We start from the raw sequence: 55788 nt of genomic DNA, 5'->3' as shown, positions 1-55788 counted from the left end.
ACGATTTTGGTACGCTGCAGGGCAAGCCACGCGTTGCGCACTTCGGTCGCCGACTGCTGTACGGCGGGCTGGTTTTCCAGGCTGGTGCCCAGCACCATCGCCTGGTTGGCGTTGTACTGTTGAATGGCCACATCCAGCTGTGCCTGAGCGCTGGCAACGGCGTCGCGCGCGTGCTGCAGCTCTTCACGGCCAATCAGGTTGGCGGTGCCGAGCGGAACGCGGCGGTTCAGGTCGCTTTGCGCCTGCGCCAGCGCCGTTTTTTGCACGTCGATGTTGGCCTGCAGCTGTTTGCTGTTGATCATCAGCTGGCGGGTCTGACGGACGCTGGAGGCCAGCGCGGTCTGTGCTTTTTCAAACGCCTGCTGGGCGTCGGTTGGATCGAGGGTCACCAACACATCGCCTTTTTGCACAAAGTCGGTATTGTCAGCCCAGACTTTCGTCACGCTGCCCGACACCTGCGCCATAATTTGTACCTGGTTCCCTGCCACGTACGCGTCGTCAGTCTCTTCAGCATGACGCAGTACTAAAAACCAATAGATCCCATATGCCACGGCAATAATGATAAAGAGCAAGGTCAACAGAAGAAGGGCGCTCTTACGTTTGCCTTTCTTGTTGGCCGGTTGCTGCGGGGTAGTGCTCTCCGCATTTGCGCTCATTGTTGTTCTCCACGATCTTCTTATTTTCACATCGGCTGAGCCGACCTGTTGTCAGAAAGGCCAGCACTGTGACGTGCTGGCCTGTCGGTTTTCTTATGAATCTGGAATGGTGAGCGTGTCGTCGCGTTAGCGCAGCGCCTCAAGAACGGCGCCGTCTTCATCCATCTGGTCCAGACGGGTGAGCAGCTTGCGAGTGATGTGCTCAAGCTGGTCGCGCTCGGCGGTGCTGAGGACAGACCAGAGTTTGTGCAGGCAATTGTGCTGAGGTGGCAGCACCTCGCGCAGGAACTGGTGACCTTTATCGGTCAGTTGCAGATGCAGGCAGCGGCGATCGTTGTCGCTTTCACGGCGCTCAATCCAGCCGCGCTTTTCGAGTTCATCGGCAATACGGGTCGCATTGGTACGGGAGGAGCCCAGCGCGCAGCTCAGTTCGGAAGGCTGAATGCTGTGATTTTCCTGAGACTCCAGCGTAATCAACGCCATAAACAACGTCTCGTTAATCCCTTGAGCTTTCAGCATTTTATTACGGTTTTCCAGTAGCTTACCCTGCATGTGCATGCACAGGCGAGTCAGCAGGATTTCCTGATACGGGAAGTCCTCATGGCGACTGGCGCGGAATTTAAGCATTTGTTCAATGGGCGTAAACGAACTATCCATTTGGGCATAACCTCATTAATTACAGCCGATATAGTAACGATAGTGACAAATAATGTAAATGAATTATTTGTGCGGTTATATCCGCCAAACTTATGTCACCATCAGAAAGCGCCGGGTAAGTCCGTGACCCGGTGAGCACAGAAAGCGTTGGGTGTGAACCCGCTGAAGAGAGGATGTGAGGACGGGGGTCTGAACTATTCATGCCGATTGTAAATATGTCACCCACATTAAAATTTCTGGGATAAATGATTACGTTTACATTAACAGAGTGAAGGGCCTCTTAACACCCTAAGAGGCCAACTCAATGTAAATGTTAGTTAATTGCATCCTGACGGTGATAACCGCGCCACCATACTAGCAGGTTGAGGGTGGCGACGATGGCCCCGATCGCGCATACCCCCGACCAGCCCGCATGCTGCCACGCCGACGCTGAAATGAGTGAACCCGCCGCGCCGCCGATGAAGTAGCTGGTCATGTATCCGGCCGTCAGGCGGTTACGCGCCTCTGGCTTCACGCGATAGATGACGGTCTGGTTGGTGATGTGAACGCCCTGAACGGTGAGATCGAGCACCAGGATACCGACAATCAGCGCCAGCACCGAGATGTGTCCGTACCAGATCGCAGCCCAGGAGAGCAGAAGTAAAACCAGCCCTGCGGAGGTGGTCAGGTGGGATTTGCCCTTGTCGGCCAGCCCGCCTGCGGGACGCGCGCCCAGCGCGCCTGCGGCACCGGCCAGGCCGAACAGGCCAATCACCCCTTCGGAATAGTTGAACGGCGGTGCGGCCAGCAGAAACGCCATCGACGTCCAAAGAATGCTGAAGTTAGCGAAGGTGAAACAGCCCAGCAGGGCGCGGGTGCGCAGAAGCTTGTCCTGCGTAAACAGGCTGAAAACGGAGGCCAGCAGCTGAGGATAGTTCAGGTGATTTTCCTGCTTCACCTTTGGCAGCCCGCGCCACAGCGCCAGCGCCATAATGACCATCAGCACGCTCGCCACCCAGTATACGGTGCGCCAGCCGCCGAGGCTTGCCAGCAGCCCTGCAACGGTACGCGCCAGCAAAATCCCCAGCAGCAGGCCGCTCATGATGGTGCCCACCACCTTGCCGCGTTTTTCCGGGGAGGCGAGGGTCGCGGCGAGCGGGACCAGGATTTGCGCCACCACGGAGAACAGCCCTGTAAGCGCGGTACCGATAATCATCATCGTCAGCGACTGGCTGCTGGCGGTGATCAGCATCCCACCGGCGGCCAGCAGGGTCATGGAGACGATCAGCATTCGGCGTTCAAACATATCGCCGAGCGGCACCAGGAACAGCAGCCCGGCGGCATAGCCCAGCTGTGCAGCGGTGACGATAAAGCCTGCGGAGCTGGCGGAGAGATTGAACGCGCGGGCGATGGTGTCGAGAAGGGGTTGTGCGTAATAGTTGCTGGCGACCGCCAGACCCGTTGCCACGGACATTAAAAGGATGAGTGCGGGGCTAAGCCCTTGAGTTGTTTTTGTCATTAGTTTCAGGAATCGTTAGTTGAGTGATTATTTTTCCGGAAACCATAATAGCTAATGATTGTGAAAGTTGGGGGATTGTTGGGTGATGTATTGTGCGGTTTAGGTGGATTGTGCGGTTTGATCCCCTCACCCCGGCCCTCTCCCAAGGGGAGAGGGAGGTCATCGTCCCCTCTCCCTCTGGGAGAGGGTTAGGGTGAGGGGTAGGGTTTTGTTTTTACTTCTGCGCAGCAAGCGCCTCTTTCACCCAGCCGTCAAATTGCTGCTGGTGGGCTTTGATCCAGCCGTCAACGTGGCCTTTCACATCCGCTTCAGACGATTTGCCCGCATGCATCATCGCGTTCTGGGCATTGATGTCCGCCAGCGGCAGCTTCATCACCGAGAACAGCTTCGCCGCCGCCGGGTTTTTCTCCGCCCAGGCTTTATTAGCCACGATGTGCATGGTATTCACCGGGAAGCCGTAGTTCATGCCGTTCGGCAGCTTGGTGTCGATATCTTTCTGCTCGCCCGGCAGGGAGGAGAACGGCACCTGCAGCCACACCACGTCTTTGCCCGGCTTCAGCACGTCGCTTACCCAGTACGGCGTCCAGGTGTAGTAGATCACCGGTTTACCCTCTTTGAAGCGGGCAATGGTGTCGGCCATCATCGCTGAATAGTTGCCGTGGCTCACGTCGACCGTTTTCGCCAGATCGAAGGCTTTGTTCTGGTGGTTAATCACCGCTTCACAGCCCCAGCCGGGCGAGCAGCCCATCATGTCGGCCTTGCCGTCACCGTTGGTGTCGAACAGCCTGGCGATCTTCGGATCTTTCAGCTGTTCAATGTTGGTGATGTGGTACTTATCGGCGGTTTTCTTGTCGATCAGATACCCCTGCGCCGCACCCGTCACGAAGGTCCCTTCGCGATAGAACTTCTTGTCACCGCCGGCGGCGGCATACATGTCGTCGTGCAGCGGCTGCCAGTTCACCGCGGTAAAGGTGGCGTCACCGGAGGCAATCGAGGTGTAGCCCACGTTGTAATCTACTTCGCTCGGCGTGTTGACCGTATAGCCCAGCTTCTCCAGCGCGCGGCTGACGATCAGGGTCTGGAAGCTCTCTTCCGAAATGGTGCTCTGCACCGGCTGGACGGTAATGCCTTTGCCAGGCAGGTCAGCCGCAAACGCGCTGGTGGAGACAAGGGTGGCAAACGCTGTAGCAAAAAGTACGCTCTGTCGCATCGTTGTTCCTTATTTTGTAAATGGACGGGTCAGTAACCCGACAGGGCCGGTGGTATACCAGCGACGGTTGCCGCGACTGCGTGAATCACGACCGACGGCCTGGGTCAGGCGGTCAAGGATAATGGCGAGGATCACAATGCCGACGCCGCCGACGGTGGCCAGCCCCATGTCGAGACGGCCAATGCCGCGCAGCACCATCTGACCCAGTCCGCCAACGGCGATCATCGAGGCAATGACCACCATCGACAGGGCCAGCATCAGCGTCTGGTTAACGCCCGCCATGATGGTCGGCATCGCCAGCGGAAGCTGAACCTTAAACAGCATCTGGCGCGGGCTGGCGCCGAACGAGCGTGACGCTTCGATCAGGTCCGCAGGTACCTGGTTAATCCCCAGAATGGTCAGACGAATAATCGGCGGCAGGGCGAAGATAATGGTCACTACCACCCCCGGCACGTTGCCGATGCCGAACAGCATCACGATAGGCACCAGATAGACGAACGCCGGGGTGGTCTGCATCGCATCCAGCAGGGGACGAATTATCTTCGCCGCTCGCGGGCTGCGCGCCAGCCAGATCCCCATCGGCAGGCCGATGACAATGCAAAAGAGCAGAGCGGTCAGCACCAGCGCCAGGGTGATCATCGCCTGCGACCACGCGCCAATCGCGCCGATAGCGATCAGAGAGATCAGCGTGGCGACCCCCATGCCCGCGCTACCGAACTGCCAGGCGATCAGGGAGAACAGGATAATCGCCACCGGCGCCGGCATGCCCAGCATCAGCTGCTGGAAGCCGTTCAGGATGTAATCCACCGGGACGCGGATCCCCTGAAAGACCGGACGGAAGTGGGTGACCACCCAGTCGATCCCTTCCGTGACCCAGCTGTCCAGCGGGATCAGCGTTTTATGGAACGGATCCATGATGTTGAAATGTTCTGGCGCTGGCGCGGGTGCGCTGTTGAGCCAGTCTGCCGCGCCGCCGCCATCGGTCGGCGCTGGCGTGGAACCCCACGCGTCGGTGGATTGCGCAGCGCTGTCCGCTGCCTCAGCGGTGCCCCACGGGTTAGATTGATCGGTCATTGTTTGCCCCCTCGCGATCTAAAGCCTGCAGCAGCATCCGTTTTGAGATGATGCCGACGTACTGTTGTTCCTCACCCACGACCGGCACGGCGCACGGCGCCTGGCCCACGTGAGAGAGCAACTCGCTGAGCGGCGTTTCGGCGTCCACGGCAAGCGGAGCGTCAATTAACGCCGTATCGATTCCCTGGTTCTCAGTGAGAGCCGTTTTCAGGGAGTCGATGGAGACAATGCCAACAAATTTATTGCCGCGTTCAACCAGATAACCGTATTCACGGTCTTCATCCTGCAGCAGCTTCAGCGCCGAGCGCGGGCCGAAGCCTGGCGTTTTACGGATAATGCCGTTTGGCGTTCGGCGGGCAATATCTTTGGCGCTAAAGACCTGGCTAATATCCACGCCGCGGAAGAAGGTGCGGACATAATCGTTCGCCGGATTATTGAGAATTTCATCCGGCGTGCCGACCTGCACCACTTCACCGTTTTGCATAATGGCAATGCGGTCGCCAATACGCATGGCTTCATCCAGATCGTGGGAAATAAAGACAATCGTTCGCTGATGTTTAGCCTGTAATTTTACCAGCTCATCCTGCATCTCGGTGCGAATTAACGGATCGAGGGCGGAGAAGGCTTCATCCATTAATAATATGTCTGGATTAATGGCTAATGCTCGGGCTAATCCCACGCGCTGACGCATACCGCCGGAAAGTTCATCCGGGTACGCATGCGCATAATTTTCCAGCCCGACCTGACGCAGCGCATCAAGGGCTTTTTCCTGACGTTCCTGAGCCGGCGTGCCGGCTAATTCCATGCCGAAAGCGGTATTATCCAGCACAGTCATGTGCGGCATCAGCGCGAATGACTGGAACACCATTGCGATCTTCTTTCTGCGCACCTCGCGAAGCTCTGCGTCTGATATTCTGGCGATATCCACGCCGTCAATCAGCACCTGCCCGCGGGTGGGTTCAATCAGGCGATTGAGAAGGCGAACCATAGTGGATTTACCCGAACCGGATAATCCCATGATGACAAAAATCTCGCCTTCTTCAATGGCCAGACTGGCGTCTTTAACGCCAAGCGATAGCCCGGTTTTTTCCAGAATTTGCTCTTTCGTAAGGCCTTTCTCAATATATTTGAATGCGCGCTGCGGGTGCTCGCCAAATACTTTATAAAGATTTTTCACTTCTAATTTAATTGCCATGCAATAGAGAGTGTCCTGTTATTTGTTTATGCCGATATGATTACCATGGTAAATTGTTAACGGGCATAACCCTAACATACTGAGAATCTGAGACAACCCTGAGTCGGGCTAAGGGCGAAATTTTGAAGTAAGCGAAACGGCTGAATTTCCCATGAATAAAGGGCTGAGGGCGGTTTGAATTTTTCTCAATTTTTTGCTGCTGCGTCGGGAAATTTCGCCTGAACCGGAATAATTCAGGCGAATATGACGTGGAAATTACAGTGTAGTTGTTTTGTAAATATTAGAGTGGGAATTGTTGGGTTTATATTAAATTAACGAACGTTAGCGTTCATCAAAAATCCCAGTCTTCATCCTCGGTTTCCACCGCTTTGCCCATCACATACGATGAGCCAGATCCCGAGAAGAAATCGTGGTTTTCGTCGGCATTGGGCGATAGCGCGGCCAGAATCGCCGGGTTCACCTCCGCCATCTCCGGCGGGAACAGCGCGTCGTAGCCCAGGTTCATCAGCGCCTTGTTGGCGTTGTAGCAGAGGAAGGCCTTCACGTCGTCCTCCCAGCCTGTGCCGGCGTAGAGTTCCTCCGTATAGCTCAGCTCGTTGTCGTACAGATCCATCAGCAAATCGAGCGCAAAGCCTTTAAGCTCCTCGCGCTTCGCCTCGCTGACTTTCTCCAGTCCTTTCTGATACTTATAGCCAATGTAATACCCGTGCACCGCTTCATCGCGAATGATGAGCCGAATCAAATCGGCGGTGTTGGTGAGCTTGCCCCGGCTCGACCAGTACATGGGCAGCCAGAAGCCGGAATAGAAGAGGAAAGATTCCAGGAACACGCTGGCGATCTTTTTCTTCAGCGGCTCGTCGGCGCGGTAATATTCCAGAACCAGCTCCGCCTTTCTCTGTAGTGACTCGCTCTCTTCACTCCAGGCGTAGGCCGCGTCCACGTCTTTGGTCTGGCACAGGGTCGAGAAAATCGAGCTGTAGGAGCGGGCATGCACCGCCTCCATAAAGCTGATATTCGACATCACCGCCTCTTCGTGCGGCGTCAGCGCATCGCTCATCAGAGCCGGTGCACCGACGGTATTCTGAATGGTGTCCAGCAGCGTCAGGCCGGTAAAGACGCGGATCGTCAGCTGCTGTTCGGCGTGGCCGAGCGTTTGCCAGGCCGGAATATCGTTGGAGAGCGGAACCTTTTCCGGCAGCCAGAAGTTGCTGGTCAGGCGGTTCCATACCTCCAGGTCTTTATCGTCCTGGATTTTGTTCCAGTTAACGGCACTCACGCGTGACAGTTTCATCCTTTCTCCTTACAGCGCGCAGGACACGCAGCCTTCGATTTCGGTGCCTTCCAGCGCAAGCTGGCGCAGGCGAATGTAGTAGAGCGTTTTGATGCCTTTCTTCCAGGCGTAGATCTGCGCTCTGTTGATATCCCGCGTGGTGGCGGTGTCCGGGAAGAACAGCGTCAGCGACAGCCCCTGGTCCACATGTTTTGTCGCCTCCGCGTAGGTATCGATGATTTTCTCCGGGCCGATCTCATACGCGTCCTGATACAGCGCCAGGTTCTCATTGGTCATAAACGGGGCAGGGTAGTAAACGCGCCCGGTTTTGCCTTCCTTTCGAATTTCAATTTTCGATACGATCGGGTGAATGCTCGACGTGGCGTGGTTGATGTAGGAAATCGATCCGGTCGGCGGGACGGCCTGCAGGTTCTGGTTATAAATGCCGTAGCGCATCACCTCGTCTCGCAGCTGCTGCCACATCTCGCGCGTCGGCAGGGTAATCCCCGCGCGGGCAAAGAGTTCGCGTACTTTTTCGGTTTTCGGCTGCCAGTCGCCTTCGAGGTACTGGCTGAAATATTCCCCGCTGGCGTAGCGGGACTGCTCAAAGCCCGCGAACCGCTGGCTGCGCTCGCGCGCCAGCATCATCGAGGTGTGCAGCGCGTGCCAGGTAATGGTGTAGAAATAGAGGTTGGTGAAATCCAGCCCTTCCGGGCTGCCGTAGGCGATGCCTTCCCGCGCCAGATAGCCGTGCAGGTTCATCTGCCCCAGACCGATGGCGTGCGACGCGGCGTTGCCTGCTTCAATAGAAGGCACGCTGCGGATGTGGCTCATGTCCGATACCGCCGTCAGCCCGCGAATGGCGGTCTCCACCGTGCGGCCAAAGTCGGGGGAATCCATGGTGTGGGCAATATTCAGCGACCCGAGGTTGCAGGAGATATCCTTGCCGATGTCAGCGTAGTCCAGGTTCTCGTCGTAGGCTGACGCGCTGTTGACCTGCAAAATCTCCGAGCACAGGTTGCTCATGTTGATGCGCCCGGCAATCGGGTTCGCGCGGTTCACCGTATCCTCAAACATGATGTATGGATAGCCGGACTCAAACTGGATCTCAGCAAGCCGCTGGAAGAAATCGCGGGCGTTGATGGTTTTTTTGCGAATGCGGTCGTCGGCCACCAGTTCGTCATAAAGTTCGCTGATGGCCACGTCGCCAAACGCTTTGCCGTAAATACGCTCAATATCGTACGGCGAGAAGAGCGCCATCTCGGCATTCTCTTTGGCCAGTTTAAAGGTGACATCCGGGATCACCACGCCGAGCGACAGGGTTTTGATGCGAATTTTTTCGTCGGCATTTTCGCGTTTGGTATCAAGAAAACGCAGAATGTCCGGGTGGTGCGCGTGCAGGTAAACCGCGCCCGCGCCCTGACGCGCGCCAAGCTGGTTGGCATAGGAGAAGGCATCTTCCAGCATCTTCATCACCGGGATCACGCCTGAGGACTGGTTTTCGATGCGCTTGATCGGCGCGCCCGCTTCACGCAGGTTCGAGAGCAGAAACGCCACGCCGCCGCCGCGTTTGGAAAGCTGCAGCGCCGAGTTCACCGCGCGGCCAATCGACTCCATATTGTCTTCGATACGCAGCAGGAAGCAGGAGACCAGCTCGCCGCGCTGGGCTTTGCCGCAGTTGAGGAAGGTCGGCGTGGCGGGCTGGAAGCGTCCGGAGAGGATCTCGTCGGCGAGCTGCTCCGCCAGCGTTTCATCACCCTGCGCCAGGGTCAGCGCCACCATCACGGTGCGATCTTCAAAGCTCTCTAAATAGCGCTTGCCGTCAAAGGTCTTGAGGGTATAGCTGGTGTAGTACTTCCACGCGCCGAGGAAGGTCTGGAAACGAAAGCCGCTGGCGTGGGCGCGCTCAAACAGCTTCACCACAAAGGCGCGGTCGTAGCGGGTGAGCATGCGCGCGTCGTAGTAGCCCTCGTTAACCAGATAGTCGAGACGTTCATTCTGGCTCGCAAACGTCACGCTGTTGGGCCGCACGTGGGCGGCAAAAAAGGCGTCCACCGCTTCACGATCTTTATCGAACTGAATGCGCCCCTCCCGATCGTAGAGGTTAAGCATGGCGTTTAATGCGTGGTAATCCGGTGTCGCCTGAATCACCCGTTCTGCGGTTGTCGTTGCCAAAATTCGTTCACTCCTTTACGCACGTTTTCGACGTCCTGCTGTGTCCCCATCAGCTCAAAACGATAGAGATAAGGCACGCCGCATTTTTGAGAAATGACATCCCCGGCGCGGCCAAAGGCATCGCCGAAATTGCGATTCCCCGCCGCGATCACGCCGCGGATTAGCCCGCGGTTATGAGGATCGTTCAGAAAGCGGATCACCTGGCGAGGCACGGCTCCTGCCGTACCGCCGCCGCCGTAGCTGGGCACCACCAGTATGTAAGGTTCCTCTACCCGGATCCGCTCCCGCTCGTTCAGCGGAATGCGCACCGCAGGCAGCCCGACGCGCTCAATAAAGCGGAGCGTGTTTTCCGAGCTGCTGGAGAAGAAAACCAGCCCACTCATGCCCGGGCGGCCTGAGCGCTCAGGCGGTTAATCATGTCCGGGCGGAAGCCAGACCAGCTTGTTTCCCCGGCGACCACCACCGGAAGCTGACGAAAACCCTGCTTGCGCAGGGGGTCTGCGGCCTCGGGGACCTGGTCAACATTCACCATTTCAAACGCCACGCCGCGGCTTTCCATTGCCCGTTTGGTCGCGTGGCACTGAACACAATCGTTACGAGTGTAAATAATAATGCTCATGATTCGTATTTCCATTTAAAATGAGGGTACGGCGCGAATCATCGCGTCGGGTTGTGTGTGTCTTGCTAAAAGGAATACTAGATGTAGTTGTCTTAAGTTTCAACCATACAAGATATGGGAAATTTAGATTGATGTCGCCCCTGTGATGAGCACAGCGGGGCAGGGCAGGCTGTACGGGTTTTTCAGGCTAACGGGCATAAAAAAGCCCCGGCGCCTGAGGCTACCGGGGCAGAATACGCGGGATTATTTACGCAGGCTGAGCAGGGCACCGACGAAGATGCCGACCGCCGCGACGGTTCCCAGAGTACATAGCGGTTTTTCACGCACGAAGGTCGTAGCACAGCTTGCCATGTCGCAGGCAGCCTGCGTGGCGCGTGAACGTCCGTTCATACGGGCGCGGGTTTCACGGAGCAGAGACTGAGCCTTACGCTTTGCGGCATCCGCTTCGTCCTTCGCGTCACTTCCCCAGGACTTCAGCACCTCTTCCAGCGTGTCCGCTAATTGGCTGACATCATTACGAATATCCTGAGCGTCGTCGTTAATATCGTTTCGGTTCGGTCTGTTAAACATACGATCCTCCGTAATTTTGTGTTCCCGTTCAGTTTAGTTCAGAAATTTAATATCTGAAGCGCATCACGCGTTATCCGGCAGTTTATGGACTATTCTGAAAGCCCTGCTATTGCTGAATACTGTAAGGTTGCCGGGCAGGAAAAGATAACGAGGAAAAGATATGTATTTACGACCTGACGAGGTGGCACGCGTTCTTGAAAAAGAGGGATTCACCATGGATGAGGTGACGCCAAAAGCGTATGGATATCGCCGCGGCGAGAATTATGTTTATGTTAATCGCGAAGCAAGAATGGGACGTACCGCTCTCATTATTCACCCGACGCTGAAAGACAGAAGTCTGTCATTTGCTGAGCCTGCCTCGGATATTAAAACCTGCGATCATTATCAGCAATTTCCGCTCTATTTAGGCGGTGAACGGCATGAGCATTATGGTATTCCGCACGGTTTCAGTTCGCGTATGGCGCTGGAGCGATTTTTGAAGGGACTGTTTGGCGACGTACAGTAAATCCGCGACTGGCGTGCGCCAGTCGCTTCACATCACGCTTTTGCCTGGCTGTACTGGCTGACCTTAAACAGGCGGCGACAGTAGTCGAGGAAATAGCCGTAAACGGCTCCCATCAACATCGAAATAACGATATTCGAACTCACCGCCGCAGCGATCTGGTGCCAGTCTGCACCGACTGTCAGGAGAATGGCCACGTAAACCGGCGACTGGAACGTCACATACGCCAGAACGTCCGCCAGGTTTTTCACCCAGCCTGCAGGACTGATACGACGCGCGAAGCGCATTACCGCATCGCGGTATAAACCATAAGGCCATGCAATAATAATATTGACCGGGATCGCCACCAGACGAGAAGAAAGCGACTGCTCGAAGGACATTCCGGAGAGGAATATTTCGATCAGCATGTTCACGACGGAACAGTAAACAACCATCGCGAAAGTATCCGCCACCGCGTGGCGCAGGCGAGATTGCGGCGAGAACATGTCTGAACTCCTTGAGAAGAACACAAAAGAAACGATTTTCCTTCAGCGGTTAGTGCTTTAGGTTGGTTTGTTTGACGTGTATAGCGTATATCTCTGTGTTTGAACTAACAACTAGTTATTAATTTTTATTTAATCGCCTTTTGTCCACAAAATTCTCTAAAGTTGTTCGTTTTTTGTTCCGATCGTTATAATCTGTCTCGTTTGATATTTTTCATATTAAAATCAACAGCTTGTTTTTGTGGGTGGCGAGAAGCAGGAATCCCCACCTGATAGCGGTGGAGTATGCTGCGGTTTGGATTAAGGTTGGCTATTTATATTAATGTGGTGATTGGATTCACTGGTGTCCTGTCAGCGCCTTGCGCTATTATTAACAGCGAGTTCTAAATATATTAACGCTGATGCCCGTACGGACCCTTGGGTAGATATTTCAACTCAAATGAATTATTCTGTCGGCGATTTATCTATTTATCCCCCAAAGAAAAGGTTTTCAAATAATATGTCTTTGACGTTACAGAATCTTAATAATATCCGAACCCTGCGCGCCATGGCGCGTGAATTATCCCTGGACGTTCTTGAGGAAATGCTGGAAAAGGTCAGGGTCGTTACTGAAGAGAAACGCAGCGAGCTGACGGAATTAGAGCAGCAGCGTGCTGAGCAACAGGAAAAAATTAATGCTCTGCTGGAGCGGATGAAAGCCGATGGTATTTCCCCGACTGACCTGCTGGGTTCTGAACTGGCGCAGGCGGGTAAGCCAGCGAAAAAGCGTAAGCCGCGTGAAGCAAAATATCGCTTTATTGACCAGAACGGCGAAGAGAAAACGTGGACCGGCCAGGGCCGCACGCCGAAGCCTATCGCCAGCGCGCTGGCAGACGGTAAATCACTGGATGATTTTCTGATCTAACGGATGAGCCGGGCGGAACACGCCGCCCGGCTGACTGTTCAGCAGACGCCGAAATCGCCTTCTTCGGTATAAGGCGCCACGTCGGCGGCTTTCAGCGTATATTTCTCGCCTTGCTCATTGCTGGCCTGAACCGCCACAATGCTGTCACCGTTCACTTCGAGCACTTTCAGTTTCGGGCCGCCTTTACGCGGTTGCACATAATCACCGACAGAAAACATATTACCTCCTCATCGTTTTAGCGATCTTCACCTTAGCCCACGCATGACGCCGGGTACAGCGTATTTCACCGATTACTGCTTATGAGGTACGCCGGTTCCATGGCATCACCTTGAGCAGTCGCGCCATGCCGCAAAAGCCCGTCACACCGGCGAACAGCAGCCCGGCTCCGACAAAACCGCTGAGCAGGAAAAAGCCGCTGGAGACGCTATAGCCCAGCACCACGCCGCAGAGTATCAACAGCCCGGCGGCAATTTGCACCTGACGCATCAGCGGCAGCGGCTGGGATTTGTCTTCAACGGTTGGCAGCCCCGCCTGCTTCCAGCCCTGAATCCCCCCCTCGACCACAAATGCCTCTGCGGGCGCGGCGGCCTGAGCAAGGCGCTCGGCATTCCCCGACGTCCGGGCGCCGGACTGGCAGTGAAAAATCACCGTATCGCCCGCCTGCGCGTTAAGTGCGCCGGGTAAGGTATCCAGCGGCACGGACCGCGCGGCGGGAATATGCTCGCGGGCGTACTCGTCGGCATCACGAATATCAATCAGTTTTGCGCCTTCAGCGACCCGGGCATTGGCCTGACGCGGTGAAAGAAGAGGAAGTGACATGGCGGCTCCTTACGGACAATAAAGGGTTTTCAGGGTGCTGATAAGCTGATGTACCGCATCGTTTTTAATGGAATAGAGAATGCGCTGCGCGTCGCGGGTGCTGTCGATAAGCCCTTCCTCACGCATGCGCGCCAGATGCTGCGACGTGGCGGAAGGACTTAGCCCCGTGGCTCGCGCAAGCTCCCCCGCGCTGGTGCCGGGCGCTCCGCACAGGGTGCAGAGGATCAGCAGCCGACGCGGGTTGCTCATCGCTTTTAAAAGTGTGGCGGCCTGCCCGGCGCTGGCCTGAAGCTGTTCGAGTTCGGTCATGATAGTTTAGTGTTTGCTTAATTAAGTGAATGCTAAACTAATCCGGTGCATTAAACCAGCGTCAAAAGCGTAAAAGAGGGTAAACGCGAGGCCCGGAACTGGTACAGACGAATAAACTGGCTATGCTTACAGCGTTCTCTTTATTATTTTCAATGGATTAGATTGAACGGAGTGTTTATATGGGATTTTGGCGTATTGTTTTTACGATCCTCATACCGCCGCTGGGCGTGCTGTTGGGTAAAGGGTTAGGCTGGGCGTTTATTATCAACATTCTTCTGACGCTGCTGGGCTACTTCCCAGGCCTCATTCACGCGTTTTGGGTACAGAGCAAAAGCTAGGCGCGCCACAGTAAATCGCTATAGATATCGGTCAGCACCCCTGCCGGACCAAACTGCTGCTTGATCCACCGCGTGACCTGGCCGGTTGCGGCATGCTGCGTGGCGAGCAGCATGCGCGAATCCTGACGCGGGTTGTTTATCCGTCGGGTGACCAGCAGCCCCGTGTCTACCGCCTCGCGGACCATGTATTCCGGCAAAAAGCCAATCCCTTCGCCCAGGATCTGACACTGACATTTGGTGTTAAAGTCCGGGACCAGAATCGCCTCCTGCCCGTGCAGCAGCCAGCCAACCTTTTTGTTAATGGTGTGCGCGGTATCTTCCACCATGATGTTGGGATACAGGCGCAGCTGGCTTTCCGCTATTGGTTCCGGGGTGAATGCCAGCGGGTGTTCCGGCGCGATGGCAAACACCCAGCGAATGGCGCCGATCTCTGTGTAATCAATCCCGCCGCCGTCCAGCAGCGTGTCCGGCGCGCCAATCGCGATGTTGGCCTGGTTGTTGATGATGGAGTCCCAGACGCCGTTGTAGACCTCGGTGGTCACGGTGATCTGACAGGTGGGAAACTGCTTTTTCAGCACCTGCAGCAGCCGCGCCGTGTGGCGTGGGGTATACAAAAGCTGGTTGATACAGATGCGCACCCGCGCCTCAATGCCCTGAGAAATGGTATCAATCCCGCGCTTGATGGCGTGAAAGTCGTTCAGCAGGTCGGTGGCCTTACGGTAAAAGTAAAACCCGGACTCGGTCAGCTCGATGCTGCGCGTGCTGCGGACGAACAGCACCACGTCCAGCCCGGTCTCCATGCGCTTAATGGTGTAGCTGATGGCAGATGTCGTCACGCCCAGTTCGGCGGCGGCTTTGCTGAAGCTGCCGAAGCGTGCGGCGGTAGTAAAGGCCAGCAGGTTTTCCTCGGTAAAGATGGAATTCATATCTCACTCCCTTCAGCCATCAGTTTTGAACATATTTTAACAGCGTCGTTACAACGCATTTGAAGCCGATCACAGTTCTGACTCTTTGTCGAAAGCCGCACGCAGTAAGGCTTCGTCAGGCATAAGCATAATGCAGCCAGAAGCGCTAAAAAGCGGAGAAACATAAGAAAAAGGTTGCACAGACGCACGTTTTAACCAGTTTATTGAATTTATCTCAACAATGAATTGACTGTCGATGAATCATTTTTAAGCGGATTCTTTTATCACCAGGCTGTTGCTATTCTCAGGTCAACAGAAATAAAAACATCGGGAGTCTGAATATGTCTGCGAACGAACTCGTTACTGAATTTCTGCTGGCGGCAGAAGAGGGCAATAGCGATGCGCTAAAAGCCTGTCTGGAGAAAGGCGTGGATATTAACGCCACCAATCGACAGAAAAGAACCGCCGTTATTATTGCCAGCCTGAAAAAGCATTATGACTGCGTGGCGTTATTAATTGCCGCCGGGGCGGATATTGATAAACAGGATCAGACCTGCTTTAACCCTTTCCTGATTAGCTGCCTGACCAACGATATCACCCTGCTGCGCCTTGTCCTTCCGGCAAATCCGGATCTCGATCGCCTGACGCGCTTTGGCGGCGTGGGCATTACCCCTGCCAGTGAAAAGGGGCACGTGGAGATCGTGCGCGAGCTGCTGGAAAAAACGGATATCAACGTCAACCACACCAACTTTGTCGGCTGGACGCCGCTGCTGGAAGCGATCGTGCTCAACGACGGCGGCGCAAAGCAGCAGGAGATCGTTAAGCTGCTGCTGGATCACGGCGCGAACCCGCACATGACCGATAAATACGGTAAAACCCCGCTCGAGCTGGCGCGGGAAAAAGGCTTCGATGCAATAGCTGACCTGCTGCTGGCGGCGGGCGCATAACGCATTCGGTCAGCCGCGTCCGGCTGGCCGTTAATTTAAAAAGCATTTTTACCGACGTGCATTTTGCACGACGGCGGCCCCCTTTTATCCGCGTTCAGGAGAAAATAATGCCCACAAAAATCGTCATAAAAAAGAACACCTATTTTGACTCCGTCTCATTAATGTCCGTTTCCACCAAAGCCAATAAATTACCGGGCGTCGAGCAGGCGTTTGTCGCGATGGCGACGGAAATGAACAAAGGCGTATTAAAAAACCTCGGGCTATTAACGCCGGAATTAGCGGAAGCCAAAAACGGCGACCTGATGATCGTAATTAAAGGCGACGCGGCGAATGATGAAACGCTGGCGGCCATCGAAGCGCTGTTCATGCGTAAAGAGAGCGGCGGCACCCATGAAGCGCGCTACGCTACGATTGCCAGCGCCAAAACCCATCGCCCGGAGAGCAACCTCGCGGTGATTTCCGTCAACGGCACCTTCGCCGCCCGCGAAGCGCGCCAGGCGCTGGAAAACGATCTTAACGTGATGCTGTTTTCCGATAACGTGTCGCTCGACGACGAGCTGGCGCTGAAGCAGCTGGCGCATAAGAAAGGGCTGCTGATGATGGGGCCGGACTGCGGCACCGCCATCATCAACGGCGCGGGATTGTGCTTCGCCAACGCGGTGCGCCGCGGACCGATTGGCATCGTCGGCGCATCCGGCACCGGCAGCCAGGAGCTGAGCGTGCGCATTCACGAATTCGGCGGCGGCGTGTCGCAGCTGATCGGCACCGGCGGGCGCGATCTCAGCGAGAAAATCGGCGGCCTGATGATGCTCGACGCCATCGACATGCTGGAAGCCGACGAGGGCACCCAGGTTATCGCGCTGATCTCCAAGCCGCCAGCGCCAGCCGTGGCGGAGAAAGTGCTGGCCCGCGCGCGCGCCTGCCGTAAGCCGGTGGTTGTCTGCTTCCTTGGGCATAGCGAACCGCCCGCCGATGAAGACGGTCTGCAGTTTGCGCGCGGCACCAAAGAGGCGGCCCTGAAGGCGGTCCTGCTCACCGGCATCAATAAAGAGTCCCTCGATCTGCATCCGCTCAACTGGCCGTTGATTGAAGAGGTGCGCGCCCGCCTGACCCCGCAGCAGAAGTACATTCGCGGCCTGTTCTGCGGCGGCACCCTGTGCGACGAGGCGATGTTCGCGGCGCTTGCGAAATTCGACGACGTCTACAGCAACATCCAGCCGGATCCGGCTAAGCGCCTGAGCGACATAAGCGTCAGTAAAGCCCATACCTTCCTCGACTTTGGCGACGACGATTTCACCAACGGCAAGCCGCACCCGATGATCGACCCGACCAATCGCATCAGCCGCCTGCTGCAGGAAGCCCGCGACCCGGAAGTCGGGGTAATTGTGATGGACTTCGTGCTGGGCTTCGGCGCGCACGAGGATCCGGTCGGCGTAATGATCGACGCCATTAAAGAGGCGCAGGCCATCGCGAAGGCCGATAACCGTCCGCTGGAAATTCTCGGCTACGTGCTCGGCACTGACCAGGATCCGCAGTCGCTGGCGCAGCAGTGCCAGCTGCTGACCGACGCAGGCGTCATCTGGGCCAGCAGCAGCACCAACACCGGATTACTGGCACGCGAATTTGTCTGCAAAGGGGAGAAAGCATAATGACGACCTTATTCAACCAGCCGCTGAACGTGATTAACGTCGGCATTGCTATGTTCAGCGACGATCTCAAAAAACAGCACGTTCCCGTCACCCAGCTCGACTGGACGCCGCCGGGGCGGGGCAATATGCAGGTCGTTGAAGCGCTCGATCGGCTGGCGGAAAAACCGCTGGCGGAGAAAATCGCCGCCGCTAACCAAATCGCCCTTGAGCGCATTATTCAGTCTCATCCGGTGCTGGTGGGCTATGACCAGGCCATTAACGTTGTGCCGGGCATGACCCGCACCACCATTCTGCACGCCGGTCCGCCTGTCGCCTGGGAGAACATGTGCGGGGCGATGAAGGGGGCGGTCACCGGGGCGCTGGTGTTTGAAGGGCTGGCGAAAGATCTGGACGATGCGGCAAGGCTCGCCGCCTCGGGAGAAATTACCTTCTCGCCGTGCCACGAGCACGACTGCGTGGGCTCGATGGCGGGCATCACCTCCGCGTCGATGTTTATGCACATCGTGGAGAACAAAACCTACGGCAACCGCGCGTTCACCAACCTCAGCGAGCAGATGGCGAAGATCCTGCGCATGGGCGCCAACGACCAGAGCGTGATCGACCGCCTGAACTGGATGCGCGACGTGCTTGGCCCGATGCTGCGCGACGCGATGAAGATCGTCGGCGAAATCGACCTGCGCCTGATGCTGGCCCAGGCGTTGCATATGGGCGACGAGTGCCACAACCGCAACAACGCGGGCACCACGCTGTTGATCCAGGCGCTGACGCCGGGGCTGATCCAGGCGGGCTATCCGGTGGAGCAGCAGCGCGAGGTGTTCGAGTTCGTCGCCAGCAGCGACTACTTCTCCGGCCCGACGTGGATGGCGATGTGTAAGGCCGCGCTGGACGCCGCTCACGGCATTGAGTACAGCACCATCGTCACCACCATGGCGCGTAACGGATACGAGTTCGGCCTGCGCGTTTCCGGCCTGCCGGGGCAGTGGTTCACCGGCCCGGCGCAGCAGGTAATTGGCCCGATGTTCGCGGGCTATAAGCCGGAAGACTCCGGGCTGGACATCGGCGACAGCGCCATCACCGAAACCTACGGCATTGGCGGCTTTGCGATGGCGACGGCCCCGGCAATCGTTGCGCTGGTGGGCGGCACGGTGGAGGAAGCCATCGACTTTTCCCGCCAGATGCGCGAAATCACCCTCGGCGAAAACCCGAACGTCACCATTCCGCTGCTCTCGTTTATGGGCATTCCGACCGCTATCGACATCACCAAAGTCGCGGGCAGCGGCATTCTGCCGGTGATTAACACCGCCATTGCCCATAAAGACGCGGGCATCGGCATGATTGGGGCGGGCATCGTTCACCCGCCGTTTAGCTGTTTTGAAAAGGCGCTGTTGACCTTCCGCGATCGCTACTTTTTATAAGGCATGCATCCATGAAAAACATGAAGCTGGAGTGGAAAAGAGGTGACTGGGCGGCGTATTTCGGGTTGATGACCAATAACCTGACCAATTTGCTGACCATGATGGGGCTGCTCATTTTTGTCGTCGGCATCCCGAAGGAGATTGTTTATGGACGCATCGCGCCGGCCTTCGGGCTGGCGGTGCTGGTCGCGAGTATTTGCTACGCCTGGTTCGGCATGCAGATGGCGCGCGCCACCGGGCGTACGGACGTGACCGCGCTGCCGTCCGGCCCGAGCGCGCCGTCGATTTTTACCGTGACTTTCCTGGTGCTGATGCCGGTTTATCAGCAGACCGGCGATGCGGACTTCGCGATCCAGATTGGCCTGGTGTGGTGCTTCGTGGAGGCGATGATCCTCGCGGGCGGTTCGTTCCTGGGGGAAACCATCCGCAAGATGATCCCGCGCACCGTGCTGCTGTCGTGCCTCTCCGGTTTGGGCCTGCTGCTGCTGGCGATGAACCCGATGCTGCAGGCGTTCGAAGCGCCGACCGTGTCGTTTATCGTGCTGCTGCTGATCTTCATCAACTGGTTCGGTAAAAAGCCGATTTTCGCCCGTATCCCGACCGGTCTGCTGCTGTTGATTGCCGGTACGGCACTGGCGTGGATCTCCGGCCTGCAAAGCCCGGAAGCGATTAAAGCGTCCATGTCATCCTTCGGCTTTAACCCGCCGGAAGTGCACGTGGACAGCTTCATGCAGGGCCTGCCGCACGCGCTGCCGTATCTGGCCTCTGCCGTGCCGCTGGGGCTGGCGAACTACATCTTTGACCTGGAGAACATCGAAAGCGCCCACGCGGCGGGAGATGCGTACCCGACGCGTAAGGTGATGCTGGCGAACGGTCTGGCGTCGATGCTCGGCTGCCTGATGGGGAATCCGTTCCCGGTGACCGTCTACGTCGGCCATCCTGGCTGGAAAGCGATGGGCGCGAGCATCGGCTATACGCTGGCCTCCGGCGTGACTATGTTCATCGTGCCGCTGTTCGGGCTGGGGGCGTTTATGCTCGCCATCATTCCGATGACCGCCATCGTGCCGATTCTGGTGTTTATCGGTGTTGTTACCGCCAACCAGGTGGTAAGGGAAACGCCCAAAGTGGAGGTGCCGGTGATCTTCATCTGCCTGTTCCCGTGGATCGCCAACTGGGCGCTGACGATGATGAACAGCGTGATGGGGGCGGCGGGCACCAGCGCGGCGAAGATCGGCACCGACGTGCTGCACAGCAAAGGAATTTACTACGAAGGCCTGGTGCATCTCGGCAACGGCGCGCCGCTCGCCAGCATGCTGTGGGGCTGTATCGCCATTTTCGCCATCATCAACAAGCCGCTGCGCGGAGCCGTTGCGGCCGCCGTCGGGGCGCTGCTGGCGCTGTTTGGCGTGATCCATGCCCCGGTGGTGGGCTTTGCCGAGGGCAGTTCGCTGATGTTCGTCACCGCGTATCTGATGATGGGCGGCATGTTTGTGGTGAAGCATGTGCTGGATTTCTCTGTTACTCCCCCTCTCCCTGTGGGAGAGGGCCGGGGTGAGGGCACCAGAACGCACCTTCTAAAGGACACAAAATGAAAGAGCTTATGGTCGTCGCCATCGGCGGCAACAGCATTATCAAAGACAACGCCAGCCAGTCGATTGAACACCAGGCGCAGGCGGTGAAAGCGGTGGCAGAGTCGGTGCTGGAAATGCTGGCATCCGACTATGACATCGTGCTCACCCACGGCAACGGCCCCCAGGTGGGGCTGGATCTGCGCCGCGCCGAAATCGCCCACGAGCGGGAAGGGCTGCCGCTAACCCCGCTGGCAAACTGCGTGGCGGACACCCAGGGCGGGATTGGCTACCTGATCCAGCAGGCGCTCAACAACCGCCTGGCCGCGCGCGGGGAGCAAAAAGCGGTCACGGTCGTTACGCAGGTGGAGGTGGATAAAAACGATCCGGGCTTTACTCACCCTACCAAACCTATCGGTGCGTTCTTCACCGAGGCGCAGCGCGACGAGCTGCAGCAGGCACACCCGGACTGGCATTTTGTCGAGGATTCAGGCCGTGGCTACCGTCGCGTGGTGGCCTCACCGCAGCCGCTGCGCATCGTTGAGGCCGACGCCATCAAAACGCTGACGCAAAAAGGCTTTGTGGTGATCGGCGCGGGCGGCGGGGGGATCCCCGTGATTCGCAGCGAGCAGGGCGACTACCAGAGCGTCGATGCGGTGATTGATAAAGATCTCTCTACCGCGCTGCTGGCACGCGAGATCGGTGCCGACGTGCTGGCGATCACCACCGGCGTGGAGAAGGTGTGCATCAACTTCGGCAAGCCGAACCAGCAGGCGCTGGACACCGTCAGCGTGGCGCAGATGACGCGCTACAGGGATGAGGGCCACTTCCCGGCGGGCAGCATGCTCCCCAAAATCGTCGCCTCGCTGGAATTTTTACACCACGGCGGCAGGCGCGTGATTATCACCTCGCCGGACAGCCTGCCCGCGGCGCTGCGCGGGGAAACCGGCACCCATATTGTTAATGAAGGAAGATAAGATGAGTGAAAACAAAAGCCGCCGCGAATTTATCAGCCACAGCGGCAAAATGGTCACCGCCTGCGCGCTGTTTGGCGCCACCGGATCCGTCGCGTATGCTGCTGACTCCGCGAAGCCAACCTGCGAGACGGGCAAACCGATGAGCATCACCGCGAAACATTACTATCTGGACAACGTGCTGCTCGAAGCCGGGTTTAACGTCGACGGCGGCGTGGCGACGAGCACCCGCACCGAGCTGAAAACGCTGGAGATTAAAGACGGGAAGATCGTCGCCCTGCGCGATAACAAGCGCCACGCCGACGCCACGCTGCCGCACTACGATGCGGGCGGCAAGCTGATGCTCCCGGCGATGCGCGACATGCACATTCACCTGGATAAAACCTTTTACGGCGGTCCGTGGCGCTCCCTGAACCGCCCCGCGGGCACGACGATTCAGGACATGATCCGCCTTGAGCAGAAGCTGCTGCCGGAGCTACAGCCCTACACCCAGGAGCGCGCGGAAAAGCTGATCGATCTGATCCAGTCGAAAGGCTCCACCATCGCCCGCAGCCACTGCAATATCGAGCCGACCTCCGGCCTGAAGAATCTGGAAAACCTGCAGGCGGTTTTATCGCGCCGTAAGCCCGGCTTTGACTGCGAAATCGTCGCTTTTCCGCAGCACGGGCTGCTGCTGTCAAACTCAGAAAAACTGATGCGCGAGGCGATGCAGGCCGGGGCGCACTACGTGGGCGGGCTGGATCCTACCAACGTCGACGGCGCGATGGAGAAATCCCTCGACACCATGTTCCAGATTGCGCTGGACTACGACAAAGGGGTGGATATCCACCTGCACGAAACCAGCCCGGCGGGCGTGGCGGCGGTGAACTATATGGTGGAAACCGTGGAGAAAACGCCGGAGCTGAAGGGCAAGCTGACCATCAGCCACGCCTTCGCTCTGGCGACGCTCAACGAGCAGCAGGTAGATGAGATCGCCACCCGCATGGCGGCGCAGCAGGTGACCATCGCCTCCACCGTGCCGATTGGCACCTTGCATATGCCGCTGAAGCAGCTGCGTGAGAAGGGCGTGTTCGTGATGACGGGGACCGACAGCGTGATCGATCACTGGTCGCCGTACGGTCTGGGGGACATGCTGGAGAAAGCGAATCTTTACGCTCAGCTCTACATCCGCCCGAACGAGCAGACGCTCTCCCGCGCGCTCGGTATCGCCACCGGCGACGTGCTGCCGCTGAACGACAAAGGCGAGCGCGTGTGGCCGAAAGCGCAGGACGACGCCAGCTTTGTGCTGGTGGAGCCTCCTGCTCCGCCGAGGCCGTGGCGCGCATTTCACCTCGCACCGCGACGTTCCATAAGGGCAACCTTGTCTGGGGCTCGCTGGGTTGACGTGCATTTCTCCCTCTCCCTGTGGGAGAGGGGGATGAAGGTATCAGGCCGCAGGCAATGCCGTATACTGGCAGGCACATTCTCAAAGAGGAATCTGCCATGGCACAAAATATCTACGACAATCCGGCGTTTTTTGAAGGCTACGCCCGGCTTCCACGCTCGGTGCAGGGTCTGGACGGCGCGCCGGAGTGGCCCGCGCTAAAAAGTATGCTGCCGGATTTAACCGGCAAATCGGTTGTCGATCTCGGCTGCGGCTACGGCTGGTTCTGCCGCGCGGCCCGCGAGCTGGGCGCTGCTGACGTCACGGGGGTCGATATCTCAGAAAAGATGCTCGCCCGCGCGGCGGAGCTTACCGCTGACCCACAGATTCACTATCAGCGTAGCGATCTGGAATCTCTTAAGCTTAACGAGAATAGCCTCGATCTGGTCTACAGCTCGCTGGCGCTGCACTACCTGCCGGAACTGGATACGTTATTCGCCAGGGTTCAGCGCGCGCTCAAGCCCGGCGGCAGCCTGGTGTTCTCAATGGAGCACCCGATCTACACCTGCGCCACCCGTCAGGGCTGGCTGACCGACGATAACGGCGAGCGGTTCTGGGGCGTGAACCATTATCAGGATGAAGGCAAACGCGTCAGCAACTGGCTGGCGGACGGGGTGGTTAAATACCACCGCACGCTCGGCACCACGCTTAACGCGCTGATCGGGGCCGGATTAACGATAAACGACGTCAACGAGTGGGGGCCAGCGCAGGCGCAGATTGACGCCTGGCCCGCGCTGGCCGAAGAGGCGGAGCGCCCGATGCTGGTGCTGATCGCCGCCCGTAAGGCTCAGTAACCCACCCTATACACCCGCCCGCTCTGCACGCCTTCCACGCTGCGGCGATAGGCCTGCGCCACGGTCGCGGCGGGAACGCTCTCAAAGCCCGGGAAGAAGCCGTCGTAGGTTTCGACGGATTCGGTGAGTACCGTCGGGCTAATCAGGTTGATGCGGATCCCGCGCGGCAGCTCGCAGGCTGCGGCGCGGACAAACCCTTCCAGCGCCGCATTCACCGTGGTGGCATTCACGCCCTGGGCAATCGGCTCGTGCGCCACGATGCCGCTTATCAGCGTAATAGAGCCGCCTTCGTTCAGATAATGCTGGCCGGTCAGCGCCAGGCGCACCTGCCCGAGCAGCTTGTCCTGCAGGCCCTGGTTGAAGTCGCTGTCCTTCATGGTCGCGAGCGGGCCAAAGTAAAGGCCACCGCTGGCGGAGACAATCGCATCCACCGGGCCGATTTTCTCAAACAGCGCCTGGACGCTCGCCTGCGAGGTGATATCCACCTGCTCGTCGCCCTGCGTGCGGCCGACGCGGATGACCTCGTGGCGACGACTCAGCTCTTCCGTTACCGCACGACCGACCGTACCGCTGGCACCAATAATGACGATTTTCATAGCTGACTCCTTATGTTGTGAACCCCCATTCTTTAATAAATAAAAATGGAGATAAACTGGGCTAAAGTTAGAAGATTGCTAACCAGGGGTTTGGAATATGGATAAGCTTCGCAGCATGGAGACCTTTATTGCCGTGGTTGAAAGCGGCAGCTTTACCGGCGCGGCGGCACGGCTGGAGATGTCGGCGGTAATGGTGGGGAAATACGTTGCGCTGCTGGAATCACAGCTCGGTACCCGCCTGCTGGAGCGTAACACGCGGCGCCAGAGCCTGACCGACGCCGGGCGGGTCTATTTCGACGAGGCGAAGCGGGTGCTGGAGCAGGTCGCGATCGCCGAAAGCGCCGTGGAGCGCCTGCGCGCCGCGCCGTCCGGCACCCTGCGCGTGACGGCGCCCACCTCGTTTGGCGGCAGCGCGATCGCGCCGATTACGGCCTCTTTTTTACAACGCTACCCGGAGGTGCGCATCGAGCTGGATCTCACCAACCGGATGGTGGATCTGGTGGAGGAGGGTATCGATCTGGCCCTTCGTATTGGCGACATTCACAACGACGATCTGGTGGCGAAATACCTCTGCCCTTACCGGATGGTGATCTGCGCCGCGCCGGACTACCTTGCGCACTACGGTACGCCGCAAACCCCTGCCGATCTGGTGGATCATCTCTGCCTGTCCCACAGCGTGTGGACCGCGCGCAACGAGTGGCGGCTGCCGGGCGTTGAGGGCGAAGTGCGCTGGAAGCGGGACGCGGTCTTAAGATGCAACGACGGCTACGGGCTGCGGATGGCCGCGAGAGCCGGGGCTGGACTGCTGCTGCAGCCGGAGGTTCTGGTGGCGGAAGATCTGGAAAGCGGCAGGCTGGTGCGGGTGCTGGAGGCGTATATTCCGGCGCCGAGACCCGTGCATTTGCTGTGGCGTCAGGATTTACGACCTCTCCCTAAGCTAACGGAATTTATCGCCCATATTCTGCTAAGATTGGGCACACTATAAAAAAAGAAGGTATGCAAAGAATGTCTGTGAATAAACTCGCCAGCAGCGCGCAGGGCCTGCAATCATCTGCCATCCGTGAATTATTAAAACATAGCAAAATGGCCGGCGTCATTTCGCTGGGTGGGGGTATTCCTAACCCGGCCTTGTTCGATCACGAAGGGCTGAAAATTGCCGCTGATGCCGTATTATCACAGCATTTTGGTGAGGCCTTTCAGTACGGTCTGACCGAAGGCGTACCGGGGCTGCGGGAAGAAATTCAGCGCATCTGCGAAGGGCGCGGGATCCGCTGCAAGGCGGATGATGTGGTCGTGACCTCCGGTTCACAGCAGTCCCTCGACGTGCTGGCGCGTGCATTAATTAACCCGGGCGATACCGTTGTGGTTGAGCGTCCAACCTATCTTGCTGCGCTGCAGGTATTTGGCCTGGCGCAGGCGAATTTTGAATCCGTTGGCACCGACGGCGACGGCATGAAGGTCGACGAGCTTGAAGCGCTGGCGGCAAATAAAACCATCAAAGCGGTCTATATTGTTCCGACGTTTGGCAACCCTGGCGGGGTAACCCTTTCTGAGGCGCGTCGCAAACAGCTGGTGGAATTATCGAAGCGCTATGACTTCGTCATTATTGAAGACGATCCGTACAGCGAAATTAATTATACCGATGAAGTTTTCCGCCCGTTAATTGCCCATGCCAAAGATATCGGCAACGAAGAGAACGTGGTGTATACCTCGACTTTCTCCAAAATTCTCGCTCCAGGGACCCGCGTGGGCTGGGTGCTGGTGCCGGAATGGCTGAAGCGCGCAGTAGTCAACCTCAAGCAAACCACCGACCTGCACACCAGCACGCTGTCGCAGCTGATGACGTATGAATACCTGAAAACCGGTCGCCTGCCCGATCAGATTAAAACGATCCGCGAAGCCTATCGCCAGAAATACCAGACGTTCGCAACCGAGCTGGAGGCCGAGCTGGGCGATGTGATGTCGTTCCACAAGCCGAAGGGCGGCATGTTCCTGTGGGCGAATATGAAAAATGGTAGTAATACCACCCGCTGGCTGGAAAAAACGTTAAGTAACGGCGTAGTATTTGTGCCGGGCGAATTTTTCTACTGCAATGAGCCAGACCATTCAACGCTGCGTATGTCGTTTGTCACGCCAACGGATGAAGAGCTGAAGGAAGCGGTTCAACGCCTGAAAAAATCGCTGTAAAAGACCTGCGCATAATGGTTTTCCTGCCGTTATGCGCAATACGCGTTCAGGCGGCACGGGCCGCGATCGTCCATGGAGATCTCCATGTTTGAATTTCTGTTCGGTGTCGTTACGCACACGCCCGCCTGGGTGTGGGTGCTGTTTATCTTCCTTATCTCTCGCGGCATTAAAGCCCGCAGGCCCGCCACCGTCACGCTGGAGAGGCTTGCCATCATTCCGGCAATATTTCTAATCTGGGATATCTACGATCTGGTGGTCTACCGCACCCTGACGCCCGGAACTGTCGCATTGTGGACGGCGGGGATCCTCGCCGGGGCCGCGCTGGGGTATATCCTGATTAAGCAGGCGGTTATCACCCGCGCAGATGCGCCGCGCAGCCTTTACCGCCAGGCAGACTACACCGCGCTGCCGTTTATGATGCTGGCGTTCGGCGTGAAGTATGTGCTGGGCGTGATGAGCGCGGTCTCTCCCCAGACGATGCAGCAGCCCGCCATGAGCGCGCTGGCGATCGTCTCCGGCGGCGTGTTTGCCGGCGTGTTTCTCGGGAAATTTGCGCGTTACGTTGGGGTGTATAACAGTGCCGCACCGCGCCCGGCGGAGTAAGGTTATTCTGTCGCGTGTGCCAGCGTGCGATCTGCAGCATCGCCGCTGAGTGCTCGCGTGACTTCATGGATCCGCCAGATTTTCCCTTCACGCAGCGCGGCAAACAGGTAAACCTCGATCTCTGCCTGACGACCATCAGGATACGTGACCGTCACGATATGCCGGTCAGCCAGAAGTTCGTCATGGCAGGCTATCTCCACCACGGTAAAGGCGATTGCGCGGATCTGTGAGCTTACGTGGCTCAGATGCTGGACAAAACCCCGGTAGTCAAGCGCGTGACCGTCCGCAAACTGCTGGTAATCGGGCGTAAATACCTCTGCCGGATCGATATCGCCGTTGAATAAGCGGGTTAACAGGCAGGCCATCTTTTCGCGCTGCGCGGCGTTGTCGATGTGGGCTATCAGGGACGTGATAATGCTCATGCGGGCTCCTTATGTGGTTGAATCACCATTATCCTTGACAGCCGAAGTCGCAGTTTCTCTAATATGCCGAAGAATAACGATTTTCGGTCAAAATAATATGGTCAGTGTTGAAACGCTCCTTCATCCCGGCGGGTACCGAACGCCCCGGCACAGTCATCGCACCGGCCAGCTGTGGCGCATTGCAACGGGGCTGCTGGTCATTGAGACGCAGCAGACGCGATCGGTCGTACCGGCAAAACACATCGGCTGGATCCCTCCGGATCGGCAGCACGCCGCTTTTTCCGAAAGTGCGGTAGAAGGCTGCGCTATCTTTCTTGACCCCGCCGTGTGCGCAATGCTTCCCGATGCGCCCGCGCTGTTCGAGCCCGACGATCTCACCCATGCACTGTTTTCCCGTTTATGCGATGCAGAGAGCGAGTACGATCCGCGAAAGCTTGCTTTGCTGCTGGATGAGCTTGCCCTGACGCCCCAGGCTCGCTTTTCTCTGCCCGTGCCGACGGATCCGCGTCTGAAGAACGTGGTCAGCCATTTGCTGCAGTTTGTCGATGATAACCAGACGGTCGAGAGCCATGCTATTCATGCTGGGATGAGCGTGCGTACGTTCAACCGTCGGTTTAGCGCCCAGACCGGAATGAATTTTGTTAACTGGCGGCAGCTGGCTCGCGTCATGCGGGCAATGGAGTGGCTGGCGGCGGGGAAGCCGGTAGGGTGGATTGCGCTGTCCTGCGGCTACAGCAGCGTCAGCGCATTTATTGAGGTTTTCAGAGCATGGACAGGTAAAACGCCGGGGCAGTGGGTGATTAAAGAAGGCCCTTTTGGGCGAAGGTAATGCGCGTGGCTGCGTTGAGATCCAGCTCTTTTAACGACTCCGGATTAACCCAGGCGATCTCCTGAAACTCTTCATTAAACGTGACTTCCCGGTTGGCGCTGATGCAGTCGAAGATCAGATAGATCATGTAAATCTCCTCAGGGGTGCCATCGGCGTAGGTTTTCACCCTGATGTCATCGCGAAAAGCCCATGGCGTAACCGAGACAATCTCCAGCGCTTCGCCCAGCTCTTCGCGGATCTCACGGCGCAACGCCTGTTCCATGGTTTCGCCCGGCTCCATTCCACCGCCGGAGAGAGCCCACTGGCCGGGGAACACGCCGCGATCGTCGGCCATTTTACACAGGAGGTAGGCACCGTCATTCTGGATGATGGGGCAGACAATGGTTCGTTGGCGCATGATTTCTTCCTGAAAAAGTATTGATAGGTGAAGTGTTTACCGAATCAGGCTACATCCGGCTGGCCAGATTTTCGCTTAGCCATGACGTCCGCAACGGTCTTTATACGGCTTAGCTCCTCCTGCGTCCTGGGGTTGGATTGCGCTTCCCAGATATCGACGTTCAGCTGTAAGTTAAGCCAAAATTCAATCGTGGTATCAAAGGCTTTTGCCAGTTTGATCGCCATATCGGCAGTCAGCTTGCGATTGTTATTGACCAGCGCGCTGATGGTGTTGCGGTGAACATTGAGCATCTCCGCCAGATCGCTGATTTTCAGATTGAGCGGTTCAAGATACTCATACTGCAACACGTCGCCCGGCGTGGTGGGTATGCGGAGTGCCTGTTGAAGTGTCATAGGTGATGCCTCACTTGTGTTGCGTGTACTTGTGTGGAGAGAGGTAGAGATCTTCTGCTTTACCCTCTGTCCAGCGAAATACGAGCCTGTATTGCCTGTTTACCCGGATTGAGGAATATCCCTTCAGCGGAGGATTCAATGCTTCATACATATTGCCCGGTGGCGATCGCAAATCCCTGTGCGAGGTTGCTGCCCTGATGATATCGAGCTTTCTCGCAAGCGCTGTTTCCAGATTTGCAGGAATAACATTGCTCGATCTGCCGTAAAGAAAAAAATCCTCAAGCCATTGATCCCGAAAATAACTAATCATAATGGTGCTGAGCTCCAGTCCTTGAAGCTGATTGAATAGTAATGCACTCCTGCACAGTGCGCAAGTGCGTTTTTGTCTGCGGTTAATATTACCTTGGCGATGGCTGAAGGGAAGTGGGATGCATGACTAAAGATTAATATTTCGAGGTAGGTTCCAGTTCTGACGTGCGGTTAAATACCCGGCGGCGCTGCGCTTGCAAGGGCCTCCGGGTATGTAGGCCGGGTAAGGCGGAGCCGCCACCCGGCGATTGACTATCGCTCCCTCAGCGCCTCTTTCGCCCGGTTAAACGGCTTGATCAGATAATCCAGCACCGTTTTCTCGCCGGTCTTAATATCTACCGTCGCAATCATCCCCGGCACAATCGAGAAGTGCCTGCCCGCCTTATTCACCAGGTAATCCTGGCTGGTGCGGATAAACACCCGGTAATAGAACACCTCCGGCTTGGCCTCGTCCTGGATGGTGTCCGGAGAGATCGTTTCGACGACCCCGTGCAGGCCGCCGTAAATGGCGTAATCGTAGGCGGTGATTTTAACCAGCGCCTCCTGGTTCGGGTGGATAAAGGCGATATCGCGCGGCGACAGGCGGGTTTCGATCAGCAGGTGATCGTCTACCGGCACAATCTCCATCAGCTCGCCGTTGGGCGGGATCACGCCGCCTATGGTGGTGACCTTGATGTTTTTCACGATCCCGCGCACCGGGGATTTTACCGTCAGACGGGTGACGGAATCCTGGCGGCCTTTGAGGATCGCCGAAACCATATCCACCTCGGCGTTGGCCTTGGATAACGCCTCGCGCGCCTGAACGTAATACTGCGAGCGTACGTCGGTGAGCTTCAGCTCCAGATCGCTTTTTTGCCGCTGCAGGCGCAGCACCTCCACGTGGCTGGCGGCGCCGGTTTTGACCAGCCGCTGGGTGATCGCCAGCTCCTTATTGGCGAGATCTAACGCGGCGCGCAGCTCCCGCTGGGTATCCTCCAGCTGCGCGCGGCGGGAGTTGTAGAGGCGCGTTTCGTCAGCAATCAGATCCGGCCACTTTGCCAGCGAAGGGGGGAACTTCAGCGGGAGATCGTTCACCTCGGCGTACAGGCGGGCGCTGGAGGCCAGTGAAGCCCGGTAGCGCGCCGCGCTTTCGCCGACGTTCGATTCGGAACGCGTCGGATCGAGCCGCGCCAGCACCTGCCCGGCCTGCACCTGATCGCCCTCGTGGACGTTCAGCTCGGTGAGGATCCCGCCGTCGAGAGACTGCAAGACCTGCTCGCGCGAGCTGGGGATCACTTTACCCGAGCCGGTTGATACCTCATCCAGCACGCCAAACCACGCCCAGACGCCCAGCACCACAAACATCAGCAGCGAGAAGATCACGATCCGACGCGCGCCGGTGTAGCCGCTTTCGGAGTCGAGGGCGTTATCCAGATCGTCCATTGCCGCCACGTCACGCTGACTGATTTTCATTTTTCCACTCCCGTCCGGTTGCTGCCTGCTGCTGTTGCTGCTGCATACGGCTGTTGTTCAGCGCCTGGGCCTTTGGTGCGTCCATCACCAGCATCCCCTCTTTCAACACCACGACGCGCTCCACCAGTTCCAGCACCGGCACGCGATGCGTGGCGACAATCAGGGTGCGATGCCCGAGCCAGTCGCCCAGACGCTGGATGAATTCCCGCTCGGTGTGCTCGTCCAGCGAGGCGGTGGGTTCATCCATCAGCACAATATTCGGATCGCGCAGCAGCATTCGCGCCAGCAGAATCGACTGGCGTTGCCCGCCGGATAATCCCACGCCGTTTTCCATGATCGGGTAGTCCAGCCCCTTGGGCAGCTTCTGCACGAAGCCTGCCGCGCCGGTCAGCTCCAGCGCCTCGAAAATCTCTTCGTCGGTGGCGCGCGGCATGCCGAGGGTGATGTTTTCGCGCAGGGTGCCGTAAAACAGACGGGCGTTCTGGGTCATAAAGCCGACGTTGCGCCGGACGTCGGCGACGTCGAGATGCGGCAGGCTGAAGTTATCAAGCCGAAGCTCGCCGGCCGCCAGATCCATTCCGCCCGCCATGGCCTGCAGCAGGGTCGATTTGCCCGCGCCGTTGCGCCCGAGGATCGCCACTTTCTCACCCGGTCTGATCTCCAGCCGGTTAATGCGCAGCGCCATGCGCGGATCGTCCGGCTGATAGCGAAACTGCGCCTGCTCGAAGAGGTAATGACCGCGCAGCACGTCCTGGCGGATCGGCGTCTCCTCGCGCTGGTTTTCGGTGGGAAGCTGCATGATGCTGTCCAGCCCCTCTTTTGCCGCTTTGACCTGCTGCCAGCGCGCCAGCACGCCGCACAGCGTCGCCATCGGGGCGATCATGCGGGAGGCCAGCATCGACGCGGCGACCACCGAACCGGTGGTGAGGGTGCCGTCGATCACCATCGGGGCGCCGACCACAATCACCCCGGCGTAGACCAGGCTCTGAATGGTCATCCCCCAGCTGATCAGGTTCTGCGTCAGCTCGCGGGTGCGCAGGCCGGATTCGGCGGTGATCTGGATATAGCTGTTCCACTGCTGCAAAAAGCGGTTTTCCGCCTGCATCAGCTTGATGTCTTCCAGCCCCTGCACGCTCTCCACCAGCACCGCGTTGCGCAGGGTCGATTCATGGGCCGACTGCTTTGCCAGCTCCGCCAGCTTCTTCTGCAGCAGCAGGCCGGGCAGGACCATGATCACCGCCGCGACCGGGGCGATCCATGCCAGCTGCGGGGCGATGATCGCCAGCACCACCACGAACAGGAGAAAGAAGGGCAGGTCGACAATGGTCGAGATGGTGGACGAGGTCACCATCTCGCGGATCTGCTCCAGCTCGCGCAGCTGAGAGATAAAGCTGCCGGTGGAGCGGGGGATCGCGCTGTTGCGCAGCCGCAGCGCGTGGCCGAAGACGCGATCCGAAACGCGCATGTCCGAGCGCTTGCCGAGCAGATCCATAATGTGCCCGCGCGCCACGCGCAGCACAAAGCCAAACAGGGTGGCAATCAGCACCCCGATGGTCAGGACGTAAAGCGTCGGGTAGGACTGCGCGGGGATCACCCGGTCGTACACCTGCATGGAAAAGACGATCCCGGAGAGCGACAGCACGTTAATAAAGAGGGCGGCCAGCATGACCCAGCTGTAGGGACGCAGGTCGCGCATCACCAGCCGGTAGAGCCAGTCAGGGCGGTATTTTGAGATATAGGCATCCACGCGGCTGTCCTTCAGCGCGGCGAGTGGACGCAGGGCAATGACGTGGCGGATAGCGGGCAGCATCGCCGTCATCGACAGCCGGTTGGTGTAGGTGTCATCGTCGAAAAAGCTGACCTCCAGCGTATCGTCCCCGTCGAAATGCTCGATCACGCCGATCCTGCCGTCATTCATCGCCACCACCACCGGCAGACGCCAGCTGTTGATCGCCTGCCGATCGTCGGTAAGAAGCTGAAACGACATCCCCGCTTCGCGGGCCAGCTGGGTGAGGGCGGGAACCATCGGTTTGCCTTTCAGCCACGGCGCGCCTGCGATCAGCGCGCCGGGGGAGCAGGCGACGCGGTAGCGCGTGGCGACAAAGCCAAAGGCCTGCGCCCACTGCGCCAGCGCCTCATCCGTCATCGTTTCGCCCTGCGGGATTTCGCGTTGCTTCATGGCTGGATCTCCACGGTCTGGATGGTGCGGTTATCAAGATCGAACGCATGACGCAGCTGCCCGGTGTTATACAGGCAGTTGAGCTGCAGCTGGTGCAACTGACCGAGGGTCTGCTGCTGGGTGAAGCGCGCCTGATAGACCTCCTGCTCGGCGTTGAGCACGTCGAGCAGCGGGCGCGAGCCGAGATCGAGATACTGCTGCTGGTACAGTTCGCGGGTGCGGGCGCTGAGGGCTTCCTGGCGGCCCTGGATTTGCAACGTGCTTTGCAGGCTCATCACCTGGCTGCGTGCTTCCAGCAGTTTCTGGCGGACATCAAGGCGCGTACGCTGAACGGTGGACTGCGCCGCCTCCACCGCGTGTCCGGCAGCGTTACGCCGGGCGGTGAGGCCGCCGCCCTGGTAGAGCGGCATCTGCACTTTCACCCATGCGGAATACTGGGTGCGATCCCGGGTTTCGCTCCCCGCATAGCGATCGTTCATGTAGTGACGCACCTCCGGCTCGAGCGAGACGGTGGGCGTCATCTGCGCGTCGGCGTAGTCGAGGTTAGCCTGGGCGACGTTAGCCTGCGCCCAGGCGGCAAGTACCGCGGGCACCAGACGGTCATCCGGCTCGGCAATGTCGCAGCTCCGGCCCAGCTTTTGCGGAAAGTCATTGCTGATTGCGTTCAGGCTGTTCCAGCCGAGAAAGCTCATCAGCGTGGCGCGGGCGCTGTCCAGGCTGGCCTGGTACTGCATCAGCTGGGCGCGGGCGCCTTCGATACGGGCATCGGTCTGCACCACGTCAGAGAGCGACGTGGCCCCTTCGTCGTTACGCTGGCGGGTCAGCGTGCCAATCGAGGAGAGGGCGTCGAGCTGCTCTTTAGCGGTCTCGACCATCTGCTGCCAGGTTTGCACCTGCACCATGGCGATGGCGGTATCGTGGGCGATAGTGTCGATACTCACCAGCACGTTGGCCTGCTGCTGGGCAACGCCCGCGCTCTCGGCCCGCACCTGGCTGTCCACTTTGCCAAAGTCGTAGAGCATCTGTGAGAGAGAGAGCACCAGCGACGGGGTAAAGCCGTTCTGGTCGCCGTCATGGGAATAGCCGTTGTCCACGCCGGCATTAATCTGCGGATAGTATTTTGATTTAGCGACGTCCACCTCTTCGCTCTGCTGGTAGAGTTTCCCCACGGCTTCGCTGATGGCCGGGTGCCAGGTGACGGCGCGGTTGACGGCATCGCCAAGCTGCAGCGAACCGGGGGCGGCTTTGCCAGCCGCAGGTGCGACGCGGCCATTGAGCGAGGGGAGTTCCTGCGTTTCGCGAAGCTGTCCGGTATTGATGATTGCCGCCGGGTTCGCGCAAAGAGCGGGCACAGATATCAGGCAGCACGAGAGCCACCAGTGAGGCATCTTCATTCCCATGTCATGTCCCTATTAAAAAGAGTATGTCTTTATTATTTATGCCCGGGCGCTGTGCGCCCGGGTCATCTCTTGCAGGTGCTATCAGGTAATGATGTGTTGCTGGTTAACAAGCTCGTCGTAGGTAGTCTGAACGCCATCAAGCGTAACGAGCGTGGTATTAGTGTAGGTGCCTCCCGCACCGTCACGGTCGATGGAGATCACGGTATTGCCATTACTATTAGTGACATGGAGATAATTCCCCAGCGTCGCGGCGCTACCGTTCCAGCCCACCAGCAGATCGCCGATGTCGATTTTGTCCCCCTGCGCCAGCGAGAAGCCGGTCCAGTGATCGCCCGCGGTGCTGCTGACGTTACCCGCCGTGGCATTCCCCACGGTACTGTTCAGCACCTGGTAAATCAGCGTATCGCCGTAGGCCGTACCGGTGATGGCGTCGTTATGTTCCGAACTGATGAACTGCGGCGCCATATTGATGGTCAGCGTGGCGCTGTCCGTTCTCCCGGTGGAGTCGGTCAGGGTGTAGTTGAAGGTCTCCTTCGACGTCATGGATGAGAGCGATACCCCGCTGTTGAGGGTATAGGTGTAATGGCCGTCAGCGCCGATCGCCAGGACGCCGTAATGGCCGGTGATGTTCACCGTTGCGCTGCCGGTATACGGATCCAGCGTGGTGGTCACGCCGTTGTACCCGGTCACGCTCAGACGGGTATCCACCGAGTGGAGCTGATCCAGCACGCCGCCAGAATCGGTACCGTCAAAGATATTGCCGTTGACGGTGTGGCTGCCGGTGACGTCGAAATCACTCAGCGAGTAGGTGGTGCCGTTCACGCTTGGCGTGATGGTGATGTTCCCCACGCTCAGCCCCGGTACGCTACCGGTAAAGTTCAGCGTATAGGTCCCGGCATTCAGATCCAGCCCGGTGAGCGGGATGTCGATACTGCCGCCCAGCAGCGAGCCGCCGCTGAAGGAGCCGCTGCGTATCACGCCCGAGCCATCGCTGATGGACCAGTTTACCGTCAGCCCGCCCAGCGCCAGCAGCGAGGCCACGTTAAAGTGGAGCGACACGTTGTGCAGCGCGGTGTTCGCGTCGACCACGAAGGTTCCGCTGCCGGAGCCCTGGGTTGACGAGAGCAGGGCCGTCGTCCAGCTGGCGGTGCCCACGGTCGTATCCGAGTATGCCGACGTGTGGTGCACCGAGGTGAGGTCCATCGTGGCGCTGACATCGTTCACCGCATCCATCGCCCGAGGGGTTGGGGTGATGTTGAGCGATGCCGTATCCTTCGAGCCGTCAGGCGCGGTAACGGTGTAGACGAAGGTATCCGGCGTGCTGATATGGTCCGCTCCCACGCCGCTTCTCAGGGTGTAGGTGTACTGTCCGGACGAATTGATGGTCAGCGTGCCGTATTCCCCCTGAATGGTGGTGGTTCCACTGCTGTTGACCGCCACGCCGTTCACTTCGGTGACCAACGTGCCTGGAGGAACTGGGTCATTCGCCAGCACGTCGCCCGTGGTGGTTTCGCTGATGCTCGCCACGCTGTAGACATGATCCTGCAGGACGCTCAGCGTGTAGCCCGTCAGGACGGCGATCCCCGATGCGGTATTGAGTAAGAACAGGTACTCCCCGGCCGGCAGATTCAGCGTCAGCTGGGATGACGAGCCCCCCAGCAGCGGAGCGCGCAGCCAGCCCGACTCGAAGCGAACCTGCTCGAAGGTCTGGGTGGCGTTGTTGAACTTATAGACGTACAGATCGAATACCGACGCCAGCGCCACGCCGCCCACGGAGGCCTGGATGGTCATGGTGCGGGTCGTGCCTTCCTCCACGTTGTAGATAATCGGGTTGGTCATGTCGTCCAGCAGGTTAAGCCCCAGCGTGCTGCCGAGATTAATGCCCACCAGGGTAAAACCGTTCTGAGACGAGGCGCCGTTATTAATCTCGCTCACGGTGGTGTCAAAGGTCAGCGAGGCCGTATCGTCCACCGCCACAATGCCGTTGATTACCGTACCGGCACCCAGAGACAACACCAGCTGCGCCGACGCGCTGACGCCGTTATGGGTGATGGTGTAGGTGAAGTTCTCCGTCCGGCCAACGACCGCGGCGCTGGTGTCGGTCAGGTTGTAGGTGTAGCTGCCGTCGCGGTTGATGGTCAGCGTACCGTATTTGCCCTGGATCACCGTGCCGTCGGCGTTCACGCTGGTGGTGACGCCCTGGGCGTTAGTGACTGCGGAAATGGTGGTTCCGGCCGGCGCGTTGTCGCTGCCGGCTGTCGGGTCCGTATCGAGGATCACGTTGCCGTTGAGGCTGGTATCGCCCGTGACCGTACCCGGACCGGTCTCTTTCACCGCCACGTCGAGGCTGGTGTAGGAGCCGGTCGCCAGCAGGTTGGTGTTGTAGCTGAGCACGCGATAGTTGCCGTCGGCCAGCCCGGTCAGGTTCAGCGATACGCCGGTTGCGCCGAGGGTAAGGAGATCGGCAAACTGCGGTTGGCCGGTATCCACCACGGTGGTCCAGGCGCCGTTGACGTAATGCTGAACCACCAGCTCAAGGGTGTTGAGCAGAGAGAGCACCGCACCCGTGGCGTTGGCGTTCACCACGATATCCGCGCTGCCGCCGCTGCCCACCGTGAAGTTGACCTGGGCCGTATCATTGCCCAGCAGCGTCAGGACGTTGCCCACGGCGCCGACCAGCAGGAAGCCGTAATCGCTGTACTGGCTGTTGGTCACGGTTGCCGTGGTGCTGAGATTCAGCTCTTCGACGTTATTGCTGGCGGAGAGCGGCACCACCGGCGCAAGGGCGGAGCCCGGCAGCGAGGTGTTGCCCGCGGCGTCGGTGGCGGTGATCTGCAGCGTCTGGCCTTCGGTCTGTTTGTTAATGAAGGTGTAGGTGTAGGTGCCGTTGCTGCCCGCAATGGCGGTCACCGTCGAGCCGTCCGCAAGGCGGATCGCGACGGTGCTGCCTGCTTCCGCAGTCCCGGTCAGGACGCTACCGTCGGCGTTGAAGGTCCCGGTCGGCGCCGTTGGGGCAGTCGTATCGACGATAATCGTCGTCACGGCTGACGCCACGCTGGTGTTGCCCGCCGCATCGGTGGCCGTGGCGGTGAAGTTATGCGTGCCTTGCGCCAGCGTGGTGGTTTGCGGCAGGGTCCAGTTGCCGCTGCCGTCGGCGGTCACCGTGCCCACCAGCGTGATGCCATCGTAGATCCGCACCGTGGCATTCGCTTCGGCGGTTCCGCTCAGCGTTGGGCGCGTGTCGTTGGTCGGATTCGTACCGGTCACCGGGCCGGTAACGCTGCCGACGTCATCAATCACTGAAATGATGGTCGGTGCGCCCGGCGCGAGGGTATCGACGTTAATCACGTACCCGGCGGTCGGCGCGCTGGCGTTGCCCACCGCATCGGTGGCGGTAAAGGTCAAATTGTGCGGACCGTTGCCCAGCGCCGGGGATGGCGTAAAGCTCCACGCCCCGCCGGTCGCCGTCACGCTGCCGATTTGTACGCCGTTATCGAAGATTTTCACCGTCGACCCGGCTTCCGCCGTACCGCTGAGGGTTGGCTGCGCGTCGTTGGTGAACCCGCCGTTCGCCACCGGCGTCGCCGCATTGCCCACGTCATCCAGAATGCTGGTCAGCACCGGCAGCGCAGGCGGCGTGGTGTCGACGGTGAGGCTAAAGCTGGTGGACGACACGCTGGTGTTGCCTGCCGCATCCGTCGCCTGCGCGGTGAAGCTGTGCGCGCCAGCGGTCAGCGTGGTGTTGAGCAAGATACTCCAGCTTCCGTTGCCATCCGCGGTGCCCGTTCCGACAAGGGTAGTTCCCTCATAGATCTTCACGGTGGCAAACGGTTCGCTGGTTCCGACAAGGCGCGGTACCGTATCGTCGGTTGTTTGCCCGGACGTAAGCGGGCCGGTGATGGTGCCCACGTCGTCTATCGCCTGGCTGATAACCGGCGCGTTCGGTGCGGTGGTATCCACAATCAGGGTAAAGTCCGGCGAGTTCAGGCTGACGTTGCCCGCTGCATCGGTGACCGTGGCGGTCCAGGTATGGCTGCCGTTGGTCAGCGGCGTTGACGGCGTAAAGCTCCATGCGCCGGTACCGTCCGCCTGAACGGTGCCGACCGGCTGCCCGTTCTCATACACGGTGACCGTGGCGTTGGCGGTCGCGGTGCCGTTTAGCGTCGGCGTGGTGTCGTCGGTGCTCTGCCCGGAAGAGAGCGGAGTTTGAATGCTGCCCGCGTTGTCACCCGCGGTCGAAATGACCGGCGCCGACGGCACGCCCGTATCCACCGTCAGGTTAAACGGTGTCGTCGTGCTGCCGGTATTGCCAGCCACGTCGGTGGCATTGAAGGTGATGGCGTGTGGACCTTCGCCCAGATCGGTACCCGGGGTGAAGGTCCAGCTGCCCTGGGCATTCACCACCGCAGTGCCAATTTCGTTGCCATCAACGATCACGTGCACGGTAGAACCCACCTCGCCCGTACCGTTGAAGGTTGGGCGCGCGTCGTTGGTGCTGTTACCCGACGTGAGCGCCCCGGTGACCGGACCGACGTCGTCAATCACGCTGGTCACCACCGGTACGCCGGGAGCTGCGGTATCAATGGTAAAGGCGAAGACCGATGAGTTAGCCGAGGCGTTGCCTGCGGTATCCGTTGCATACGCGCGCAGGGAGTAGCTGCCGTCGCCCAGCGGCGCGGTCGGCGTAAAGGACCAGTTCCCGCTGCCGTCAACGATCGTCGTGCCAATCTGCGTGCCGTTATTCATGATGTGAATCGTGCTGCCCGCCTGCCCGGTGCCGCTGATGGTCGGGGTGCTGTCGTTGGTCACCTGGCCGCTGGTGAGGTTACCCTGGACGCCGCCAGGGACGTTGTCGCTCACATTATCCAGCGTCGGAACCGTCGGTGCCGTCAGGTCAACCACCACGCTCCAGGGAGCTGAGACCGCGCTGACGTTGCCCAGCGGATCGGTCGCCTGGACGGTGAAGCTGTGCGAGCCTTCGCCGAGCGCGGTGTCAGGGGTAAACGTCCACGCGCCGGTGCCGTCAGCCGTTACCACGGCAATCTGGGTACCGCCGTCGAAAATGGTCACCACGCTGTTTGCGTCCGCTGTCCCCGAAAGGGTTGGCGTGGCGTCGTTCGTCTCGGTGCCGCTGACCACCGTGGTGGCGGCGTTACCGACGTTATCCGTGACGTTGGTGATGACCGGCGTGGCGGAAACGGAGTCCACCACGACGGTGAAGCCCGCCGAAGGACCGCTCTGATTCCCCGCCGGATCGGTCTCGCGGATGGTCAGGATATGGTTGCCTTCAGTCAGGACGGGCGTGGTGTAGCTCCAGGTGCCCGTATTGCCGACCTCCGCGGTCCCCAGCAGCACGCCGTTGTTGTAGATGGAGATGGTATCGCCGACCGCGCCGGTGCCGGTGAGGGTCGGCTGGTTGTCGTTGGTGGTCTGGCCGCTGGTCAGCGGTCCGGTGCCCGGACCGACGTCGTCAATCACCGCGCCGATAGCTGGCGTGCCCGGTGCGGTGAGGTCGACGGTGACGCTGGCCGCCGGAGAACGGCCGCTGGTCTGGCCGTTGAGGGTCGCCGTCACCTCAAAGGTGTGCAGCCCTTCGCCAAGCGCGGCTGGCGTATAGCTCCAGTTGCCGCTGCCGTCGGCGGTCACCGTCGTCAATGGCGTCGCGCTACCGTCCTGATAGATGGTAATCAGGCTGCCCGCTTCGGCCGTACCGGTAAGCGTTGGCGTGGTGTCATTAGTGGTTTTGCCTTTAACATCGCCAGTAATCGGGTCTGCATCATCGACGATCGCCGTGATGACGGGCACCTGCGGCAGGTCGAGCGGTGAATCGACGACGACAAAAGGCACGCCCGCGCTGGCATTCCCTGCGGCATCCGTAGCGGTCACGGTCAGCGTGGTCGGATCCAGCTGCGCCGGGCTCAGCGCAATGGAGAAGTTGCCGTCGCTGCCGACAACGCCGGTACCAATGACCGTGGAACCGTTTGTCACGGTAATGATGCTTCCCACTTCACCGGTACCGGTCAGCGGTGTTCCTTCATCAGCCAGCAGCATGTTGCCCGGATCTGCCGGGGCGACGGTGTCTACCGTCACGCTCAGCGGCGCTGAACTGCCTGAGAGATTACCCGCGGGGTCGCGGGAAGAGACGGTGAAGGTATGCGGGCCATCCGGCAGCGTCGTGTCGGCAGTCCAGCTCCAGGTGCCGCCCGGCTGGACCGTCACCAGCACCGTAGATGGCGTGCCGTCTACGGAAACGATAACGGTGGTACCGGGTTCACCGGTCCCGGTAAGGGTTGGCGTGCCGTCCTTCGTGTAGAGCACGTTATTAGACAGCTGGCCGTCAGCTACGGCGCTAATGACGGGGATCTCAGGCGCAACGGTATCGAGGGTAACGGTAAAGACTGAACTCGGCGCGCTGACGTTACCCGCTGCGTCCACGCCCGCCACGGTAATGTTGAGCGGACCGTCCGTTTGCGTTGGAAGCGTCAGGTTCCATTCCCCGTTAGCCACCACGACACGGCCCACTTCGACGCCGTTGTTATAGACGATCACCGTCTCACCGTTGACGCCGGTTCCGCCCACTGTCGGTGTGGTATCCGTGATGTAGCCACCGTTAGGCTCACCGCCCACTGCACTAATCACCGGCGTATCCGGCGCCAGGGTATCCACGATGATGGTAATCGCTGGAGAAGGGTCAGAGACGTTGCCCGCTTCATCGGTGGCGGTGGCGGTATAGGCGTGGCTGCCCTCGGCAATGTCGCTGCCAGGGCGCCAGCTCCAGTTGCCGCTGCTGTCTACCGTGACGGTGCCCACGACGGTCGATATGCCGTTGACGGTGTCAGTGATGTTGATGACGTCGTTCGGCGTGCCGGTGCCGCTCAGGACCGGGCGCGGATCGTTGGTGGTTCCGCCATCGGGTACGGGGCCGGTGATCTGGGTGACGCTGTCGGTGACGGTCGGTGCCGCAGGCGTAGCCGGCGCTTCGGTATCAATGGTGATGGTTACCGGCTGCGACGGGGCGCTTTCGTTGCCCGTGCCGTCCACGTTGGTGACGGTCAGGGTGATGTCATAGGTACCGCCGGACAGTGGGGGTGATGGCGTCCACGACCAGCTGCCGGTACTGTCCACGACAGCGTCGCCGATTTTGGCGCCGTTGTTGTAGATCGTCACGGTATCGCCCGCCGTGCCGGTACCGCTCAGGGTTGGCGTGGTGTCGCGGGTGGTTTCGCCCGGGTTCAGCGTTGTTGTTGTTCCGTCAGGATTGACGGTGATGGCCGGGACGTCCGGCGTGGCAGGCGCGACGGTATCCACCGTCAATACAAACGGGCTGGAGATGGTGGTATTGCCTGCGGCATCCGTGGCGTGAACCGTCAGGGAATGCGGGCCGTCGGTGAGCGGGGTAACGGGCGTAAAGCTCCAGCCCCCGCTGCCGTCGAGGGTGGCGGTACCGAGCAGGGTGGCGCCGTCATAGACGGTGATCGCCGCGTCAGCCGGGGCGGTGCCCTGCAGCAGCGGTGTGGTGTCATCCGTGGTATCGCCGCTGCTGAGCGTGCCCTGAACGCCGCCGACGTCATCGGTCACGGTGGCGATGGTTGCCGCCGCAGGCGGCGTGGTATCGACGGTCAGGGTAAAGCCGCCTGACGGCTGGCTGGTGTTACCCGCCGCATCGGTGGCGACAACGGTAAAGGTATGAGGCCCGCTGCCAAGAGGCGTGGTGAGGGTATAGGTCCACGTGCCGTTGTCGTCGACCAGGACCGTGAAAAGATCGGTGCCATCCAGGCGGATGGTGACGCTTGAGCCAGGTTCAGCCGTACCGTTGAGCGTCGGCGTGGTGTCGTTGGTGCTGTCGTTGGGGTTGAGCGCACCGAGGCGCTCCGGCACATCATCCAGCACCTGGGTAATGACCGGGGCGGCAGGCGCGACGCTGTCAATCGTCAGAGTCCAGGTGTTGGAGACGCCGCTGGTGTTACCTGCCGCATCGGTCGCGACGGCGGTCAGGGCGTGCGGACCCTCACCGATCGGCGAGGAAGGCGTAAAGATCCATACGCCAAGACCATTGGCGACGGTCGTACCAATAGCAACACCGTCCACGCGCACGGTGACCGTCGCGTTTGCTTCGGCGGTACCGCTGAGCGTCGGGGTTGCGTCGTTAGTGGTCTCATAAATGTCGAGCGAGCCGGTGCGACCGGGAACATCGTCCACAACTTGTGAAATCACCGGGGCGCCGGGTGCCGTGCCGTCGACGTTAATTGTCCACGGGTCTGATAACCCGCTTGGATTACCGGCGGGATCCGTCGCCTTCGCGGTCAGCACCCAGGTGCCATCGGTCAGCGGTGCGGGCGGCGTAAAGCTCCACAGGCCGGAGGAGGGAACAACCGTCGTACCGAGGACATCGCTGCCGTTATAAATCGTGATGGTCGAGCCCGCTTCGCCCGTCCCGTTCACGGTCGGGGCCCGGTCGTTGGTGAGGCCGTTTTGGCCCACGGGGCCGGTGGTGGCCTGCAGGTCATCAATCACCGACACGATAATTGGCGTCTGCGGTGGGGTAATATCCGGTGACGCCGCGGAGGTTGCGGGCCCCGTGTTGCCCGCCGCGTCGGTGGCGTCAGCGGTCAGGATTTCGCCGTTGAGCTTCGGCGGGGTCAGCGTCAGGCTAAAGTTCCCTTCGCTGTCGGCAACAACAGTGCCAAGGGTGACATTACCTTCACGGATGGTCACCGTGCTGCCAGCTTCCGCGATGCCGCTGATGGTGCCGCCATCATTCGAAACCTCGAGATTACCCGGGGCAGACGGCGGCGTGGTGTCCACGGTGAAGATGACGGGCTCTGAGGTCGCGCTCAGGTTTCCGGCGGCATCGGTTTCAGTGACGGTTATGGAGTGTGTCCCGTCCGGAAGCGGGCCGTTCGGCGTGACGCTCCAGGTGCCGTTGGGCAATACCGTCGTTGTGCCAACCACCACGCCGTTATCGTAGATGGTGATGGTTCCGCCGGGCTCGCCGGTTCCCGCGAGGATGGGCAGTGAAGCATCGGTTGGCGCGACAGACGTGATGGTTCCCTTGATAAGGCCCGTATCGTCGGTCAGCACAATCGCGCTCGGCGCGTCCGGCGGAGTAAGATCCACCGTCAGGGTAAACACCGGCGAGGCAGGCCCGGTGTTGCCGGCGGCGTCGGTTGCCCGCACGGTAATCTGGTGAGTGCTTTCGCTCAGATCAACCGACGGGGTAAAGGTCCAGGTGCCGTTGCTGGCGACGACCGCTGTACCAATGGCGACCCCGCCGTCATAAATCGTCACGGTCGAACCTGCTTCGCCGGTGCCGGTAAGCTGCGGGCGCTGATCGTTGGTGCTGCCGCCGCTGCTGACTGCTCCCGTCTGCGGGGCGATATCGTCCGTTACGCTGGTGATTGCTGGCGCATCGGGCGCGGTGGTGTCCGGCGCGTTGAGCGTTGTGCCCGGGCTGGTATTCCCGGCGTTATCCGTCGCGGTGGCGGTCACCTGCTCGCCGTTAGTCAACGGTGTGTCGAGAGAGACGGTAAAGCTGCCGTCGCTGCCCGTTTTTCCTGTGCCAATGACGTTGCCGTTCGCGTCTTTCAGCGTGATGGTACTGCCGGGTTCTGCGGTACCGGTGACGGTTTTGCCATCTGAAGAGAACTTAAGGCCGGAAGGCGCGTTCGGCGCTGTCGTATCCGCATTGGCCGAATTGTTACTGCCGCCACTATCACCGCCGCCGGTGCTTGCCGCCGCCGCGATGCCGCCCGCTGCGGCAATTCCGCCCAGTGCCCATGGCCAGATGGCTGCACCACCGGCGTCGCTCCCGGAGGCCGCAAGCAGCACGTCCGTAGACGCGATGGATTCGTACGTGGCGGCTCCGGTCGGATCTTCAATCCACCATAATGCGCCGTTGCTGTCCTGCAGTACCAGCTGGCTCACGCCCTGCGCGTCCGTGACGTAGAAGTTTTTAAGGGTGATCACCTCGCCGGAGTGCAGCGTAACCAGCAGATCGTTACCGTTTCGCGCGAAGTGGGAGACGCTCGCTCGCTCGACATTAAGCTCAACGATAGAGGAATGGCTCAGGGTAACCTGTGTGCCTTCCGTGGTCGTTTCCACGCCAGTAAGTTTCGATATAACAGAGATTTGGCTCATTTAGGCATTACTCCAGCAGATGTGTCATGAACGGCGAGCAAGACGAGCCATCTCTGCAGAAGGTAAAGGGCGCCCCCGGCGCAGTCGCTGTTATTACGCAGCACTGACCGTTGTTTTTAGCGCGCACGATGCCCGCCAGAATTCAGAGTGGCAACATCAGAGCGAATCTAATGACTTATAAAAGTGAACAATTTTTATGGGTGTTTTGTATCGTGTAAAACCCTGTAATTAATAGAGGAATTATTTTTTAGAATATAAAAATGATATAGACAGAAAACGAAGGTTGTGCAAATTAAGCTTTCGTAAATAAGTGCCAAAACAATGAAGAGGGCATTAATGTATTGGGGTGGTTAATAATTTACTTGGCTCAACCTTTTGTTTTATATCATTTTAGTTTTAACCTGTGACGTTGATTCTGAATATGATTTACGCAGTATGATAATTGGTAGGGGACATTTTTAATATAATATAAAACGTTATTGTTTAAGCGCGCTTAATATGTATTTAAGTTAGGGTAACGTTTTTGATATAAGATATATTATGTCACTCACACAATAAAATATATTCTTATGCAGGCTTAAAACTCTGCTATCACGCGAAAATAATAGCGTTAAGTAAAGGGTAAAATAACCTGATTTATTTCCATTGGTGCTACGACGTCAGCATGATTTTGCGACAGCAAAAAATTCACGGGGAGAATGAATAAAAATCGTCAGTCGGGCGTTTACTGACGTCACTTCCTTCTTACCCTGGAGCTTTATATGAACACGATCTCGTTTCGTTTGATCCCGGTGCTGATTTTTTCCCTGCTGTCCCCCCTGGCGCTGGCAATGGGCAATAATAGTACCGAGAGCAAAACGCCCGATTGTCCTTCCGGACAGGTGTATGACAGCGCCACCCAGAAATGCGTGCCGGACAAGAGCAGCAGCCTCAGCGACCAGGACAAAACCAACTATGCGTACCATCTCGCGAAGAAAGGCGAGTACCAGGCGGCGCTGAACCTGCTTGATTCGCTGAAAAATGGCAATACGGCTGAAGCGTGGAACTATCGCGGGTTCGCCACGCGCAAGCTTGGCCGCACGGACGAAGGGATTGGTTACTACCAGCGCGCGCTGGCTATCGCACCGGATTATGCCAAAGCCCGGGAATATCTCGGTGAAGCGTGGATGGTAAAAGGACGTCCTGACCTCGCGAAAGAACAGCTGAAGGTGATTGCCGGTATTTGTGGCCAGTCCTGCGAGGAGTACCGTGACCTGCAGGCCGCCATCAACGGGCATCCGGAATCCTGATTTTCTCGTGGAGGGAAAACACATCGCTACCAGTGAGGTTCGTCAACAGTTAGCCGCACACCTGCCGCGCCTCTGGCGCTATGGGCTGGTGCTGTCGCGAAACAGGGATATCGCCGAAGAGCTGGTTCAGTCCACCTGCGTGCGTGCGCTTGAAAGGAGCAGCCAGTATACGCCGGGCACGCGCATCGACAGGTGGCTGTTCGCGATACTGCACTCCATCTGGATCTCTGAGCTTCGGGCACGACACGTGCGTCAGGGGCAGGGATTTGTGGCCAGCGACGAGCTTCTGGCGCCGGACACCCGCGAACAGGATGAGACGCGCCTGCATTACATGAAGGTGATGCAGCGCGTCAACGCGCTGCCTGAAGCCCAGCGCAACGCGGTATTTTTGGTTTATGTCGAAGGCTTTACCTACCAGGAGGCGGCGGACACTCTGGCTGTGCCTATCGGTACCGTGATGAGCCGGCTGGCGACGGCGCGGGCTCGGCTTGCCAGATCCGCTGACGCACTGCCTCCGGCAAAGGAGAAACGCTCTTGAACTCGCACCGTTTTGCACCGCCCTATAACGACGACGCTATCGTGGCATGGATTGATGGCGAGATGTGCCGCGTCGACGCGCAGCAATTTGAAGAACAGTTGAAAAGTGACGAACGCCTCTCCGGGCGAACCAACGAACTGATGAAAAGCAGCCAGGATTTCGCCGGGGCGTTTGCCCACATGCTGGATGAGGCGCCACTTGAGGCAATGCAGGCGCGTCTGGCGGCACTTCCCGATCCACAATCCTCCACGCCGGCTGGCGTCAGCAGGCGGGCGCTGATCGCCGCGTCGGTCAGTTTTTTGATGGTCGGATCCGGGCTGGGCTACCTGCTGCGGCCCGCTTCCGCGCCAGCGGATGAGAACGCTCATATTCGCGACCTCGAAGCGCAATATATGTCCCTGTACAGCGTTGAGACGCTGCTGGATATGGACAGCGCAACGCCGGTCCTGCAGCGCGGGCTGGAACGAGCCGCGCAGGACATCGGCATCAAGCTGCACATGTCGCAGCTTGTCCTGCAGGGGGCAGAGCTGAAAATGGTGCGAATGCTGCGCTATGAAACCACCTCGATCGCGCAGATTGCCTGGATTAACGCCGACTACGGCCCGATGGCGCTCTGTATCTCTCCTGTAGATGAGAAGACTATGGCCTCTCTGCGCCAGGAGCAGCGGCACGGCATGAACCTGGCGTGGTGGCAGGAGGCGGGCTACCAGTTTGTCCTGATTGGCCGCAACCCGCCGTCTCACCTGCGGGGAAACGCGGAGCAGCTACAGCGGCTCATCTCAGGATGACGGCACGTCGTTCGTCTGAATCGCAATAGCGATGGCAATACGATCGTCCACGACCAGCGCAAACTTATCCATCCCGTAGGCCGCGCGCGAGATCGCCGTCGTGGCATCCAGCGTGAGGGCCTGCGCGTGTGGGTCTTTCACGATGGCCTCCAGGATCACCGGGCGGGCGATGTTTCGTACGGTCAACGTGCCGAACACCCTGAACCGCCCGTCGCCCTGGGCGACCACGCGAGAGCTGATGAACTCGATAGTCGGGTAGCGCTCGGATTCAAAAAACATATCGCTTTTCAGCTGCCAGGTGAGCAGCTTGTTTGAGGCTACGAGAGTCGCTACGGGAATGGTGACGTGAATATGGTCGTCGACGTCATTTTCCGGGTTGAGCGTCACGGCGCCCGTCACGCCGCTGAACGTCGCCCAGGAGAGGATGCCGCCAAAGGCATGCCACGACAGCCGAATGGCGGTGTTATTGGTGTCAATTATGTAGCTCTTCGGGGCAGCCATCGCCCACGGACAAATCAAAACAAGCACTATCACCAGGCGTCGAAGCATCTCAGGATCTCTTTTAGGGGGGCAGGGAGTAAACGCGTCACCCCCGGGATCTATTCGGCTTTGTTGACGTTATTTCAACCGGAGCGCGATAACCGGACCTGGTGACAAGTGTAGCCTTGAGAACGCAGAGCTGCGGGGAATAAAAAAGGCCGCTTGCGCGGCCTTTCAAAGGGATTACTCAGTGACTTTCTTTTCCAGCTCGCTGGCACCTTCTTTGGTTTTGTTCCAGCCTTTCTCAGCGCCTTCTTTGGTGGCATCCCACCCTTTCTCGGTGCCTTGTTTGGTTTTATGCCAGGCTTTCTGGGAATCTTCGCTGACCTTGCTGCCCAGGCTTTCGCTTTTACCCTCCGCAGCATGCTTCTGTTTCAGCTTCAGCTCTTCACCTTTGTTCTGCTCTGCGTGCAGTTTTTGCTTCGCCTCGTTGGCGTTTGCGTTCGCCGCAGCGACGGTATCGTCAGTTGCATGTGTGGTCGCAGCAAATACTGGGGAAGCCAGCAGAACGGCAGATAATGCGATAATTGTTTTTTTCATAATATCCTCATTTAACGTTATCGGTTATGAGCGTGATTCAGCATGGCACAGGCGAAACGGGATGGCTTTAGGAAAAAACTGTAATGAGATCAATGTGCCCTGCTGAGGGATATTTCGCCTGAGGATTATCCAAAGGATAAAAAGCCTATTTCAGCAAGGGCGGCGAGAGTCAGGAGAATGAAGATAATAACGGTTATGGGTCTGTACATGGTGGGTTCCTTCCGGGTTGAGCGGCTATTCCGTAGCGCTGGGTGGTGTGGGTAATTTTGCACAGGAGAAGGGGGAAGGGGTTGATGTTTGTCAAAGGGATGGAAGGAACCGTGGGCATGGGGCACAAAAAAGCCCGCAGGGCTTGCGCCGTGCGGGCTTTCAGGACTTCATCAGTCGACTCTGGTGATCGCCGATGGAGAATTTTGGTGCTGGCGGGAGTTGAACCCGCGTCCGAAATTTCTACATACCATTTTTACTATAATTAAAACAGTAATTTACGTTTTAAAACAGAGTGTTAGTGTTATTTTGTATTTGTCCGTTTTATGCGTTTTTATTGCTCTGCCGCCAATATGTCGCCATTTAGCTCGACACCTTTTGAACGATTTTTTGATGCTTAAACAGTCGATCTACTAGTAGTTGTAACTTGTAAAAATCAGTAAGTGGATATAGTTTGACGATATCTTCCTCAAAGTTTGCAATACCTGAGAGCTTTTCTTTTTTCTTCAGATACATGATTGCATTCTCTTGCTCTTTAGAAAGGGGTAAATGGTTTTGATAATCAAGAGTTTTAAGTACTTGCCAAGACATTGGCGCTGTAAATTCAAACGATGAACTCAATCTTGGACAGTATTCGTTCGTTACCGACTGTTTATATGTCGCCTTAGGTGGTAATACGACATTGATTGAGTATCTGCTATTTCTTGATGTGGGCATTTTAGTAGAAAAATATGCTATTCCAGCAATTGGGGATTTGACTCGACGTCCAATCCATTGCATTAAAAGATTCGGAATGATATATTCTGGCGTGAATGAGGCACTCTCATTTGTTTTCAGATAATTACAAGCTATTATTAATGGCCAAAATATAAAATAAGATGCTTTAGTTCTATTGTCAAAATATAATTGTTCATCACTGGCTGTGTTTTTTATTGGAAGCGTTAGGTGGTGTGATGCAAAATTTAATATTTTTGATTTATCATCATCAGTAATAAACGATGATATGTATAGTTTGTCAAAATCTGGTTTTCCCATCTCTTGCCAACAAACATATAAAGATGTGCCAAGATATAAACATGGTTGACCAGCAACAGAATAGCGCTGAGCATTAACAAGATATCTTTTTGAAAATGGTATGTGGAAAATATGTTCGTGGTCTGTTAAGGCAGATTCTGATTTTCTTACTCGATATAGAGGTTCATCTTTACTACAAATATCCTTAAGCAATACGCTGATATAATTCAGTTGAGTTACTGTCGCCTCTTTAGACATCACTTCATCAAATACATCATATGCTGACTTAATGTCACCGGATAAAAACTCCTCTAAAGACTTCTGGATACAAGTTTGAATATTTTTTATCCTGCTAATGAAGGGTTTAAGGTAGCGTCCACACTCATTAACGTTTTCTTTGATTACTACATCAAGAAGGTCATTGTAAATATTGCAACGATTGGAGAAATCACTTGCGATATCCCCTTTGATTTTAAACGGTGGATTCAGTTCTGTGTGTGTTAATAACTTCTCTAAGAAGTAATTAATCCACAAAGTGTGTTTTTTCTCATTTTTTATCTTGTTTTTATTTTCCATGATTTTACTCTAAATTATTTAATGGGTTTTTTGTTATGGCATCTTCCAGATGGTCTGGTGAAAAGTGCGCATAAATCATAGTCATTTTTATATCGGCATGACCAAGTATTTCTTTAAGCACAAGTATGTTTCCACCGTTCATCATAAAATGACTGGCGAAAGTATGGCGCAGCACATGAGTGCATTGTCCCTCTGGTAGATCGATCCCGGCTCGCTTCACTGCGCGCTCAAAGGCTTTTCTGCATGGTGTGAATAGATTCCCTCTGTTTTTGGGAAGTTCATCATAAAGCTCCTGAGATATCGGTACGGTTCGGTTTTTCTTGCCTTTGGTTTTGGTATAGGTGATCCGGTATTTTGATAACTGATGGCCTTTAAGGTTTTCGGCTTCACTCCACCGCGCGCCGGTAGCTAGGCATACCTTTGCGATCATCAATAGGCTAGGGCTTTGAGAATCAGCGCAGGCATCAAGCAGGCGTTTAATTTCGTCCGAGGCCAGGAACGCCAATTCACCCTCTGCGATTTTGAATGTTGGTAGCCCAGCTAGTGGGTTAGGAGCTGCCCAGTGGCCCAGCTTCTTCAGGGTGCCAAAAACGGATGATAAGTTACGCTGTTCAAGATTTACCGTGCGAGGTTTTACTGGCGACATTAGCGCGCCTTCTTTGTTACGTACCTCACCTTTCAACCGTGCTTCACGATATTTCGTAAAGTCACCGGCCGTTAACTCAGATGCGACCGGATCGCCCAGCCCATTGCAGATAATGTTCAGTTTCGCCATCAGGCGTTTGGGGTCTGAGAGCGTCTGGCCATAAAGAGAGTGCCACTGCTCAATCAGTTCTGACAAACGACGCCGATCTTCTTTTTCACCCAGCCACGGCTTTTTGTTCACCTCATCCATGGTGAACTTTTCGAATGCTACAGCCTCGCTCTTCGTCGCAAATTGCTTGCGTACGCGTTTGCCGTCACGCCCGTTTGGGTAACACTCGCACAACCATTTTCCGTTCGGCTGCTTTCGGATCGTCATGATTAGATGCTCTTAATGACTTTTACTGCGCGGCCAATTACCTCTACATCATCTACAGCACACTCAAAAGATGCTTCATCCTGATGAACCACAATTTTATTGCCAGGAATGCGGGCAATCTTGACAAAGCTTTTAACGCCGTCGATGTCTACCAGCCAATAACCATTGCTGATTTGTTTCACAGACGTATCCACTACAAAGCTATCACTAGCTGTTTTTACAAAAAGAGAGTTGGATGATTCACCATCCAGCAGTCTGCTATCGAGAAGGATTTCATCACTCGGAAGCAGTTCGCCATTCTTCAACTCAGCATGTTTGATACTGGGAGCCACAATTTTAGAAAGTGGTCTTACCGTGACAGGGGGTTCGTTTTTGAGATTCTTTTCTTCGTTCTCACTCGCATACATATCTCCCTGACCGGTAGCCAGCCATAGAAGGGAAATTCCTGTTTCAAGGGCGCATTGAATTACCCATTCAGCGGGAAAGCTATCTCTTAAGTATCTGTTAGCCATAGTGCTTTTAGATACGTCCAGATGTTCGCAGAGCTGCTGACGTGAGCTGAAATTGTAGGCCTTAATAAGCCTGTTGATTGCATCACGCCCACCACTATCATTCCCCGCCTTGATCAAACTCATAATCAAACCCCTTGACGTACATAAAAAGTGATCTTAATATCCAATCATGGTTTGGAAAGCAAAACCAAACCACATAAAACGAGATGAAGAGAAAACAAACTAAGAGATACTGCACTATGAGCACAGATATTTCAATTCGAGTACCAAAAGAGATGGCTACACCTGCAGAGTTCGCGGAATGGGAAGGCATTTCCCGCGGCTCTGTTTATCAAAAAATCCACCATGGTCAGCTTGCTAAATACATGGTTAAGAAAGAAAAAAATAAGGGTCGTGTAAGCCTGCGTTACTTGATGTACAAAACCGATCAGGTTCGTGAGTCCCTTGGTCATTCCAACTTCCGCGTTGTTGTTGGTCAGTAAGTTCAATTATGAGAACTTTCTAGGGGGCTCACATGTTTGATTATAAGATTTCCAAACATCCACACTTTGAAGAGGCCTGCCGGGCTTTCGCACTGCGTCACAACATGGCGAAGCTGGCAGAACGCGCGGAAATGAATGTCCAGACGCTGCGCAATAAGCTGAACCCGGATCAGCCGCATCAGCTCACGCCGCCTGAAATCTGGCTGCTTACCGATCTCACTGAGGACTCCACCTTGGTTGACGGTTTCCTGGCACAGATTCACTGCCTACCATGCGTACCGATGAACGAAGTGGCAAAAGAGAAGTTGCCACACTACGTCATGAGCGCCACCGCTGAGATAGGGCGTGTTGCTGCCGGCGCCGTTACCGGCGATGTGAGAACTACTGCCGGGCGCCGTAATGTGATCAGCAGCATTAACTCAGTGACTCGCCTGATGGCGCTGGCTGCCGTTTCCATGCAGGCCCGCCTGCAGGCCAACCCCGCTATGGCAAGTGCGGTGGACACCGTAACGGGCCTTGGCGCTTCGTTCGGCATCATCTGAGGTGATTATGCTGACTAAAGAACCGTCATTCGCATCGCTTTTAGTTAAACAAAGCCAGGCTATGCATTGCGGCCATGGCTGGATTATCGGGAAAGATGGCAAGCGCTGGCACCCGTCCCGCTCTCAGAATGAACTGCTGGCAGGGCTGACCACTACCAAGCGGGGGAAGCCATGGCTATTGAAGGCGCTGCGGCGACTGTTCCATTAAGCCCGGGCCAACGTATGGAAGGGCTGAATCGCATAGCGGAATTAAGGGCGAATGTGTTTGGTCTGAATATTGAGCCAGAGCTTGAAAGGTTTATTAAAGATATGCGCGATCGCCGCGATATAAACCATAAACAAAATGAGCGGGCACTGGCAGCCATATTCTTTATGGCAAAAATACCGGCAGAACGTCACGGCGTCAATATTAGTGATCTGACTACTGACGAAAAGCGGGAACTGGTTAAAGCAATGAATCAATTTCGTGCAGTGGTGAGCTTATTTCCCAAACGGCTAACCATGCCGAATTAACCCACAACAGAAATTAATGGCGTAAACCCGCCGGGCATTCTTTTGCCCAAATTCAGGAGAAAGAGAAATGCAGAAAGAATTACCAAAAATGGTTGTGCCAGAAACCGACCAGCTTATGGCGGTGATCGATATTGTCAAACGTGAGGAGCGCAAAGGCCGCGCACTCGCTGTTTCAATCCGCCTTGAGGCGCTGGCAACCCATATCACCAACAGAGGGTTAAACGGTATTGAAGCGGCTGAACTGCTGCGCCGCGAAGCAACCCGCTACGAAAACGAATCTCAGGAGCTGCACTGATGGCTGATTCTATGGATCTCGTACAGCAGCGCGTTGAAGAACAGCTGCAACGCCACATCCACAATGCCCGCAACAGAGCGCCGGGCGTTTCCCTTGTGCTTTGCATCGAATGTGATGCACCAATCCCTTCAGCTCGCCGCCGTGCCATTCCGGGCGTGCAGTGCTGCGTAACATGCCAAGAAATCGTTGAGCTGAAAGGGAAGCATTACACCGGAGGCGCGGTGTGAGCTTCGGAGCCAGTCACTGATGCATGAATTAATAAAAGACAAAGGCGGCCCGACCGTGGCCGCTGGGGCTTTCCCATGGAACGGCCCGAAAAAAGCACTAAACCCCTACATGGACCCGGCGGAAGTAGCGCCGGTTTCTGCGCTTTCAAACCTGATTACTCACTATGCTGCGGATAACGAGCAGGAACAGCTGCGCCGCGAAGCCCTGAGTAATGAGGTCTGGGATCGCTATTTCTTCAATGAATCCCGTGATCCTGTTCAGCGGGAAATGGAGCAGGACCAGCTGCTAAGCCGCGCCAAAATGGCCCGCGAACAGCAGCAATTCAATCCCGATCTGGTCATCGTTGCTGACGTGAGCGCCCAGCCGGCGCATATCAGTAAGCCGCTTCTTGAACGGATTAAATATTTCGAGGGCCTGGGCAAACCGAAGGCATATTCCCGCTATCTACGTGAAACTATCAGGCCGTGCCTGGAACGCCTCGGGCGCGTGCGTACCAGCCAGATTTCTGCGTCATTCCGTTTTATGGCGAGCCACGACGGGCTGGAGGGCTTGCTGGTCCTGCCCGAAATGAATCAGGAGCAGGTTAAGCGGTTGTCAACCCTGGTGGCGGCACACATGAGCATGTGTCTGGATGCTGCCTGCGGTGAGCTGTTTATGGATGAAGACGTTATGCCGGAAGAGATCCGCCGGTCATGGGAAAGGGTGGCCGCTGAGGCTATGCGCCTTGATGTTATCCCGCCTGCTTTCGAGCAGTTACGCCGTAAAAAGCACCGCCGTAAGCCGGTTCCATACGAGCTTATTCCGGGCTCGCTTGCCCGTATGCTTTGCGCGGACTGGTGGTATCGCAAGCTGTGGCAGATGCGGTGTGAATGGCGGGAAGAACAGTTGCGCGCTGTCTGCCTGGTTAACAAAAAAGCGTCACCGTATGTCAGCTATGAAGCTGTGATCCACAAACGCGAACAGCGTCGCAAATCACTGGAATTTTTCCGCTCGCATGAGTTGGTTAACGCCGAAGGTGACACGCTGGATATGGAAGAAGTGGTAAACGCCAGCAGCAGCAATCCGGCGCACCGGCGCAACGAAATGATGGCCTGCGTTAAGGGGCTGGAGCTGATCGCAGAAATGCGTGGTGAATGCGCCGTGTTCTATACCATCACCTGCCCGTCACGCTTTCATGCAACGCTCAATAACGGCAGGCAGAACCCGAAATGGACCAGTGCCACGGTCCGCCAGAGCAGCGATTACCTGGTGAATATGTTTGCCGCCTTCCGTAAGGCTATGCACAAAGCCGGGCTGCGCTGGTATGGCGTTCGCGTTGCTGAGCCACACCATGACGGCACCGTGCACTGGCACCTGCTTTGCTTCATGCGCAAAAAAGACCGCAAATCCATCACCGCGCTGCTGCGTAAATTCGCCATTCGTGAGGACCGGGAGGAGCTGGGCACCAATACCGGGCCGCGATTCAAGTCTGAGCTTATTAACCCGCGCAAGGGGACACCGACCAGCTATATCGCCAAATACATTAGTAAAAACATTGACGGGCGCGGATTGGCGCAGGAAATAAGTAAAGAAACGGGCAGATCGCTGCGCGATAACGCTGAGAACGTAAACGCCTGGGCTTCGCTGCACCGTGTACAGCAATTCCGCTTCTTTGGTATTCCTGGCCGCCAGGCATACCGTGAGCTGCGCCTGCTGGCCGGTCAGGCTGCCAGGGCGCAGGGTGGCAAGAAGGCAGGCGCGCCGGTACTGGAAAACCCGCGTCTGGATGCTGTATTGGCCGCAGCGGATGCTGGTTGTTTTGCCACCTACATCATGAAACAGGGCGGCGTCCTAGTTCCCCGTAAACA

At 57.5% G+C, this 55788-nt stretch carries 53 protein-coding genes and 1 pseudogene (2 of these 54 only partly in view); 24 read left to right on the top strand and 30 right to left on the bottom strand.

Going from position 1 to position 55788, the window contains the following annotated elements; genetic code table 11:
* The 11 genes from emrA to SPH27_RS17815 all read right to left on the bottom strand — a co-directional run.
* Positions 1-656, bottom strand: partial view of a multidrug efflux MFS transporter periplasmic adaptor subunit EmrA gene (gene emrA / locus SPH27_RS17865; protein ID WP_182072785.1) — the 5' portion only. 517 nt of this gene lie to the left of the window's left edge; only the first 656 of its 1173 coding nucleotides appear in the window; its start codon is at positions 654-656; its stop codon lies beyond the left edge, outside the window.
* A gap of 126 nt (positions 657-782) precedes the next feature.
* Entirely contained in the window at positions 783-1313 is a 531-nt protein-coding gene (mprA, locus tag SPH27_RS17860) for a transcriptional repressor MprA (RefSeq protein ID WP_023333174.1), read from the bottom strand.
* A gap of 313 nt (positions 1314-1626) precedes the next feature.
* Positions 1627-2811 carry an MFS transporter gene (locus SPH27_RS17855; RefSeq protein ID WP_182072783.1) on the bottom strand — a complete coding sequence of 395 codons (1185 nt, stop codon included), beginning with the start codon at positions 2809-2811 and terminating at the stop codon, positions 1627-1629.
* Between the two features lie 214 nt (positions 2812-3025).
* Positions 3026-4021: a glycine betaine/L-proline ABC transporter substrate-binding protein ProX gene (gene proX, locus SPH27_RS17850; protein WP_182072781.1), complete on the bottom strand. Its 996-nt coding sequence runs from the start codon at positions 4019-4021 to the stop codon at positions 3026-3028.
* 9 nt (positions 4022-4030) lie between these two features.
* Positions 4031-5095: a glycine betaine/L-proline ABC transporter permease ProW gene (gene proW, locus SPH27_RS17845; RefSeq protein ID WP_182072779.1), complete on the bottom strand. Its 1065-nt coding sequence runs from the start codon at positions 5093-5095 to the stop codon at positions 4031-4033.
* Positions 5079-6290, bottom strand: a complete 1212-nt coding sequence (proV, locus tag SPH27_RS17840) for a glycine betaine/L-proline ABC transporter ATP-binding protein ProV (protein WP_039263415.1) — start codon at positions 6288-6290, stop codon at positions 5079-5081. Before proV ends, proW begins: the two co-directional genes overlap by 17 nt.
* 331 nt (positions 6291-6621) lie before the next feature.
* Positions 6622-7581, bottom strand: a complete 960-nt coding sequence (gene nrdF, locus SPH27_RS17835) for a class 1b ribonucleoside-diphosphate reductase subunit beta (protein ID WP_023333169.1) — start codon at positions 7579-7581, stop codon at positions 6622-6624.
* Between the two features lie 9 nt (positions 7582-7590).
* Positions 7591-9735: a class 1b ribonucleoside-diphosphate reductase subunit alpha gene (gene nrdE, locus SPH27_RS17830; RefSeq protein ID WP_182072777.1), complete on the bottom strand. Its 2145-nt coding sequence runs from the start codon at positions 9733-9735 to the stop codon at positions 7591-7593.
* Entirely contained in the window at positions 9708-10118 is a 411-nt protein-coding gene (gene nrdI, locus SPH27_RS17825) for a class Ib ribonucleoside-diphosphate reductase assembly flavoprotein NrdI (RefSeq protein ID WP_021241965.1), read from the bottom strand. Before nrdI ends, nrdE begins: the two co-directional genes overlap by 28 nt.
* Entirely contained in the window at positions 10115-10354 is a 240-nt protein-coding gene (nrdH, locus tag SPH27_RS17820; protein ID WP_182072775.1) for a glutaredoxin-like protein NrdH, read from the bottom strand. The genes nrdI and nrdH overlap by 4 nt, the downstream gene beginning before the upstream one ends.
* Before the next feature lie 243 nt (positions 10355-10597).
* Positions 10598-10924 carry a DUF883 domain-containing protein gene (locus tag SPH27_RS17815; protein WP_023308924.1) on the bottom strand — a complete coding sequence of 109 codons (327 nt, stop codon included), beginning with the start codon at positions 10922-10924 and terminating at the stop codon, positions 10598-10600.
* Positions 10925-11084: 160 nt separating this feature from the next.
* Here SPH27_RS17815 and SPH27_RS17810 point away from each other — a divergent pair, with 160 nt between their 5' ends.
* Positions 11085-11429 carry a DUF2002 family protein gene (locus SPH27_RS17810; protein WP_023308923.1) on the top strand — a complete coding sequence of 115 codons (345 nt, stop codon included), beginning with the start codon at positions 11085-11087 and terminating at the stop codon, positions 11427-11429.
* A gap of 32 nt (positions 11430-11461) precedes the next feature.
* Here SPH27_RS17810 and alaE read toward each other — a convergent pair whose 3' ends face one another.
* On the bottom strand, positions 11462-11911 hold the full coding sequence (gene alaE / locus SPH27_RS17805) for an L-alanine exporter AlaE (protein ID WP_008502567.1): 450 nt from the start codon (positions 11909-11911) through the stop codon (positions 11462-11464).
* A 496-nt stretch (positions 11912-12407) separates the two neighbouring features.
* Between alaE and stpA the strand changes: the two genes are divergently transcribed.
* Positions 12408-12812, top strand: a complete 405-nt coding sequence (stpA, locus tag SPH27_RS17800) for a DNA-binding protein StpA (RefSeq protein ID WP_033146355.1) — start codon at positions 12408-12410, stop codon at positions 12810-12812.
* Positions 12813-12850: 38 nt separating this feature from the next.
* Here stpA and SPH27_RS17795 read toward each other — a convergent pair whose 3' ends face one another.
* The 3 genes from SPH27_RS17795 to SPH27_RS17785 form a co-directional block, all read right to left on the bottom strand.
* On the bottom strand, positions 12851-13030 hold the full coding sequence (locus SPH27_RS17795) for a hypothetical protein (protein WP_023308920.1): 180 nt from the start codon (positions 13028-13030) through the stop codon (positions 12851-12853).
* Positions 13031-13109: 79 nt separating this feature from the next.
* Entirely contained in the window at positions 13110-13631 is a 522-nt protein-coding gene (locus tag SPH27_RS17790; protein WP_064673542.1) for a rhodanese family protein, read from the bottom strand.
* Between the two features lie 9 nt (positions 13632-13640).
* Positions 13641-13940, bottom strand: coding sequence for an ArsR/SmtB family transcription factor (locus SPH27_RS17785; RefSeq protein ID WP_029742056.1), 300 nt, complete (start codon positions 13938-13940; stop codon positions 13641-13643).
* Positions 13941-14119: 179 nt separating this feature from the next.
* On the opposite strand from SPH27_RS17785, the gene SPH27_RS17780 reads away from it, so the two are divergent.
* Positions 14120-14278, top strand: a complete 159-nt coding sequence (locus tag SPH27_RS17780; RefSeq protein ID WP_059312464.1) for a YqaE/Pmp3 family membrane protein — start codon at positions 14120-14122, stop codon at positions 14276-14278.
* Here SPH27_RS17780 and SPH27_RS17775 read toward each other — a convergent pair.
* Positions 14275-15204 (bottom strand): LysR substrate-binding domain-containing protein, encoded by a 930-nt coding sequence (locus SPH27_RS17775; protein ID WP_045888794.1) that lies wholly within the window; start codon positions 15202-15204, stop codon positions 14275-14277. The genes SPH27_RS17780 and SPH27_RS17775 overlap by 4 nt on opposite strands.
* Before the next feature lie 320 nt (positions 15205-15524).
* On the opposite strand from SPH27_RS17775, the gene SPH27_RS17770 reads away from it, so the two are divergent.
* The 7 genes and pseudogenes from SPH27_RS17770 to SPH27_RS17740 all read left to right on the top strand — a co-directional run bounded on the left by SPH27_RS17770 (position 15525) and on the right by SPH27_RS17740 (position 23953).
* Positions 15525-16130, top strand: a complete 606-nt coding sequence (locus SPH27_RS17770) for an ankyrin repeat domain-containing protein (RefSeq protein WP_039263421.1) — start codon at positions 15525-15527, stop codon at positions 16128-16130.
* A 107-nt stretch (positions 16131-16237) separates the two neighbouring features.
* Positions 16238-17779, top strand: coding sequence for an acyl-CoA synthetase FdrA (gene fdrA / locus SPH27_RS17765; protein WP_182072773.1), 1542 nt, complete (start codon positions 16238-16240; stop codon positions 17777-17779).
* Positions 17779-19194 carry a DUF1116 domain-containing protein gene (locus SPH27_RS17760; protein ID WP_182072771.1) on the top strand — a complete coding sequence of 472 codons (1416 nt, stop codon included), beginning with the start codon at positions 17779-17781 and terminating at the stop codon, positions 19192-19194. The genes fdrA and SPH27_RS17760 overlap by 1 nt, the downstream gene beginning before the upstream one ends.
* Positions 19195-19205: 11 nt before the next feature.
* On the top strand, positions 19206-20786 hold the full coding sequence (locus SPH27_RS17755; RefSeq protein WP_039263425.1) for a hypothetical protein: 1581 nt from the start codon (positions 19206-19208) through the stop codon (positions 20784-20786).
* A complete protein-coding gene (locus SPH27_RS17750; RefSeq protein ID WP_033146348.1) occupies positions 20783-21739 on the top strand; it encodes a carbamate kinase family protein in 957 nt (318 codons plus the stop codon). The genes SPH27_RS17755 and SPH27_RS17750 overlap by 4 nt, the downstream gene beginning before the upstream one ends.
* 1 nt (position 21740) lies before the next feature.
* Positions 21741-23119: pseudogene (locus tag SPH27_RS17745) on the top strand (amidohydrolase family protein).
* Positions 23120-23218: 99 nt separating this feature from the next.
* Entirely contained in the window at positions 23219-23953 is a 735-nt protein-coding gene (locus SPH27_RS17740; protein ID WP_048979788.1) for a class I SAM-dependent methyltransferase, read from the top strand.
* Here SPH27_RS17740 and SPH27_RS17735 read toward each other — a convergent pair.
* Complete coding sequence (locus SPH27_RS17735) at positions 23947-24549, bottom strand: short chain dehydrogenase (RefSeq protein ID WP_045888791.1); 603 nt, start codon at positions 24547-24549, stop codon at positions 23947-23949. The two genes, SPH27_RS17740 and SPH27_RS17735, sit on opposite strands and share 7 nt — an antisense overlap.
* A gap of 97 nt (positions 24550-24646) precedes the next feature.
* Between SPH27_RS17735 and SPH27_RS17730 the strand changes: the two genes are divergently transcribed.
* The 3 genes from SPH27_RS17730 (at position 24647) to SPH27_RS17720 (ending at position 27339) form a co-directional block, all read left to right on the top strand.
* Positions 24647-25534, top strand: a complete 888-nt coding sequence (locus SPH27_RS17730; RefSeq protein WP_182072767.1) for a LysR family transcriptional regulator — start codon at positions 24647-24649, stop codon at positions 25532-25534.
* Positions 25535-25554: 20 nt separating this feature from the next.
* Positions 25555-26736 carry a PLP-dependent aminotransferase family protein gene (locus SPH27_RS17725; protein ID WP_048979785.1) on the top strand — a complete coding sequence of 394 codons (1182 nt, stop codon included), beginning with the start codon at positions 25555-25557 and terminating at the stop codon, positions 26734-26736.
* Between the two features lie 84 nt (positions 26737-26820).
* Positions 26821-27339 carry a DUF6622 family protein gene (locus SPH27_RS17720; RefSeq protein WP_182072765.1) on the top strand — a complete coding sequence of 173 codons (519 nt, stop codon included), beginning with the start codon at positions 26821-26823 and terminating at the stop codon, positions 27337-27339.
* Positions 27340-27341: 2 nt separating this feature from the next.
* Here SPH27_RS17720 and SPH27_RS17715 read toward each other — a convergent pair whose 3' ends face one another.
* On the bottom strand, positions 27342-27761 hold the full coding sequence (locus SPH27_RS17715; protein ID WP_182072763.1) for a nuclear transport factor 2 family protein: 420 nt from the start codon (positions 27759-27761) through the stop codon (positions 27342-27344).
* 97 nt (positions 27762-27858) lie between these two features.
* Here SPH27_RS17715 and SPH27_RS17710 point away from each other — a divergent pair, with 97 nt between their 5' ends.
* Complete coding sequence (locus SPH27_RS17710) at positions 27859-28590, top strand: helix-turn-helix domain-containing protein (protein WP_207167826.1); 732 nt, start codon at positions 27859-27861, stop codon at positions 28588-28590.
* Here the strand turns inward: SPH27_RS17710 and nudI are convergent.
* The 7 genes from nudI to SPH27_RS17675 all read right to left on the bottom strand — a co-directional run bounded on the left by nudI (position 28562) and on the right by SPH27_RS17675 (position 44856).
* On the bottom strand, positions 28562-28987 hold the full coding sequence (nudI, locus tag SPH27_RS17705; RefSeq protein WP_182072759.1) for a nucleoside triphosphatase NudI: 426 nt from the start codon (positions 28985-28987) through the stop codon (positions 28562-28564). The genes SPH27_RS17710 and nudI overlap by 29 nt on opposite strands.
* A gap of 44 nt (positions 28988-29031) precedes the next feature.
* Positions 29032-29379 carry a HigA family addiction module antitoxin gene (locus SPH27_RS17700; protein WP_182072757.1) on the bottom strand — a complete coding sequence of 116 codons (348 nt, stop codon included), beginning with the start codon at positions 29377-29379 and terminating at the stop codon, positions 29032-29034.
* A 10-nt stretch (positions 29380-29389) separates the two neighbouring features.
* On the bottom strand, positions 29390-29689 hold the full coding sequence (locus SPH27_RS17695) for a type II toxin-antitoxin system RelE/ParE family toxin (RefSeq protein WP_033146338.1): 300 nt from the start codon (positions 29687-29689) through the stop codon (positions 29390-29392).
* A 251-nt stretch (positions 29690-29940) separates the two neighbouring features.
* Positions 29941-31110 (bottom strand): HlyD family efflux transporter periplasmic adaptor subunit, encoded by a 1170-nt coding sequence (locus tag SPH27_RS17690; protein WP_086374946.1) that lies wholly within the window; start codon positions 31108-31110, stop codon positions 29941-29943.
* A 10-nt stretch (positions 31111-31120) separates the two neighbouring features.
* Positions 31121-33319, bottom strand: a complete 2199-nt coding sequence (locus tag SPH27_RS17685) for a type I secretion system permease/ATPase (RefSeq protein WP_182072755.1) — start codon at positions 33317-33319, stop codon at positions 31121-31123.
* On the bottom strand, positions 33316-34719 hold the full coding sequence (locus SPH27_RS17680; protein WP_039263438.1) for a TolC family outer membrane protein: 1404 nt from the start codon (positions 34717-34719) through the stop codon (positions 33316-33318). Before SPH27_RS17680 ends, SPH27_RS17685 begins: the two co-directional genes overlap by 4 nt.
* Before the next feature lie 81 nt (positions 34720-34800).
* Positions 34801-44856, bottom strand: coding sequence for a BapA/Bap/LapF family large adhesin (locus SPH27_RS17675; RefSeq protein WP_182072753.1), 10056 nt, complete (start codon positions 44854-44856; stop codon positions 34801-34803).
* A gap of 761 nt (positions 44857-45617) precedes the next feature.
* Between SPH27_RS17675 and SPH27_RS17670 the strand changes: the two genes are divergently transcribed.
* Genes SPH27_RS17670 through SPH27_RS17660 form a run of 3 tightly spaced genes read left to right on the top strand, consistent with a single transcriptional unit; the run spans position 45618 to position 47471 of the window.
* A complete protein-coding gene (locus SPH27_RS17670) occupies positions 45618-46145 on the top strand; it encodes a tetratricopeptide repeat protein (RefSeq protein ID WP_033146334.1) in 528 nt (175 codons plus the stop codon).
* 7 nt (positions 46146-46152) lie between these two features.
* Positions 46153-46683 (top strand): sigma-70 family RNA polymerase sigma factor, encoded by a 531-nt coding sequence (locus tag SPH27_RS17665; RefSeq protein WP_112778433.1) that lies wholly within the window; start codon positions 46153-46155, stop codon positions 46681-46683.
* Entirely contained in the window at positions 46680-47471 is a 792-nt protein-coding gene (locus tag SPH27_RS17660; RefSeq protein WP_182072746.1) for an anti-sigma factor family protein, read from the top strand. The genes SPH27_RS17665 and SPH27_RS17660 overlap by 4 nt, the downstream gene beginning before the upstream one ends.
* On the opposite strand, the gene SPH27_RS17655 is transcribed toward SPH27_RS17660, so the two are convergent.
* From SPH27_RS17655 to SPH27_RS17635, 5 genes are all read right to left on the bottom strand, one after another.
* Positions 47463-48020 carry a YceI family protein gene (locus SPH27_RS17655; RefSeq protein WP_182072744.1) on the bottom strand — a complete coding sequence of 186 codons (558 nt, stop codon included), beginning with the start codon at positions 48018-48020 and terminating at the stop codon, positions 47463-47465. The genes SPH27_RS17660 and SPH27_RS17655 overlap by 9 nt on opposite strands.
* 174 nt (positions 48021-48194) lie before the next feature.
* Positions 48195-48551, bottom strand: coding sequence for a hypothetical protein (locus tag SPH27_RS17650; protein ID WP_182072742.1), 357 nt, complete (start codon positions 48549-48551; stop codon positions 48195-48197).
* A 570-nt stretch (positions 48552-49121) separates the two neighbouring features.
* Positions 49122-50348, bottom strand: coding sequence for a hypothetical protein (locus SPH27_RS17645; RefSeq protein WP_322435752.1), 1227 nt, complete (start codon positions 50346-50348; stop codon positions 49122-49124).
* Positions 50349-50352: 4 nt separating this feature from the next.
* Positions 50353-51369, bottom strand: coding sequence for a site-specific integrase (locus SPH27_RS17640; RefSeq protein WP_322435751.1), 1017 nt, complete (start codon positions 51367-51369; stop codon positions 50353-50355).
* Positions 51370-51371: 2 nt separating this feature from the next.
* The gene (locus tag SPH27_RS17635; protein WP_063659098.1) at positions 51372-52004 is read right to left on the bottom strand and encodes a phage repressor protein CI; all 633 of its coding nucleotides are present in this window, start codon (positions 52002-52004) and stop codon (positions 51372-51374) included.
* Between the two features lie 116 nt (positions 52005-52120).
* Here SPH27_RS17635 and SPH27_RS17630 point away from each other — a divergent pair, with 116 nt between their 5' ends.
* The 7 genes from SPH27_RS17630 to SPH27_RS17600 form a co-directional block, all read left to right on the top strand.
* Entirely contained in the window at positions 52121-52363 is a 243-nt protein-coding gene (locus SPH27_RS17630) for a Rha family transcriptional regulator (RefSeq protein ID WP_032636666.1), read from the top strand.
* A gap of 32 nt (positions 52364-52395) precedes the next feature.
* Positions 52396-52905, top strand: a complete 510-nt coding sequence (locus SPH27_RS17625) for a phage regulatory CII family protein (protein WP_322435750.1) — start codon at positions 52396-52398, stop codon at positions 52903-52905.
* 7 nt (positions 52906-52912) lie between these two features.
* Positions 52913-53113, top strand: coding sequence for a phage filamentation protein Fil family protein (locus SPH27_RS17620; protein ID WP_322435749.1), 201 nt, complete (start codon positions 52913-52915; stop codon positions 53111-53113).
* A complete protein-coding gene (locus SPH27_RS17615; RefSeq protein ID WP_160741374.1) occupies positions 53077-53418 on the top strand; it encodes a DUF5347 family protein in 342 nt (113 codons plus the stop codon). Before SPH27_RS17620 ends, SPH27_RS17615 begins: the two co-directional genes overlap by 37 nt.
* 88 nt (positions 53419-53506) lie before the next feature.
* Positions 53507-53713: a DUF2732 family protein gene (locus tag SPH27_RS17610; protein ID WP_322435756.1), complete on the top strand. Its 207-nt coding sequence runs from the start codon at positions 53507-53509 to the stop codon at positions 53711-53713.
* Positions 53713-53940 (top strand): TraR/DksA family transcriptional regulator, encoded by a 228-nt coding sequence (locus SPH27_RS17605; protein WP_322435748.1) that lies wholly within the window; start codon positions 53713-53715, stop codon positions 53938-53940. The genes SPH27_RS17610 and SPH27_RS17605 overlap by 1 nt, the downstream gene beginning before the upstream one ends.
* Before the next feature lie 19 nt (positions 53941-53959).
* On the top strand, positions 53960-55788 hold the 5' portion of the coding sequence (locus SPH27_RS17600) for a replication endonuclease (protein ID WP_322435747.1). It continues 562 nt past the right edge of the window; the window shows 1829 of its 2391 coding nt (coding positions 1-1829); its start codon is at positions 53960-53962; its stop codon lies off the right edge, out of view.

The sequence above is a fragment of the Enterobacter sp. A103 genome, from assembly GCF_034427535.1.
GTDB classification, from domain to species: Bacteria; Pseudomonadota; Gammaproteobacteria; order Enterobacterales; family Enterobacteriaceae; genus Enterobacter; species Enterobacter asburiae_B.
This window is presented reverse-complemented; position numbering and strand designations above follow the sequence as displayed.

What these genes read in the sequence shown, in the direction of transcription:
- proX (WP_182072781.1), bottom strand. Translation starts at nt 4,021, where the DNA reads ATGCGACAGAGCGTACTTTTTGCTACAGCGTTTGCCACCCTTGTCTCC.
- SPH27_RS17680 (WP_039263438.1), bottom strand. Translation starts at nt 34,719, where the DNA reads ATGGGAATGAAGATGCCTCACTGGTGGCTCTCGTGCTGCCTGATATCT.
- SPH27_RS17645 (WP_322435752.1), bottom strand. Translation starts at nt 50,348, where the DNA reads ATGGAAAATAAAAACAAGATAAAAAATGAGAAAAAACACACTTTGTGG.
- SPH27_RS17815 (WP_023308924.1), bottom strand. Translation starts at nt 10,924, where the DNA reads ATGTTTAACAGACCGAACCGAAACGATATTAACGACGACGCTCAGGAT.
- SPH27_RS17735 (WP_045888791.1), bottom strand. Translation starts at nt 24,549, where the DNA reads ATGAAAATCGTCATTATTGGTGCCAGCGGTACGGTCGGTCGTGCGGTA.
- nrdF (WP_023333169.1), bottom strand. Translation starts at nt 7,581, where the DNA reads ATGAAACTGTCACGCGTGAGTGCCGTTAACTGGAACAAAATCCAGGAC.
- SPH27_RS17690 (WP_086374946.1), bottom strand. Translation starts at nt 31,110, where the DNA reads ATGGACGATCTGGATAACGCCCTCGACTCCGAAAGCGGCTACACCGGC.
- fdrA (WP_182072773.1), top strand. Translation starts at nt 16,238, where the DNA reads ATGCCCACAAAAATCGTCATAAAAAAGAACACCTATTTTGACTCCGTC.
- alaE (WP_008502567.1), bottom strand. Translation starts at nt 11,911, where the DNA reads ATGTTCTCGCCGCAATCTCGCCTGCGCCACGCGGTGGCGGATACTTTC.
- SPH27_RS17650 (WP_182072742.1), bottom strand. Translation starts at nt 48,551, where the DNA reads ATGAAAAAAACAATTATCGCATTATCTGCCGTTCTGCTGGCTTCCCCA.
- SPH27_RS17790 (WP_064673542.1), bottom strand. Translation starts at nt 13,631, where the DNA reads ATGTCACTTCCTCTTCTTTCACCGCGTCAGGCCAATGCCCGGGTCGCT.
- SPH27_RS17740 (WP_048979788.1), top strand. Translation starts at nt 23,219, where the DNA reads ATGGCACAAAATATCTACGACAATCCGGCGTTTTTTGAAGGCTACGCC.
- SPH27_RS17615 (WP_160741374.1), top strand. Translation starts at nt 53,077, where the DNA reads ATGGCTATTGAAGGCGCTGCGGCGACTGTTCCATTAAGCCCGGGCCAA.
- SPH27_RS17640 (WP_322435751.1), bottom strand. Translation starts at nt 51,369, where the DNA reads ATGACGATCCGAAAGCAGCCGAACGGAAAATGGTTGTGCGAGTGTTAC.
- proW (WP_182072779.1), bottom strand. Translation starts at nt 5,095, where the DNA reads ATGACCGATCAATCTAACCCGTGGGGCACCGCTGAGGCAGCGGACAGC.
- nudI (WP_182072759.1), bottom strand. Translation starts at nt 28,987, where the DNA reads ATGCGCCAACGAACCATTGTCTGCCCCATCATCCAGAATGACGGTGCC.
- SPH27_RS17795 (WP_023308920.1), bottom strand. Translation starts at nt 13,030, where the DNA reads ATGTTTTCTGTCGGTGATTATGTGCAACCGCGTAAAGGCGGCCCGAAA.
- SPH27_RS17855 (WP_182072783.1), bottom strand. Translation starts at nt 2,811, where the DNA reads ATGACAAAAACAACTCAAGGGCTTAGCCCCGCACTCATCCTTTTAATG.
- SPH27_RS17775 (WP_045888794.1), bottom strand. Translation starts at nt 15,204, where the DNA reads ATGAATTCCATCTTTACCGAGGAAAACCTGCTGGCCTTTACTACCGCC.
- SPH27_RS17750 (WP_033146348.1), top strand. Translation starts at nt 20,783, where the DNA reads ATGAAAGAGCTTATGGTCGTCGCCATCGGCGGCAACAGCATTATCAAA.
- SPH27_RS17785 (WP_029742056.1), bottom strand. Translation starts at nt 13,940, where the DNA reads ATGACCGAACTCGAACAGCTTCAGGCCAGCGCCGGGCAGGCCGCCACA.
- SPH27_RS17715 (WP_182072763.1), bottom strand. Translation starts at nt 27,761, where the DNA reads ATGAGCATTATCACGTCCCTGATAGCCCACATCGACAACGCCGCGCAG.
- SPH27_RS17625 (WP_322435750.1), top strand. Translation starts at nt 52,396, where the DNA reads ATGTTTGATTATAAGATTTCCAAACATCCACACTTTGAAGAGGCCTGC.
- SPH27_RS17760 (WP_182072771.1), top strand. Translation starts at nt 17,779, where the DNA reads ATGACGACCTTATTCAACCAGCCGCTGAACGTGATTAACGTCGGCATT.
- nrdI (WP_021241965.1), bottom strand. Translation starts at nt 10,118, where the DNA reads ATGAGTGGGCTGGTTTTCTTCTCCAGCAGCTCGGAAAACACGCTCCGC.
- SPH27_RS17685 (WP_182072755.1), bottom strand. Translation starts at nt 33,319, where the DNA reads ATGAAGCAACGCGAAATCCCGCAGGGCGAAACGATGACGGATGAGGCG.
- SPH27_RS17605 (WP_322435748.1), top strand. Translation starts at nt 53,713, where the DNA reads ATGGCTGATTCTATGGATCTCGTACAGCAGCGCGTTGAAGAACAGCTG.
- SPH27_RS17725 (WP_048979785.1), top strand. Translation starts at nt 25,555, where the DNA reads ATGTCTGTGAATAAACTCGCCAGCAGCGCGCAGGGCCTGCAATCATCT.
- mprA (WP_023333174.1), bottom strand. Translation starts at nt 1,313, where the DNA reads ATGGATAGTTCGTTTACGCCCATTGAACAAATGCTTAAATTCCGCGCC.
- SPH27_RS17770 (WP_039263421.1), top strand. Translation starts at nt 15,525, where the DNA reads ATGTCTGCGAACGAACTCGTTACTGAATTTCTGCTGGCGGCAGAAGAG.
- SPH27_RS17730 (WP_182072767.1), top strand. Translation starts at nt 24,647, where the DNA reads ATGGATAAGCTTCGCAGCATGGAGACCTTTATTGCCGTGGTTGAAAGC.
- SPH27_RS17700 (WP_182072757.1), bottom strand. Translation starts at nt 29,379, where the DNA reads ATGACACTTCAACAGGCACTCCGCATACCCACCACGCCGGGCGACGTG.
- SPH27_RS17635 (WP_063659098.1), bottom strand. Translation starts at nt 52,004, where the DNA reads ATGAGTTTGATCAAGGCGGGGAATGATAGTGGTGGGCGTGATGCAATC.
- SPH27_RS17630 (WP_032636666.1), top strand. Translation starts at nt 52,121, where the DNA reads ATGAGCACAGATATTTCAATTCGAGTACCAAAAGAGATGGCTACACCT.
- SPH27_RS17675 (WP_182072753.1), bottom strand. Translation starts at nt 44,856, where the DNA reads ATGAGCCAAATCTCTGTTATATCGAAACTTACTGGCGTGGAAACGACC.
- SPH27_RS17655 (WP_182072744.1), bottom strand. Translation starts at nt 48,020, where the DNA reads ATGCTTCGACGCCTGGTGATAGTGCTTGTTTTGATTTGTCCGTGGGCG.
- SPH27_RS17695 (WP_033146338.1), bottom strand. Translation starts at nt 29,689, where the DNA reads ATGATTAGTTATTTTCGGGATCAATGGCTTGAGGATTTTTTTCTTTAC.
- SPH27_RS17755 (WP_039263425.1), top strand. Translation starts at nt 19,206, where the DNA reads ATGAAAAACATGAAGCTGGAGTGGAAAAGAGGTGACTGGGCGGCGTAT.
- SPH27_RS17780 (WP_059312464.1), top strand. Translation starts at nt 14,120, where the DNA reads ATGGGATTTTGGCGTATTGTTTTTACGATCCTCATACCGCCGCTGGGC.
- SPH27_RS17720 (WP_182072765.1), top strand. Translation starts at nt 26,821, where the DNA reads ATGTTTGAATTTCTGTTCGGTGTCGTTACGCACACGCCCGCCTGGGTG.
- SPH27_RS17810 (WP_023308923.1), top strand. Translation starts at nt 11,085, where the DNA reads ATGTATTTACGACCTGACGAGGTGGCACGCGTTCTTGAAAAAGAGGGA.
- SPH27_RS17710 (WP_207167826.1), top strand. Translation starts at nt 27,859, where the DNA reads ATGGTCAGTGTTGAAACGCTCCTTCATCCCGGCGGGTACCGAACGCCC.
- nrdH (WP_182072775.1), bottom strand. Translation starts at nt 10,354, where the DNA reads ATGAGCATTATTATTTACACTCGTAACGATTGTGTTCAGTGCCACGCG.
- SPH27_RS17620 (WP_322435749.1), top strand. Translation starts at nt 52,913, where the DNA reads ATGCTGACTAAAGAACCGTCATTCGCATCGCTTTTAGTTAAACAAAGC.
- stpA (WP_033146355.1), top strand. Translation starts at nt 12,408, where the DNA reads ATGTCTTTGACGTTACAGAATCTTAATAATATCCGAACCCTGCGCGCC.
- proV (WP_039263415.1), bottom strand. Translation starts at nt 6,290, where the DNA reads ATGGCAATTAAATTAGAAGTGAAAAATCTTTATAAAGTATTTGGCGAG.
- SPH27_RS17610 (WP_322435756.1), top strand. Translation starts at nt 53,507, where the DNA reads ATGGTTGTGCCAGAAACCGACCAGCTTATGGCGGTGATCGATATTGTC.
- SPH27_RS17670 (WP_033146334.1), top strand. Translation starts at nt 45,618, where the DNA reads ATGAACACGATCTCGTTTCGTTTGATCCCGGTGCTGATTTTTTCCCTG.